Origin of the sequence: Kitasatospora sp. NPDC059146 (assembly GCF_042786665.1) — a bacterium.
Taxonomy (GTDB): Bacteria; Actinomycetota; Actinomycetes; order Streptomycetales; family Streptomycetaceae; genus Kitasatospora.
In genome coordinates this window covers 1-55,973 of record NZ_JBHZCY010000009.1, presented here as the reverse complement: position 1 = coordinate 55,973, position 55,973 = coordinate 1, and the positions used below count along the sequence as shown (strand labels likewise).

General features: G+C 73.8%; 51 protein-coding genes and 1 pseudogene. 31 read left to right on the top strand and 21 right to left on the bottom strand.

What is annotated here, in order from left to right; all coding sequences use genetic code 11:
* Positions 1 to 133 precede the first annotated feature (133 nt).
* The 7 genes from ACFXPX_RS06040 to ACFXPX_RS06010 form a co-directional block, all read right to left on the bottom strand.
* On the bottom strand, positions 134 to 511 hold the full coding sequence (locus ACFXPX_RS06040) for a bleomycin resistance protein (protein ID WP_380527601.1): 378 nt from the start codon (positions 509 to 511) through the stop codon (positions 134 to 136).
* A gap of 44 nt (positions 512 to 555) precedes the next feature.
* Positions 556 to 1,122, bottom strand: a complete 567-nt coding sequence (locus ACFXPX_RS06035; RefSeq protein ID WP_380587613.1) for a dihydrofolate reductase family protein — start codon at positions 1,120 to 1,122, stop codon at positions 556 to 558.
* 88 nt (positions 1,123 to 1,210) lie between these two features.
* Positions 1,211 to 2,536, bottom strand: a complete 1,326-nt coding sequence (locus tag ACFXPX_RS06030; protein ID WP_380639726.1) for an MFS transporter — start codon at positions 2,534 to 2,536, stop codon at positions 1,211 to 1,213.
* On the bottom strand, positions 2,533 to 3,198 hold the full coding sequence (locus tag ACFXPX_RS06025; RefSeq protein WP_380639724.1) for an ArsR/SmtB family transcription factor: 666 nt from the start codon (positions 3,196 to 3,198) through the stop codon (positions 2,533 to 2,535). The genes ACFXPX_RS06030 and ACFXPX_RS06025 overlap by 4 nt, the downstream gene beginning before the upstream one ends.
* Before the next feature lie 130 nt (positions 3,199 to 3,328).
* Positions 3,329 to 3,457 carry a hypothetical protein gene (locus ACFXPX_RS06020; protein ID WP_380399460.1) on the bottom strand — a complete coding sequence of 43 codons (129 nt, stop codon included), beginning with the start codon at positions 3,455 to 3,457 and terminating at the stop codon, positions 3,329 to 3,331.
* 65 nt (positions 3,458 to 3,522) lie between these two features.
* Positions 3,523 to 4,269 (bottom strand): DUF4232 domain-containing protein, encoded by a 747-nt coding sequence (locus ACFXPX_RS06015; protein ID WP_380639722.1) that lies wholly within the window; start codon positions 4,267 to 4,269, stop codon positions 3,523 to 3,525.
* A gap of 204 nt (positions 4,270 to 4,473) precedes the next feature.
* On the bottom strand, positions 4,474 to 5,280 hold the full coding sequence (locus ACFXPX_RS06010) for a pyrroline-5-carboxylate reductase family protein (protein ID WP_380527587.1): 807 nt from the start codon (positions 5,278 to 5,280) through the stop codon (positions 4,474 to 4,476).
* Positions 5,281 to 5,567: 287 nt separating this feature from the next.
* Between ACFXPX_RS06010 and ACFXPX_RS06005 the strand changes: the two genes are divergently transcribed.
* Positions 5,568 to 6,788 (top strand): response regulator, encoded by a 1,221-nt coding sequence (locus tag ACFXPX_RS06005; protein ID WP_380527584.1) that lies wholly within the window; start codon positions 5,568 to 5,570, stop codon positions 6,786 to 6,788.
* Positions 6,789 to 6,855: 67 nt separating this feature from the next.
* Here ACFXPX_RS06005 and ACFXPX_RS06000 read toward each other — a convergent pair whose 3' ends face one another.
* Positions 6,856 to 7,851: a hypothetical protein gene (locus ACFXPX_RS06000; protein ID WP_380587624.1), complete on the bottom strand. Its 996-nt coding sequence runs from the start codon at positions 7,849 to 7,851 to the stop codon at positions 6,856 to 6,858.
* A 124-nt stretch (positions 7,852 to 7,975) separates the two neighbouring features.
* Positions 7,976 to 8,230, bottom strand: a pseudogene (locus ACFXPX_RS05995) (alpha/beta hydrolase); the annotation flags it as partial.
* A 152-nt stretch (positions 8,231 to 8,382) separates the two neighbouring features.
* On the opposite strand from ACFXPX_RS05995, the gene ACFXPX_RS05990 reads away from it, so the two are divergent.
* The 10 genes from ACFXPX_RS05990 (at position 8,383) to ACFXPX_RS05945 (ending at position 21,752) form a co-directional block, all read left to right on the top strand.
* The gene (locus tag ACFXPX_RS05990; protein WP_380527579.1) at positions 8,383 to 8,874 is read left to right on the top strand and encodes a YcxB family protein; all 492 of its coding nucleotides are present in this window, start codon (positions 8,383 to 8,385) and stop codon (positions 8,872 to 8,874) included.
* Positions 8,875 to 9,219: 345 nt separating this feature from the next.
* Positions 9,220 to 10,209 (top strand): nucleotidyl transferase AbiEii/AbiGii toxin family protein, encoded by a 990-nt coding sequence (locus ACFXPX_RS05985; RefSeq protein ID WP_380527578.1) that lies wholly within the window; start codon positions 9,220 to 9,222, stop codon positions 10,207 to 10,209.
* 123 nt (positions 10,210 to 10,332) lie between these two features.
* Positions 10,333 to 10,854 (top strand): MarR family winged helix-turn-helix transcriptional regulator, encoded by a 522-nt coding sequence (locus tag ACFXPX_RS05980; protein WP_380527575.1) that lies wholly within the window; start codon positions 10,333 to 10,335, stop codon positions 10,852 to 10,854.
* Between the two features lie 120 nt (positions 10,855 to 10,974).
* Entirely contained in the window at positions 10,975 to 11,490 is a 516-nt protein-coding gene (locus tag ACFXPX_RS05975) for a hypothetical protein (RefSeq protein WP_380525520.1), read from the top strand.
* Positions 11,487 to 12,353 (top strand): NmrA family NAD(P)-binding protein, encoded by an 867-nt coding sequence (locus ACFXPX_RS05970; protein WP_380525521.1) that lies wholly within the window; start codon positions 11,487 to 11,489, stop codon positions 12,351 to 12,353. The genes ACFXPX_RS05975 and ACFXPX_RS05970 overlap by 4 nt, the downstream gene beginning before the upstream one ends.
* Before the next feature lie 368 nt (positions 12,354 to 12,721).
* Positions 12,722 to 16,708 (top strand): Pls/PosA family non-ribosomal peptide synthetase, encoded by a 3,987-nt coding sequence (locus ACFXPX_RS05965; protein WP_380639720.1) that lies wholly within the window; start codon positions 12,722 to 12,724, stop codon positions 16,706 to 16,708.
* A 98-nt stretch (positions 16,709 to 16,806) separates the two neighbouring features.
* The gene (locus tag ACFXPX_RS05960; RefSeq protein ID WP_380525523.1) at positions 16,807 to 18,132 is read left to right on the top strand and encodes a M1 family metallopeptidase; all 1,326 of its coding nucleotides are present in this window, start codon (positions 16,807 to 16,809) and stop codon (positions 18,130 to 18,132) included.
* Positions 18,133 to 18,255: 123 nt separating this feature from the next.
* Positions 18,256 to 19,650, top strand: a complete 1,395-nt coding sequence (locus tag ACFXPX_RS05955) for a serine hydrolase domain-containing protein (protein WP_380639718.1) — start codon at positions 18,256 to 18,258, stop codon at positions 19,648 to 19,650.
* Positions 19,651 to 19,977: 327 nt separating this feature from the next.
* The gene (locus ACFXPX_RS05950) at positions 19,978 to 20,814 is read left to right on the top strand and encodes a GNAT family N-acetyltransferase (protein WP_380639716.1); all 837 of its coding nucleotides are present in this window, start codon (positions 19,978 to 19,980) and stop codon (positions 20,812 to 20,814) included.
* Positions 20,811 to 21,752: a lysophospholipid acyltransferase family protein gene (locus ACFXPX_RS05945; protein ID WP_380639714.1), complete on the top strand. Its 942-nt coding sequence runs from the start codon at positions 20,811 to 20,813 to the stop codon at positions 21,750 to 21,752. The genes ACFXPX_RS05950 and ACFXPX_RS05945 overlap by 4 nt, the downstream gene beginning before the upstream one ends.
* 127 nt (positions 21,753 to 21,879) lie before the next feature.
* On the opposite strand, the gene ACFXPX_RS05940 is transcribed toward ACFXPX_RS05945, so the two are convergent.
* Positions 21,880 to 23,442, bottom strand: a complete 1,563-nt coding sequence (locus ACFXPX_RS05940; protein WP_380525527.1) for an MFS transporter — start codon at positions 23,440 to 23,442, stop codon at positions 21,880 to 21,882.
* A 125-nt stretch (positions 23,443 to 23,567) separates the two neighbouring features.
* Here ACFXPX_RS05940 and ACFXPX_RS05935 point away from each other — a divergent pair, with 125 nt between their 5' ends.
* The 4 genes from ACFXPX_RS05935 to ACFXPX_RS05920 all read left to right on the top strand — a co-directional run bounded on the left by ACFXPX_RS05935 (position 23,568) and on the right by ACFXPX_RS05920 (position 26,944).
* Positions 23,568 to 24,266, top strand: a complete 699-nt coding sequence (locus ACFXPX_RS05935) for a TetR/AcrR family transcriptional regulator (protein ID WP_380525528.1) — start codon at positions 23,568 to 23,570, stop codon at positions 24,264 to 24,266.
* Between the two features lie 71 nt (positions 24,267 to 24,337).
* On the top strand, positions 24,338 to 24,787 hold the full coding sequence (locus ACFXPX_RS05930) for a hypothetical protein (protein ID WP_380639712.1): 450 nt from the start codon (positions 24,338 to 24,340) through the stop codon (positions 24,785 to 24,787).
* Between the two features lie 160 nt (positions 24,788 to 24,947).
* Entirely contained in the window at positions 24,948 to 25,910 is a 963-nt protein-coding gene (gene pip, locus ACFXPX_RS05925; protein ID WP_380639710.1) for a prolyl aminopeptidase, read from the top strand.
* A gap of 35 nt (positions 25,911 to 25,945) precedes the next feature.
* Positions 25,946 to 26,944 (top strand): YdcF family protein, encoded by a 999-nt coding sequence (locus tag ACFXPX_RS05920; protein ID WP_380587651.1) that lies wholly within the window; start codon positions 25,946 to 25,948, stop codon positions 26,942 to 26,944.
* A gap of 20 nt (positions 26,945 to 26,964) precedes the next feature.
* Here the strand turns inward: ACFXPX_RS05920 and mca are convergent, their stop codons facing one another.
* Positions 26,965 to 27,915 carry a mycothiol conjugate amidase Mca gene (mca, locus tag ACFXPX_RS05915; RefSeq protein WP_380639707.1) on the bottom strand — a complete coding sequence of 317 codons (951 nt, stop codon included), beginning with the start codon at positions 27,913 to 27,915 and terminating at the stop codon, positions 26,965 to 26,967.
* A 50-nt stretch (positions 27,916 to 27,965) separates the two neighbouring features.
* Entirely contained in the window at positions 27,966 to 29,414 is a 1,449-nt protein-coding gene (locus ACFXPX_RS05910; RefSeq protein WP_380639705.1) for an MDR family MFS transporter, read from the bottom strand.
* 128 nt (positions 29,415 to 29,542) lie between these two features.
* Between ACFXPX_RS05910 and ACFXPX_RS05905 the strand changes: the two genes are divergently transcribed.
* From ACFXPX_RS05905 to ACFXPX_RS05895, 3 genes are all read left to right on the top strand, one after another.
* Positions 29,543 to 30,232, top strand: a complete 690-nt coding sequence (locus tag ACFXPX_RS05905) for a TetR/AcrR family transcriptional regulator (protein WP_380639703.1) — start codon at positions 29,543 to 29,545, stop codon at positions 30,230 to 30,232.
* A gap of 164 nt (positions 30,233 to 30,396) precedes the next feature.
* A complete protein-coding gene (locus ACFXPX_RS05900) occupies positions 30,397 to 31,419 on the top strand; it encodes a hypothetical protein (protein ID WP_380525535.1) in 1,023 nt (340 codons plus the stop codon).
* An 86-nt stretch (positions 31,420 to 31,505) separates the two neighbouring features.
* The gene (locus ACFXPX_RS05895; RefSeq protein WP_380525536.1) at positions 31,506 to 31,952 is read left to right on the top strand and encodes a nitroreductase family deazaflavin-dependent oxidoreductase; all 447 of its coding nucleotides are present in this window, start codon (positions 31,506 to 31,508) and stop codon (positions 31,950 to 31,952) included.
* Positions 31,953 to 31,967: 15 nt separating this feature from the next.
* On the opposite strand, the gene ACFXPX_RS05890 is transcribed toward ACFXPX_RS05895, so the two are convergent.
* Positions 31,968 to 32,738 carry an alpha/beta fold hydrolase gene (locus tag ACFXPX_RS05890; protein ID WP_380639701.1) on the bottom strand — a complete coding sequence of 257 codons (771 nt, stop codon included), beginning with the start codon at positions 32,736 to 32,738 and terminating at the stop codon, positions 31,968 to 31,970.
* 213 nt (positions 32,739 to 32,951) lie between these two features.
* On the opposite strand from ACFXPX_RS05890, the gene ACFXPX_RS05885 reads away from it, so the two are divergent.
* Positions 32,952 to 33,713 (top strand): AraC family transcriptional regulator, encoded by a 762-nt coding sequence (locus ACFXPX_RS05885; protein ID WP_380639699.1) that lies wholly within the window; start codon positions 32,952 to 32,954, stop codon positions 33,711 to 33,713.
* Positions 33,714 to 33,960: 247 nt separating this feature from the next.
* On the opposite strand, the gene ACFXPX_RS05880 is transcribed toward ACFXPX_RS05885, so the two are convergent.
* Positions 33,961 to 34,410 (bottom strand): hypothetical protein, encoded by a 450-nt coding sequence (locus tag ACFXPX_RS05880; protein WP_380639770.1) that lies wholly within the window; start codon positions 34,408 to 34,410, stop codon positions 33,961 to 33,963.
* 421 nt (positions 34,411 to 34,831) lie between these two features.
* Between ACFXPX_RS05880 and ACFXPX_RS05875 the strand changes: the two genes are divergently transcribed.
* From ACFXPX_RS05875 to murQ, 7 genes are all read left to right on the top strand, one after another.
* On the top strand, positions 34,832 to 36,397 hold the full coding sequence (locus tag ACFXPX_RS05875; protein ID WP_380639697.1) for a DUF2079 domain-containing protein: 1,566 nt from the start codon (positions 34,832 to 34,834) through the stop codon (positions 36,395 to 36,397).
* Between the two features lie 134 nt (positions 36,398 to 36,531).
* Positions 36,532 to 37,527, top strand: coding sequence for a phosphotransferase family protein (locus ACFXPX_RS05870; protein WP_380639696.1), 996 nt, complete (start codon positions 36,532 to 36,534; stop codon positions 37,525 to 37,527).
* Between the two features lie 116 nt (positions 37,528 to 37,643).
* Entirely contained in the window at positions 37,644 to 38,051 is a 408-nt protein-coding gene (locus ACFXPX_RS05865; protein WP_380402340.1) for a GntR family transcriptional regulator, read from the top strand.
* 173 nt (positions 38,052 to 38,224) lie between these two features.
* Positions 38,225 to 39,169 (top strand): ABC transporter ATP-binding protein, encoded by a 945-nt coding sequence (locus ACFXPX_RS05860; protein ID WP_380639694.1) that lies wholly within the window; start codon positions 38,225 to 38,227, stop codon positions 39,167 to 39,169.
* Entirely contained in the window at positions 39,166 to 40,176 is a 1,011-nt protein-coding gene (locus tag ACFXPX_RS05855; protein WP_380525542.1) for a hypothetical protein, read from the top strand. Before ACFXPX_RS05860 ends, ACFXPX_RS05855 begins: the two co-directional genes overlap by 4 nt.
* A 126-nt stretch (positions 40,177 to 40,302) precedes the next feature.
* Positions 40,303 to 40,983: a DUF6445 family protein gene (locus ACFXPX_RS05850; RefSeq protein ID WP_380587683.1), complete on the top strand. Its 681-nt coding sequence runs from the start codon at positions 40,303 to 40,305 to the stop codon at positions 40,981 to 40,983.
* A gap of 131 nt (positions 40,984 to 41,114) precedes the next feature.
* Complete coding sequence (murQ, locus tag ACFXPX_RS05845) at positions 41,115 to 42,065, top strand: N-acetylmuramic acid 6-phosphate etherase (RefSeq protein ID WP_380639692.1); 951 nt, start codon at positions 41,115 to 41,117, stop codon at positions 42,063 to 42,065.
* A gap of 19 nt (positions 42,066 to 42,084) precedes the next feature.
* Here murQ and ACFXPX_RS05840 read toward each other — a convergent pair whose 3' ends face one another.
* The 3 genes from ACFXPX_RS05840 to ACFXPX_RS05830 all read right to left on the bottom strand — a co-directional run bounded on the left by ACFXPX_RS05840 (position 42,085) and on the right by ACFXPX_RS05830 (position 43,717).
* A complete protein-coding gene (locus tag ACFXPX_RS05840) occupies positions 42,085 to 42,423 on the bottom strand; it encodes a hypothetical protein (RefSeq protein WP_380525544.1) in 339 nt (112 codons plus the stop codon).
* Between the two features lie 113 nt (positions 42,424 to 42,536).
* Positions 42,537 to 43,049, bottom strand: coding sequence for an isochorismatase family protein (locus ACFXPX_RS05835; RefSeq protein WP_380525545.1), 513 nt, complete (start codon positions 43,047 to 43,049; stop codon positions 42,537 to 42,539).
* A gap of 5 nt (positions 43,050 to 43,054) precedes the next feature.
* A complete protein-coding gene (locus ACFXPX_RS05830) occupies positions 43,055 to 43,717 on the bottom strand; it encodes a TetR/AcrR family transcriptional regulator C-terminal domain-containing protein (protein WP_380587685.1) in 663 nt (220 codons plus the stop codon).
* A gap of 174 nt (positions 43,718 to 43,891) precedes the next feature.
* On the opposite strand from ACFXPX_RS05830, the gene ACFXPX_RS05825 reads away from it, so the two are divergent.
* Both ACFXPX_RS05825 and ACFXPX_RS05820 read left to right on the top strand, forming a co-directional pair.
* A complete protein-coding gene (locus ACFXPX_RS05825) occupies positions 43,892 to 45,169 on the top strand; it encodes an MFS transporter (RefSeq protein WP_380639690.1) in 1,278 nt (425 codons plus the stop codon).
* 192 nt (positions 45,170 to 45,361) lie between these two features.
* Entirely contained in the window at positions 45,362 to 45,931 is a 570-nt protein-coding gene (locus ACFXPX_RS05820) for a hypothetical protein (RefSeq protein WP_380639688.1), read from the top strand.
* A 30-nt stretch (positions 45,932 to 45,961) separates the two neighbouring features.
* Here ACFXPX_RS05820 and ACFXPX_RS05815 read toward each other — a convergent pair whose 3' ends face one another.
* On the bottom strand, positions 45,962 to 47,530 hold the full coding sequence (locus ACFXPX_RS05815; RefSeq protein ID WP_380639687.1) for a glutamate synthase subunit beta: 1,569 nt from the start codon (positions 47,528 to 47,530) through the stop codon (positions 45,962 to 45,964).
* A gap of 164 nt (positions 47,531 to 47,694) precedes the next feature.
* Here ACFXPX_RS05815 and ACFXPX_RS05810 point away from each other — a divergent pair, with 164 nt between their 5' ends.
* Positions 47,695 to 48,378: a response regulator transcription factor gene (locus tag ACFXPX_RS05810; protein ID WP_380525550.1), complete on the top strand. Its 684-nt coding sequence runs from the start codon at positions 47,695 to 47,697 to the stop codon at positions 48,376 to 48,378.
* Complete coding sequence (locus ACFXPX_RS05805; protein WP_380639685.1) at positions 48,375 to 49,760, top strand: ATP-binding protein; 1,386 nt, start codon at positions 48,375 to 48,377, stop codon at positions 49,758 to 49,760. Before ACFXPX_RS05810 ends, ACFXPX_RS05805 begins: the two co-directional genes overlap by 4 nt.
* Before the next feature lie 108 nt (positions 49,761 to 49,868).
* On the opposite strand, the gene efeB is transcribed toward ACFXPX_RS05805, so the two are convergent.
* The 3 genes from efeB to ACFXPX_RS05790 all read right to left on the bottom strand — a co-directional run bounded on the left by efeB (position 49,869) and on the right by ACFXPX_RS05790 (position 53,849).
* Positions 49,869 to 51,215, bottom strand: a complete 1,347-nt coding sequence (gene efeB, locus ACFXPX_RS05800) for an iron uptake transporter deferrochelatase/peroxidase subunit (RefSeq protein WP_380525552.1) — start codon at positions 51,213 to 51,215, stop codon at positions 49,869 to 49,871.
* A complete protein-coding gene (efeU, locus tag ACFXPX_RS05795) occupies positions 51,215 to 53,272 on the bottom strand; it encodes an iron uptake transporter permease EfeU (RefSeq protein ID WP_380525553.1) in 2,058 nt (685 codons plus the stop codon). The genes efeB and efeU overlap by 1 nt, the downstream gene beginning before the upstream one ends.
* 250 nt (positions 53,273 to 53,522) lie before the next feature.
* Complete coding sequence (locus tag ACFXPX_RS05790) at positions 53,523 to 53,849, bottom strand: hypothetical protein (protein ID WP_380525554.1); 327 nt, start codon at positions 53,847 to 53,849, stop codon at positions 53,523 to 53,525.
* 410 nt (positions 53,850 to 54,259) lie between these two features.
* Here ACFXPX_RS05790 and ACFXPX_RS05785 point away from each other — a divergent pair, with 410 nt between their 5' ends.
* Positions 54,260 to 55,882 carry a cytochrome bc complex cytochrome b subunit gene (locus tag ACFXPX_RS05785; RefSeq protein ID WP_380402498.1) on the top strand — a complete coding sequence of 541 codons (1,623 nt, stop codon included), beginning with the start codon at positions 54,260 to 54,262 and terminating at the stop codon, positions 55,880 to 55,882.
* The last annotated feature ends 91 nt before the right edge of the window (positions 55,883 to 55,973 follow it).

The following is a 55,973-nucleotide window of genomic DNA, read 5'->3' as shown; positions in this document are numbered from 1 at the left end:
GCACCCCGGGCCCGCCCCCCGGGCCCACACTCCGGACCGCCCGGTCGCAGCGACTCAGCCGAGTCGGGGCGACCGGGCGGTCCCGTTTCCCTCTGCCCTTGACGCACTCCCCGTGGAACGACGACCGCGGGTCTCAGCCGGCCACCGGGCTGCCGACCCGCAGCAGGTTGCCGCTGCGGTCGACGAGGGCGAACTCCCGCATCCGGTAGTCGGTGCCGCCCACCGGCGTCAGCCGGCTGCCGGTGGCCGGGTCGGCCTCGACACCGATCCGCTCCCACTCCCGGTGCCACGCGTCCGCGTCCCGGACCTGGAGGTAGCAACTGCTGGCCGTCGTCAGCGGATCCACCCCCGGTTCATGGCGGAAGTGCAGCTCGACCGTGCCCCGGACGACGATCAGGTAGCCGTCCGGCCCGTCCCAGCGGCCCCGGGGCTCGAAGCCGAGCCGGCCGTAGAACTCCTGGGTCTCGTCCAGGTCCCGGCTCGGCAGGACCGGAACCGCGTACTCGTCCATGCCGCCACCCTATCCGCCGCCCCGGAGCGGGGTGCTCGGACTGCTCAGCGCCTCCTCTCGTACCTGGTCAGGAGGACGCCGTCGGGAAACGTCCGCGTCTCCACCAGGTTCAGGTCCACCCAGCCGTCCAGCGCGGTGAAGAACGGCGTGCCGCCGCCCACCAGGACCGGGTGGGTGGCGATCACGTACTCGTCGATCAGCCCGGCGCGCATGGCCGCCCCGGCGAGCGTCGCGCCGCCGATGGTCATCGGGCCGCCGTCCTCGGCCTTGAGCCGGGTGATCTCGCTGAGCGCGTCGCCGGTGACCAGGCGGGCGTTCCAGCCGACCGTGTCGATCGTCGAGGAGAACACCACCTTCGGCGTGTCCCGCCAGTTCCGCGCGAACTCGACCTCCGCCGGGGTGGCGTCGGGCCGCTGGTCGCCGGTCGGCCAGTAGGAGCTCATCGTCTCCCACAGCTTGCGCCCGTACAGCGACAGGCCGCTCGCCAGCTCGTGGTCGAGCCAGTACTGGAAGAGCTCGGGGCTCGGCGGTCCGCTCCAGCCGATGTCGTCGCCGGCCGCGGCGACGTAACCGTCCAGGGTCAGATTCATGCCGTAGATCAGTTTCCGCATGGCCCGGCCTTCCGTCCGTGGGTGTCCGGCGTCCAGACCAGCGTGAGGACCGTTGTCGTCCCCCGCCACCTGCCGCTGCGCGACGACGTCATGTCGCTACCTTCGCACTGCCTCGGGGGACGTCCTCCTCGGAGTCGCCCTGCCCGCGCGTACGGTCCAGCTCGCGCCATTCCGCCCGCAGTCCGGCCAGATTCGTGGTGAGGAAGTACGCGGCGCCGCAGGTGAGCAGCACCGGAAGGAGCCCGACGGCGGCCACCGCCGCACCGGCCAGCAGCCCGCCGAGAGGGATCCCGGCCCAGGCCAGCGAGTCACCGAGGGCGTTGACCCGGCCCAGCATCCGGCGCGGCACCCGCTCGACGAGGACGGCCCCCAGCACCGGGTTGACGAAGCCGGCACCGAACCCGCTGACCGCGAAGACGGTCAGTACCACCCCCACCGGGGCGCCGGAGGCGAGGACCAGGAACCTCGGCGCCCCGGCGAGCAGGAATCCGGTGAGAAGCACCGCCCGCCGCCGCAGCCGGTGCGCGACGGCCGCGGCGATCAGGCTCCCGCCGACCGCCGCGGCTCCCGTCACGCCGCCCATCAGGCCGATCGCGGTCGGCCCGTTGCCCGACTCCCTGGCCCAGACGGGTACGAGCACCGAGCCGAACGCCGCGTCCAGCAGGTTGGTGATGCCGACCATGACGATGACGGTGAGCAGCAGCGGCTCGCCGCGCAGGAAGGTGAAGCCCTCGCCGAACCGCCGCCAGTAGCCCGGTCCCGTCTCCCCGGCCGGCGAGGGGGCTTCCTCGGCCGCGTGTCCCATGCCGCGGGGCAGCGCGAGTTTGATGATCACTGATCCGAGGGCGAAGCAGCCCGCGTTGACGGCGAGCCCGGTCAGGGGACCGAGCAGGGCCACCAGGGATCCGCCGACCGCCAGGCCGACGGTGGAGGCGAGCCGCTCGATCACACCGGCCAGACCGGTGGCCCGTTCCAGCGGCACCCGGCCGCGCTCGGCCGCCTCCGGGACCATCACCTCCTTGGCCAGGTCGCCTGGGCCCCGGGCCGCGCCGATCAGCGCGACGAGAACCAGCAGTAGGGGAAAGGAGAGCAGGTCCAGGGCGTGGAGCAGGGGAACCGCGGCGGCGGCGGTCGCGCTGGCCAGATCGGTGGTCCAGGAGACGGCCCGCGGGCCGATCCGGTCCACCAGCGGTCCGGTGAACGCCTTGACCACCACGTAGGGAGCCATCTCGCAGAAGGCCACCAGTCCGGTCAGGGTGGCGCTGCCGGTGGTGACGAGGACGAACCAGGGCAGTGCCACGACGGAGATCCGCGTGCCGGTCAGCGACACGACCATGGCCGCCAGCACCCCGCCCAGCGGCCGTAAGGACCTCTTGCCGGGTATGCCGCCGGCCTCCGGGGCGTCGTCGGTCATGACGTCGGACTTCCTTCCGCTTCCTGGGGGCCGGAGGGGAGCGACGACGTGGCCGGCGCGTCCGGTTCGGGCAGGATCTGCGTGATCACGGCGACCCGTTCGGCCCCCTCGGGGGCACCGGCCGCGGTCTCCGGTGTGTCCCGCCGGTAGCGCGCGATGACCTCCGCCAGCTCCCGGTACAGGGCGGCGGCTTCCTCGGGCGTGAGCCGCAAGGCCCAGTCGCTCATGTCGAAGGTGTTCCGCCAGGCGCGGGGCATCGTCTGGAGCCCGTTGAGGGCTTGCTGGGTGCGCAGGGTGTAGATCGCGGCGACGGACTGCTGGTAGGCCAGTGCGGCCTCGGGCTCCCGCTCGGCCAGCTCCGGTTCGTTGAACCAGGTGGTCCGGTGCACCGAACGCCACCAGCGTTCGCGCGCGTTGCCGCGTTCGGTGTCCTCCTCGACGAAACCGGCCGCGCCGAGCTGCCGGAGGTGGTAGCTGGCCGTACCGGAATTCACGCCCAGCCGCTCGGCGAGGCGGGTGGCCGTCGACGGGCCGTGCTTCCGCAGCAGCCCGACCAACTGCACGCGCACCGGATGCGCCAGGGCGCGCAGCCCCTTGGCATCCAGGACGACCGAGTCCTCATCACCCTGCGGGCCGTCCGGCCCCTCCACTGCATCAGCCATGCGACACACGGTAGTCCGCAAAGAGTTCTTTGCGAAGAGTTATTCGCGAAGAACTCTTCGCGGTTCGGTTCGCCTGCGAGGTGCCGCCGCTCACCCGTCGACCGTCGCGCAGCACCGTCAGTGCCGGGCATCAGTGCCGGGCGAGGCCGGCCTCGCGGGAGAGGTCGGGGTCCTCCGGGGCGCCGAGGACGAGGATCTGGAGGGCCGCGCCGACGTAGACGACCAGGAGCCGGGCGATCCTGCGGGGCGTGCTGGGCATGGTGGTTGTCCCTTTCTCTCGTTCGCTCGTTCACTCGTTCGCTCACCGGAGGGTGCTGCCGGGGGTCACCAGGAGGTGGCGTCGTCCATCGACTGCTGCCAGTAGGTGACCTTGAGGGAGTCGTCCACGTAGACGCCCTTCGCGGGCAGCGAGGGCTGGGACCCGGCACCGACGCTCTCGTTGCCGGACGGGCCGTGGAAGTAGACGACCAGGGAGTTCACCGTGTGGCCGTTGGCACTGTCGGTGCCGTCGGTGGAGGACAGGTTCACGGAGGCGTAGCCGGACTCGCCGGGCTTGAGCGTGACGACGGCCTGCGGCTTGGAGTCGGTGATCACCGGGGGCACGGACTGGGCCTCCCCGAACCGGACCGCCGGGTAGCCGTACAGGTAGCAGGTGCCGCTACCGGTGTTGGTGACCGTGAGCAGCATGTGGTTCACGGGGCGGTTCAGCGGGGCGGCCGTCGTCCGGGTGTTGTCGCCGGTGCAGGTGACCGGCTTGGCCGCCTCCGGCGCCGGCCCGCCGGACGGCTTGGACGCGGGGGCGCTCGCCCCGGGCTTCGCACCGGTGGACGCGACTGCGGCGGCCGAGGGCTTCCCGGTGGTACCGGCGCTGCCCGCCGGAGCGGCGGGCGCCGGCGAGGCGGGCGAGGGCGAGGCGGAACCGGCGGCCCGGAGGGTCGGGCCGGTCGTCGTCGCGATGTCCCCGGTGTCCCCGTTGCCGGTGCAGGCGGAGACCGACAGGGCGGCGAGCACGACACCCACGGCGGCGGTGGCCAGCCGGGTGCGGGAGGTACGGGAGGTACGGACGGACATGGGCTCGGGCCCCTTCGGCAAGCGGTCGAACCGTACGTCGACCGGATGACCGAAGCCTGCGGAACGGTCCGTCCCGGCCGCCAGAGCCAACGCCCCGTTGGGGACACTGGAACGGCGAAAGGGCCTCTGACCTGCGGGAACGATGCGCCCCTGGAACGCCGAAACGGGACGCCGAGGGGCCTGGCGGGCCCGCGCGCCCCGCCGTCAGTGCGGGTGCCGGTCGGACCGTTCGTTGTCCTGCGTCGCCCGGAAGGCAGCGCGCCACGCCGCGTCGAGGCCCTCGCGGGCCGCCTCGATCCCGGCGGCGGTGTTGCCGCCGGGAACCGCGACCCGCTCGATCACCTCCGCCGGCGTGGCGCCGCCGCCGACCAGGCGGCCCGCCGCCTCCAGGCTGCAGCTGACCAGCCGCTCCGCCAGCTCCCTCGGCAGCGGGGCGCCCCGCTCGCACTGGGCCCGGGCCATCGACACCGCGGCCTCGGCCAGCAGGGCCGGGCCGCAGGACGCCAGGTCGGTCGCGGCGCGGCCCTGCTCCTCGCCGATGACGAACGGGGTGGAGAACGACCGCAGCAACGCCAGGAGGTTCTCGGTCGCCGCCTCCGTCATCCCGGGCCCGGGCACCAGGAGCGTCGCGCCGGCGCCGATCTCGTTGCCCGCACTGGGGATCAGCTTGGCCACCGGGCCCGGCACCGCCCCGGCCAGCACCGACAGCGGCTGCCGGTTGCTGATGGTGACCACGACGTGGTCAGCGGTCAGCCCGGGTCGCAGGTCGCCCAGGACGGCGGACAGGGCCGACTGCGGCGTGCACAGGACGAGCAGCGCCGCGGCGCCGGGCAGCTCCCGCAGGGGCGTGATCCGCACGCCGGGGACGGCCCGCCGGAGCTGCTCGACGCTCGCGGCGGAGCGCCCGCTGGCGTGGAGGCCGCCCGGCCCGACGGCCCGGCCGAAAGCCGCCGCCAAGGTCCGGCCCATGCGGCCCAGGCCGACGATTCCCACCGTTCGAAGCTCGCTCATGGCGGCAAGCATCGCAGATGTCGATCACCGGTCTCCGGCCGCCGAATCACCGGCAGCGACACCACCGGCGGCACCGCCGGGGGCACCGCTGGCGGCACCGCGGGCCCGAACGCTTCACCCGGGCCACCGCCCCGTGTTGCCGATCGGTGTTGCCACCCCGGAAACGGCGGCGCAACGGGGCCCGGACCGTCCATGCTGTGACGCACCGTCAGCGCGACCAGAACAACCCACCGATACTGCGAGGATGGTGCCGTTGTGCAGCCCGTAGAACGCCGGGGGGTGACCGGGTGGGGAACCTGCAACCGCTGAGCCCCGATCTGAACGAGGAGTGCCGCGCCTTCGCCGAGGCCCTGCGCAGCCTGTTCGCGGGGTTGTGGCCCACGGTGTCGGTGCGCCGCTACAGCTCGCGCCGGCACCTGAGCCCGGGTGCGCTGTCCCGCTACCTGTCCGGGCAGCGGATCCCGTCCTGGCAGTTCGTCCAGGACCTGCTCACCGACGTGGGCGCCGACCGGGGCACCGTCGCCACCCTGGAGACCGTCGAACTCCTCCGCTCCCTCCACGCGGCCGCGCTGAGGACCAGTGCCTCGGTGGGCCACGCCGTCCAGCAGCTGCAGTTCCAACTGGCCGAGGCCGACCGGCTGTCACGGCGCTCGGCCGCCCACAGCGACGTCCTGGGCGACGCCCTGCTCGACAAGAACCACCGCATCGCCGACCTGGAACTGCGCCTCAACCAGCTGGAGAGCGACTGGGCGCGGGAGCGCGCCCGTGCGGACGAGGTCGCCGTCTACGCCGACGACCGCGCGGACCTGCTCCTGGAGAAGCAGGACCTGGAGAAGGAGGTCGCCCGGCTGGAGACCGAGTTGGGCGAGGCGCTCCGGCGCCGGCTGGCCGCCGAGGCCCGCTGCGAACTGCTGGAACGCCAGCTGATCGCGGCGGAGCAGCAGGCCGGCGAGGACCCGCTGCGGATCGAGGCTGCCGCCACGGCCGACACCGCCGACACCGCAGCCCCCACCGCCACCGGTCGGCCCAGGGTTCTGGTGGTCGACGACCAGCCCTCGAACCTGGTGGCCCTGGAGGCCGTCCTCGCGGCCGCCGACTGGGACGTGCTGGCCGTCACCTCCGGCCCGGACGCGCTCAAAGCGCTGCTCCAGCACAACGACATCGCCGTCATCGTCCTGGACGTACAGATGCCCGGCATGGACGGCTACGCGACCGCGGCCCAGATCAAGGGCCGCGCCCAGACCCGCGACATCCCGATCATCTTCGTCACCGCGATCGGCTCCGACCCGGAGAACGTCCTGCGCGGCTACGACGCGGGGGCGGTCGACTTCATCGTCAAGCCCTTCGACCCCTGGCTGCTGCGCGCCAAGGTCACCGCCCTGACCGGCATGTACCTGAACTACCGCGGCACCCCCCGCCCCGCCCCCGCGAACCGCCCCCCGCACACCACCACCGACTGGCTCCTGCCCTCCACCACCACCCCCGCTCCCCCGCACCAGCCGCCCTGACCACACCCCCGCCCCGGCTCCCCCCGCCCGGGCGGAGCCCTCATGGCCGGGCCGTCAGTCCGGACGATCAGCAGGGCACAGTGGGACTACGGGTGACGTGCGCTGTCGTCCAGTCCGGCGTTCCCCTGCCAGGGCTGAATTCGAGCCGCTGGGAGTCGCCGCCCAACAGTTCGGCGCACACCGTGCCCTCGGCGTTCACGGAGCCGTCCACGTTCAGCAGCGTGACGACGAGTCCGAACTGCCTGGCGAGCCCGGTGTTCGGATCGTGCGAGGTCACATCGAGGAGGAGGTCGACGGTCGTGGTGTTGACGGGGTTCGCCGCGCTCATCCTGACGCTGTAGTCGCCGACCGTGTAGGCCTGGGCGAACGCCTTCCGCTGCGCTGCCGCCGTCCTGGCGGCAGCAGCCGAGGCTTCTGCCGCAGCCGAGGCTGACGCCGAGACAGCGGCCGACGCCGCGGCCGAAGCGGAGGCAGCCGCGGACGCCGATGCCGCGGCAGGGTCCCCGGCCCGCGCGGCGGCCGACGCCCCGCCGGCCGCCGCCGACGACGCCCCCGCACCGACATGGCCGGGACCACCGCCGGTTCCCTGCCCCGCCAGCGCGGCCGCCAGCACGCCGTCGGGGGACTCCGCCGGCTCCGGCCTGCCGTCCTCCGGAGTCAGCTCCTGGGCGCTCGCCGAACCGATGTGACAGGTCAGATCACGGTCGGTGACGCTGTCCAGAATCCCGGCACCGGCGATGGTGTGCCGGCCGGGCGGCACGTAGTAGAGCATGCGGCCGGCGTCGAAGGCGTGGCGCTCGGTGCTGGTGCAGGCGAGGTCGATCGTGTACGCCAGCATGCGGGGAGAACGGTTGTCGACCGATATCGCGCACCGCTCCGTTCGCATCCGACCGCCCAGGGCGGGATCGGCGCCTTCGGATGCACACAGGACGAGTCCGACGTCCGCGCTGCGGTCCCGATCCACCACCGACGAGGAGCAGCCGGACAACGTCGGGACGGCCGCCAGAGCCGCAGCGACGCAAGCGGAGGTGACGGCGGAGGCGGCCATGGAAGCACGGCGCATGGAGGGGCGCTCCTGAGCTCGGGGCGGGACGACGCCGACATCCTGCCGCAGAACGCGCCCCGCGGGTGGGGTGATCCCGACTACGGGGCACCGACCCGGTTCCGCAGCCGGAGCGCGTGCAGGGTCAGCCCCGGGGCGTCATGTCGTCGAGGAGGTGAACGAGTTCGGCGGGCCTGGTGACCATGGGCCAGTGGCCAGTGGCCAGTGGCCTGTGGCCGGAGTCGATGTCGACGAAGTCGACGTGCTCGGCCCGGGCGAGTCCCGGGGCCTCACCCGCGGCGATCCGCACCCGGGCCTGCCACGGGGTGAACTCCGGGCAGACCACCACGACCGGGACCAGGTAGCGGCGTCGGTCCGTCAGCCGGACCACGCCTCTGGCCGCCCGCTTCGCCGCCGCCGTGTCCGACCCCGGGGATCCCGCCCGTCCTTGAGCGCCGAACGCCCCTGCGGACCGCAGCACTTGGCGGCCGCCGCCGCTCCTGGCAGGATGCCGGGACGACGGGGCAGTGGACGAACCACCGGGGGCGGACTGTGAGCATCCACGTCAGCTACGAGCTGACGGCCGAGGAGGAGTACCGCGGGGTGCGGCGGGCGTACCGGCGCCGCTTCGCGGTGGTCCGGGCCTGCTGCGCGGTGCTCGTGGCCTGCGGCATCGTCCTGTTGGTGACAGGTGGCCAGCCGGCGCTCGGCGTGGTGCTGGTGGTGGTCGCGCCGCTGCTCGCCTTCTGGCAGTCGTTCGTCACCAGGCTCGGCGTCGCCCGCCACCGGGCGGAGTACCCCGGCCCGCTGACCATCACCTTCAAGGACAGCGGCTGCGCCTTCACGACGGGGAACTTCCGGCAGCCGTTCTCCTGGTCGCGCTTCACCCGGATCACGGACGACCGGGACCACCTGTACCTCTACGCCCGCGGTGAACTCCCGGTGGCCGTACCGAAGAGCGAGTTCCACCCCTACGAACTCGGCGAACTGCTGAGGGTGTTGCGGTCCAGGCCCAACTACCGCCCGCCGCGGCGCTCTTCCTGACCCCGGCCGCACGGCGGTCGAGCGCCCCAGCGCTCGGCGTGGTCGGCCTCGCGCCGGCGGCGAACCACCGACCCGCTGGCATGTCCGCGGCCGAAAGTTCGCAGGTCAAAGGTCTGTTCACGGAGCCCGGGCCGGTCTAGCATTCCGGGTCACAGCAGCCCCACCACCCCCTTGCGGAGCTGCTGGGCAGACCGGCCCACGCCCCCACGTCGGCCGGTGCCTCCCACGGCCGGGACCGCGGGCCTCCCCGTCCCCGCGGTCCCGGCCGGCCCGGACGCTGTCGGTGCCCGCCGCTACAGTCGGCCACCGACGACCGGACGGACGAGCAGGCGCGGAGCGGCGGAAATGAAGGGTTTCACGGGGGACTTCGAGCACCACGCCGGGCACCGTCGAGCCCACCGGGCCGCCCTCGACCACCTCCTCGCCCTGGTCGCCGCCTCCCCCCTGGGGGACACCCTGGTGCTGCGCGGAAGCATGGTGATGCCGGCCTGGGTGGGGGACGACGCACGGGAGCCCGCCGACCTCGACTGGATCGTCCCGCCGCCGCCGCTGATCCCCGTCGATCCCGGGCACCCGTACCCGTACGTGGCGGAACCGGCAACCGTCCAGCAGTGGCCGGAAGCCGCCGACGGTGCCGCCCGGTACGAGATCTGGGCCTTCGAGGAGTTCGACACACCCGGCCTGCGACCCGTGGTCGCACCCGAAGGACTGCACTGGATCAACGCGGCGGAGCCGGAGGCCGACCCACCCCACCGGGCCCTGCTCGACCTGGTACGCGAGCAGCCGACGGCCGCCCCGGGGCTGACCCTCGACCCGGCCGCCGCCCGGCTCGACGGCGACTGGACCTACTCGGAGTACGACACCCCTGGCATCCGCCTGGTCATCCCCTGGCGGGCCGACGGCCTCCCGCCCGGCGAGGTGCGACTGGACTTCGCCCGCGACGAGCAGTTGCCCGAGGCCCCCGTGTGGACGGCCGTCCCCCGGGGCGACGGCGCCGCGCCGACGCCCGTGCGGACCGCGAGCCGCGAGCTGTCGCTCGCCTGGAAGTTGTTGTGGCTGCACGCCGACTCCGCTGCGGAGGGCCGCGCCAAGCCCAAGGACCTCTACGACGCCGTCCTGCTCGCGGAGGCCGCCGGCTCCGGCCCCTCCCCGCAGCTGCTGCACCGGGTGTTCCGCCACGGACCCGGCACCTCGGCGAGCGCGACCACCCCGCACCTGGACACCCTCTCCCTCCCACCCGGGGCCTGGGACGACTTCCGGGCACAGCACCCCTGGGTCCGGGGCGCGGCCCAGGACTGGCTGACCCGCCTGCGCCGAGCCCTGACCGGGCCCTGACCGGACACTGACCGGGCACCGACCGCCCGGAGGGGCCGTAGCGTGCCGTCGCCCGGCCTGCCTCCCGGGCACGGGTGACCGGGGCGGCTTGACCAGGAACTGATGAGGCGCCATATTACTTTCATGACGCAGCACCCCGAGACCGGCCCCGCCGCCCCCAGCATCGAGCAGGCCCGTCGGCAGATCGCCCGCTACGGCCTGTCGGCCGATCCGCAGGCGATCCTGGTCGCGGCCCGGCTGATGGCGGCGGGGGCACGGATCGGGCAGGCCGGGGAGGTCCACTTCGGGCGGTTCGGCCTCTCGACCGGCCGGTACCGGCTGCTGGCGGACCTGGAGGACCACGGCGGCGAGAAGTCGCCGTCCCAGCTCGCGGCGACCCTCGGGGTCTCCCGGGCGACCGTGACCGGCCTGGTCGACGGGCTGGAGCGGGAGGGGCTGGTGGTCCGCCGGCCGTCGACCGAGGACGGCCGCGGCAACGTGGTGATCCTGACCGCGCGCGGCGCCGACCGGCTGCGCGAACTCGCGCCCGAGCACTTCGCCCGGATGCAGTCGCTGGTCGGCGGCCTCAGCGTCGAGGAGCGCGCGACCTTCCTGGACCTGCTGGCCCGGGTCGTCTCGGGCATCGACGCCCTCACCGAGGACTGACGCCCCGCACCACCCGAGCCCGAGGCGGGCCGCCGAGCGGCCCGCCTTCTCTTCACCGTAATAGTTAGGTACCTAAGTACAAATACTTAGGCACCTCACCACATTCATCGAGGAGCAACCGTGAGCAAGAAGGCCCCCGGGGCACCCCCGCCCTTCATCCTGTGGCGGGAGGTGCTGACCTCCTACGCGATGCCCGCCGTCAGCGCCGCGATCGGTGGGGCCGTCACCCGGCAGCCCCAGCTGGTCGTCGCCGCCTTCACCACCATCGGCGGCACCTCCGCCCTGGTGGCCGCCGCGCTCGGCGCCGCGCTCCGCCGCCGTCCGGCCCGGCCCGCGCCACCCCGGACACCCCGGGCACTCGCGGCCGCCGCCTCCGGGCTGTTCGCCGCCGCACTCGGCCTCGCCGCCGGCCTGGCCGCCGCGCGCTGGCTCCCACACCTGCCGCACCTCCCGCACCTGCCGGCGCTCGCCGACAGCCCCTGGCTGCGGCGGCTTCCGGTCGACCTGCCGGTCTCCTCGGCGATCGCCGGGACCATCACCACCTGGCGCTGGCGCGGCAGCCGGCCCACCCGGGAACCGCAGCACCGACTCTCCGGCAACACGACCACCCCCCGACCCGAAAGGCAGACATCATGATCGTCATCATGGGCGCCGGAGGCGCCACCGGCGGTGCCACCCTGCGCAGCCTGGCCGCCCTGGGCGCACCGACCCGCGCCCTCAGCCGCGACCCCGCCCGGCTGGCCGCCACGCTGGACGACCACACCCTCGCCCGGACCACCACCCTCCCGGCCGACGCCGCCGACCCGGCCTCGCTGCGCCGGGCGTTCCAGGGCGCGCACCAGCTGTTCCTCACCATGGCCAACGGCCCGCGCCAGGTGCAGTACGAACTGGCCGCGATCGAGGCGGCCGTCGACTGCGGCGTGGAGCACATCGTCAAGGTGTCCGCCCCCGCCGCCGAACCGGACTCCCCGGTCGCCGTCTCCCGGGGCCACCACCTGGTCGAGGAGCACCTGCGGTCGCTGCGCGTCACCACGACCGTCCTGCGGCCGTACGCCTTCCTGCAGAAGCTGCTGCTGCTGGCACCCGGCGTGGCGGCCGGCGGGGTGCTGCACGGCGCGATGGGGCAGGCCCGGTGCAACTACGTGGACGTCCGGGACATCGGCGACGCCGCGGCGGAGGTCCTGACCCGCCCGGAGCTGGCCGGCGGCAGCTACCCGCTCACCGGCGGGCGCGCCTACAGCTACCCGGAACTCGCCGCACTGCTGGGCGAGCTGCTGGGCCGGCCGGTCCGCTACCTCGACCTGGCGCCCGGCGAGCTGCACGCCCACCTGGTCGGCCGGGCCGGGATGCCGGACTGGCTGGCCGCCCACGTGGTGGAGATCCAGCAGCTCGCGGTGGTCCGCAAGGAGGTGCCGGACGACACCTTCATCCGCCTGACCGGACGCTCCCCGCGCAGCCTGGCGGCCTTCCTCAGCGAGCACCTGCACCTCTTCCGCTGACCGTCCGACCCCCTGGCGGGCCGGATCCGGCCCGCCGGGCCCGGCCCGCCACCCGAACGGAGCAGCATTTCCTGTGGCATGGGTCACGATCGGAAAATCGACCTGACGATCCGTCAATTCGACTGACGAATCGTCACATCGACACGAACGGGCATCAGTTGTCAGCTGATGGAACGTCAGATTTGGTCGTTCAAGGCGAAGTTGACCCTTCTGCTGCCCACTGCCGGTTCGCCGCCCCGGGGCTACCATCGGTCGGGTTGTCCGTTCCGGCCCCGGAGCGGGGTCACCCGTCGAACAGGTGATCCCGCCGCCCCAGGGGCCGGACATCGGTAGGAACGGGGCGAGGACAGAGGAGCGCACGGGCTGCCATGACCGCTGAACCGAGCCACCCGAAGCAGAACGCCACGCCGCCGCGGCCCGCGCCGCAGCCCGCGCCAGGGCCCAGGACGGGGCCGGGGACGGAGCCGGGGACGGACTCCGCCCCGACCCCCGCCGCGCCGCCCAGGGCCCTGTTCCCCGGCCGCCCGGCCGCCGCCCCGCGCACCCTGGTCGACGTCCTGGACGCCACCGTGCGCGCCCACCCCGACGAGCCGGCCCTCGACGACGGGCGCACCGTGCTCAGCTACCGGGCCCTGGCCGCCGAGGTGGAGCAGCTGCGCCGCCGCCTGGCCGCCGCCGGGATCGGCCCGGGCGACCGGGTCGGCGTCCGGGTGCCCTCCGGCACCAACGACCTGTACGTCTCGATCCTCGCCGTGCTCGCGGCCGGCGCCGCCTACGTCCCGGTGGACGCCGAGGACCCGGACGAGCGCGCCCAGCTGGTCTTCGGCGAGGCCGCCGTCGCCGCCGTGCTCGGCGCCGAGCGCGCCCTGACCGGCACCGCCGAGCGCGCCCTGAGCAGCAGCGCGGAGCGCCCGCCCGCCCCGGGGCGCCGCCCCTCCCCCGCCGACGACGCCTGGATCATCTTCACCTCCGGCTCGACCGGCAGGCCCAAGGGCGTCGCGGTCACCCACCGCAACGCCGCCGCCTTCGTCGACGCCGAGGCCGCGCTCTTCCTCCAGGAGGAGCCGATCGGCCCCGGCGACCGGGTGATGGCCGGCCTGTCGGTCGCCTTCGACGCCTCCTGCGAGGAGATGTGGCTGGCCTGGCGGCACGGCGCCTGCCTGGTGCCCGTCCCGCGCTCCCAGGTGCGCAGCGGCGCCGACCTGGGCCCGTGGCTGGCCGAGCAGGAGATCACCGTGGTCTCCACCGTCCCGACCCTGGCGGCGCTGTGGCCCGCGGAGGCGCTCAACGAGGTCCGGCTGCTGATCTTCGGCGGCGAGGCCTGCCCGCCCGAGCTGGTGCAGCGCCTGGTCACCGAGGGCCGCGAGGTGTGGAACACCTACGGCCCGACCGAGGCCACCGTGGTCGCCTGCGCCGCCCTGCTGACCGGTGACGGCCCGGTCCGGATCGGCCTGCCGCTGGACGGCTGGGACCTCGCCGTGGTCGACGAGGCCGGGGAGCCGGTCGCGCCCGGCGGCACCGGGCAGCTGGTGATCGGCGGGGTCGGCCTGGCCCGCTACCTCGACCCGGAGAAGGACGCCGAGAAGTACGCCCCGCTGCCCTCGCTGGGCTGGGAACGCGCCTACCGCAGCGGCGACCTGGTCCAGGCCGACCCGGCCGGCCTGCTGTTCCTCGGCCGCACCGACGAGCAGATCAAGCTCGGCGGGCGCCGGATCGAGCTCGGCGAGGTGGACGCCGCGCTGCAGGCACTGCCCGGCGTGGCCGGCGCGGCCGCGGCCGTACGGACCGCGCGCGGCGGCAACCAGCTGCTGGTCGGCTACCTGGTGGTCCAGGACGGCTTCGACCGCGAGCAGGCCGTGGAGCGGCTGCGCGCCGAACTGCCCGCCGCCCTGGTGCCGCTGCTCGCCCCGGTGGAGACCCTGCCCACCCGCACCTCCGGCAAGGTCGACCGCAACGCCCTGCCCTGGCCGCTGCCCGAGCTGGAGGCCGCCGGGCCGGGCGAGCGGCTGTACGGCACCGAGGCCTGGCTGGCCGAGCAGTGGTCGGAGATCCTCGGCGTGCAGGTGGCCGGGGCCCGGGACGACTTCTTCGCCATCGGCGGCGGCAGCCTGGCCGCCGCCCGGCTGACCACCCTGCTGCGCACCCGCTACCCGAACGCCGCGGTGCTGGACATCTACCAGCACCCGACACTGCGCAAGCTCGCCCGCCACCTGGAGCGCACGGCCACCGCCGACGGCGAGACCCGTACCGTCACCCTGGTGCCGACCAGGGCCAAGCTGCTCCAGCTGCTCCTGCTGGTCCCGCTGTTCACCGTGGTCGGCCTGCGCTGGACGGTCGCCCTGCTGGCCGCCGGGAACCTGCTCGCGCACGTCGGCGACTACCCGTGGGCGCCCACCGCCTCCTGGTGGGCGGTCGGTGCGGGCGCGCTGCTGCTGTACAGCTCGCCGGGCCGGCTGGCGATCGGGGCCGGCGGAGCCCGGCTGCTGCTGCGCGGGCTGCGTCCCGGCAGCTACCCGCGCGGCGGCGCCGTGCACCTGCGGCTGTGGGCGGCCGAGCGGCTCGTCGAGCTGAGCGGCGCGAGCGCGCTGTCCGGCGCCTGGCTGGTCCCCTACGCCCGGGTGCTGGGTGCCAAGGTCGCGAAGGAGGTGGACCTCCACTCGCTGCCGCCGGTGACCGGGATGCTCAAGCTGGGCCGGGGCTGCGCCGTCGAGGCCGAGGTCGACCTGTCCGGTCACTGGCTGGACGGCGACCGGCTGGAGGTCGGCCAGATCAAGGTCGGCGCCGACGCGGTGGTCGGCACCCGTTCGACGCTGCTGCCCGGTGCCCGGGTCGGCAAGCGCGCCCAGGTGCTGCCCGGTTCCAGCGTCACCGGCCAGGTGCCGACCGGCCAGCGCTGGGGCGGCGCGCCCGCCGTCAAGCTGGGCCGGGCCGAGTGGTCCTGGCCGGCGGGGACTCCCGTGCGCCGGCCCGTCTGGGCCGCGCTGTACGGCGCCGGCGACGCCCTGCTCGGCCTGCTGCCGGTCCTGCCCGCCGCGGCCGCCCTCGCCGTGCTCTCCCGGTTCGTCGAGCAGGGCGCGGGCCTCGGCCCGGCGCTCGGCGGCGCCCTGCTCGGCCTGCTGCCCGCCACCCTGGCGTACGGCGCGCTGTACGCGGCGCAGCTGGTGGTGCTGGTCCGGGTGCTGAGCACCGGCCTGGTGCCCGGGGTGCACCCGCTGCACGGCCGGGTCAGCTGGCAGGCGTGGACGGTCAGCCAGCTGATGGACCGGGCCCGCGAGGTGCTCTTCCCGCTGTACGCCGGACTGGTCACCCCGCTGTGGCTGCGGGCGCTGGGGATGCGGGTCGGCCGGGGTGCCGAGGTGTCCACGGTGCTGGCGCTGCCCAGCCTGACCACGGTCGGGGACGGCGCGTTCCTGGCCGACGACACCCTGATCGCCCCGTACGAGCTGGGCGGCGGCTGGATGCGCCTGGGCGAGGCGAAGGTCGGCGACCGGGCCTTCCTCGGCAACTCGGGGATGACCGCGCCGGGCCGCTCGGTGCCCAAGCGGGGCCTGGTGGGCGTGCTGTCGGCGACGCCGGCGAAGGCGAAGAAGGGCAGCTCCTACCTGGGCATGCCGCCGGTGCGGCTGCCGCGCGCGGCCGACCGGGCGGACCAGAGCCTGACCTACGAGCCGCCGACCCGGCTGCGCTGGGCGCGCGGGCTGGTCGAGCTGGCCCGGCTGCTGCCGGTGCTCGCCTCGGGGGCGCTGGGCCTGCTGACCGTGGCGGCGCTGTCCTGGCTGGCGGACGGCTCCCCGCTGACGGCGGCGCTGCTGTCCGGCCTGCTGCTGCTGGCGGCGGGCGGGGTGGCCTGCCTGGTGGCGGTGGCCGCGAAGTGGCTGCTGGTCGGCCGGTTCCGGGCGGTGGAGCACCCGCTGTGGAGCGGCTTCGTGTGGCGCAACGAGCTCGCCGACACCTTCGTCGAGGTGCTGGCGGTGCCCTGGCTGGTCGGCGCGGTGCCGGGCACCCCGGTGCTGAACCTGTGGCTGCGCGCGCTCGGCGCCAAGGTCGGGCACGGCGTGTGGTGCGAGAGCTACTGGCTGCCGGAGGCGGACCTGGTCACCCTCGGCGACGGGGTCAGCGTGAACCGGGGCTGCGTGGTGCAGACCCACCTCTTCCACGACCGGATCATGCGGATGGATACTGTGGTCCTCCGCGAGGGCGCCACCCTGGGCCCGGGCGGGATCGTGCTGCCCGGCAGCACGGTGGGCGAGCGCAGCACGCTGGGCCCGGCCTCGCTGGTGATGCGGGCCGAGTCCGTCCCCGCGGACACGCGGTGGCTGGGCAACCCCATCGAGGCGTGGCAGACCACGTCGTGACCACCCCTCCCCCTGGTACGACCGCTGGTACCACCGCCGGTACGACCGCTGGTACGACCACCCCCACCCGTCCCGGCCCGCAGGAAGCGCCCGCCCCCGTGAAGCCCAAGCACGCCCCGCCGACCGCCGCCGGTCCGGACCCGTACTTCCCCGCCAGCGGCGACCACCGCTACCGGGTGCACCGCTACGAACTCGCGCTGGACTACCGGCCCGGGCCCAACCGGCTGGCCGCCTCGGCCCGGCTGAGCGCGGTCGCGGACGCGGCCCTGGCCGAGTTCGCGCTCGACCTGGCCGAGTTCCGGATCGGCCGGGTGCTGGTGGACGGCAAGGCCGCCCGCTACACCCACCGCGGCGGCAAACTGCGGATCCGCCCGGCGAAGGCGCTCACGGCGGGTGCGGCGTTCACCGTCGAGGTGCACTACACCGGCAACCCCCGCCCGGTGCGCAGCCCGTGGGGCGGCCTGGGCTGGGAGGAGCTGACCGAGGGTGCGCTGGTGGCCAGCCAGCCGGTCGGCGCGCCGTCCTGGTTCCCGTGCAACGACCGGCCCGCGGACAAGGCGACGTACCAGGTGGCGGTCACCACGCCGTCCCCGTTCACGGTGCTGAGCGGCGGACGGCTGCTCACCCGGACCACCCGGGCGTCCAGCACCACCTGGGTGTACGAGCAGAGCGCGCCGACCTCGCCGTACCTGGTGACGGTCTCGATCGGGCACTACCGGGCGGTGCCGCTGGCCGCCCGGCCGTCGGTGCCGCAGACCGGGTACGTGCCGGAACGGCTGGTCGGGGACTTCACCCGGGACTTCGCCCGGCAGCCCGCGATGATGGCCCACTTCGCCGAGGTCTTCGGGCCGTACCCGTTCGGCGAGTACGCGGTGGTGGTCGCGGACGAGGAACTGGACGTCCCGGTGGAGGCGCAGGGCGTGGCCACCTTCGGCACCAACCACCTCGGCGGCGGCTGGGAGCGTGAGCGGCTGATCGCCCACGAGCTGGCCCACCAGTGGTTCGGCAACAGCGTCACGATCGCCGACTGGCGGTACATCTGGCTGAACGAGGGTTTCGCCAAGTACGCGGAGTGGCTCTGGTCCGAGCACGCCGGGGGCCCGGCCGCGGCCGTGCACGCCGCCGCCGCGCACCGGCTGCTGGCCGGGCTGCCGCAGGACCTCCGGCTCGGCGACCCGGGCCGCCGGCTGATGTTCGACGACCGGCTGTACCAGCGCGGCGGCCTGGTGGTGCACGCGCTGCGGCGGGCACTCGGCGAGGACGCGTTCTTCGCGATGCTGCGGGACTGGGCCGGCGTCAACCGGCACGGCGTGGTCACCACCGGCGACCTCCTCGCGCACGCCTCCCGGTACACCACGGCCCCGCTCGGCCCGCTGTTCGAGGCGTGGCTGGAGCGGCCGGAGCTGCCGCCGCTGCCGGGCTGAGCGGGTAGTCGGCCTGGCCGAGCGGGTAGGCCGGGCCGAGCAGGTAGGCCTGGCTGAGCGGGTAGGGCCGGACCGAGCGGATATTCAACAGGGTTCCCGGGCCGGCTGGGCTACTGTCCGGGCATGCCGAACAGTGATCATCTCCCCGACCTGCCCGACCCGCTGTTGCCCACCACCGCCCGCGCCCTGCTGCACCGCACCGCCGTCGCCCAGGCCGAGGGCCGCACGCCCTCGATGGTGGCGGGCGTGGTGCGGGACGGCCGACTGGTGTGGACCGGTGCCCGCAGCATGATCGAGGGGCACGCACCGGACCTGGACGTCCAGTACCGGATCGGCTCGCTCACCAAGACCTTCGCCGCGGTACTGGTGCTGCGGCTGCGCGACGAGGGCCTGCTCGACCTCGCCGACCCGCTCGGCCGCCACCTGCCCGGCACCCCGGCCGACGACCTCACCGTCGCCCAGTTGCTCGCCCACTCCGGCGGGCTCGCCGCCGAGACGCCCGGGCCGTGGTGGGAGCGGACCGACGGCGGCCTGCGGCCCGAACTCGGCGGCCTGCTGGAGGAGTCCGGCCCGCTCAAGCACCCGGCCGGGCGCCGCCACCACTACTCCAACCCCGGCTACGCGCTGCTCGGCGCCCTGGTCGAGCGGCTGCGCGGCGAGCCCTGGGGCGAGGTGCTGCGCCGCGAGGTGCTGAACCCGCTCGGCATGGACCGCACCACCCTGCTGCCCGAGCACCCGCACGCCGGGGGCTTCGCCGTCCACCCGTGGGCCGACGTCATGCTCCCCGAACCCCTCACCGACACCGGGCTGATGGCGCCCGCCGGTCAACTCTGGTCCACCGGTGTCGACCTGGCCCGCTGGGCCGCCTTCCTCTCGGCCGGCGACGACGAGGTGCTCAAGGCCGACACCCTCGCCGAGATGCGCCGCCCCGAAGTCGGCCCGGAGGACGCCGAGTGGACCTCCGCCTACGGCCTCGGCGTGCAACTGTCCCGCCACGAGGGCCGGGTGCTGTACGGGCACACCGGCTCGATGCCCGGCTTCACGGCCTGCCTGTGGATCAGCCCCGAGGACGGCCTGGCCGCCTTCGCGCTGTCCAACGCCACCGGTGCCGGCACCGGCCGGCTGACCGCCGAGCTGATCGGCATCACGGCCGCCCACGAACCCCGGCTGCCCGAGGCCTGGCGTCCGCTGCCCGAGGTCGACGAGGAGCTGCTGGCCCTCACCGGGCCCTGGTACTGGGGCGCCGCGCCCAACGCCCTGCGGCTGCGCGCCGAGGGCGTCCTGGAACTGACCCCGCTGACCGGCGCGGGCCGGGGCTCCCGCTTCCGGCCGCAGCCGGACGGCACCTGGCTGGGCCTCGACCGCTACTACGCGGGCGAGACCCTGCGGGTGGTCCGGCACCCCGACGGCACCGTCAGCCACCTGGACGTCGGCTCCTTCGTCTACACCCGCGAACCGTACGGGCCGGCCGACGCCGTCCCGGGCGGCGTCGACCCGGCGGGCTGGCGGGCCTTCTGACCCTCGGGGTGGCCCTGGGACAGACCCTCGGCGCACCGGCTGGGGGCGGCCCCTGGGGGCGCGTACGCATCAGGTGCGCGCCCCCGTTGTCCACCCCGGACGAACGACCGCCCGGTGCCGGGCAGATGACCGACAGGCCAAGGCCCGCCCTGGGTGGTCCCATTCAACAGGTGCACATCTGCGCTCCTCCGGCCCGCAACGTGAATGCCAACCGGCTTGGAGACACATACGGGGACCGGTCCGCGCCCGATGCACGACCCCAGCGGGCCGGGACGGTGCCCTGGCGATCCACGGCACCGCCGATCGTGCTGCCCTGGAGGGTCCGCCATGACCACCGTCCCCACGTACGCTCCGTCCGCAGTCGCCCCCACCCACGACACCACGGCGGTCCCCGCGCCCCGCACCCGGCCGGCCCCGGCGCCGACCGCCTACACCGTCTCCCTCGCCCGCGACGAGGACGACGTGCGCGCCGCCCAGCGGCTGCGCCACCAGGTCTTCGCCGCCGAGCTCGGCGCCGTCCTGCACAGCCCCGTCGCCGGACTCGACGTCGACCCCTTCGACGAGTACTGCGACCACCTGCTGGTCCGCGAGGGCGAGGACGGGCCCGTCGTCGGTACCTACCGGCTGCTCCGCCCCGAAGCCGCCCGCCGGGCCGGACGGCTGTACTCCGACGGCGAGTTCGACCTCTCCGCGCTGGCCCCCGTCCGGCCCGGCTTGGTCGAGCTCGGCCGCTCCTGCATCAGCCCCGAGCACCGGGGCAACGGCGCCGTCATCAACCTGATGTGGGGCGGCATCGCCCGCTACCTCGCCGACACCGGCAACACCTGGGTCGGCGGCTGCTGCTCCATCGACCTGGCGGACGGCGGCGCCACCGGGGCCCGGGTCTGGGACACCGTCAGCGCCAAGTACCTGGCCCCGGCGGAGTACCGGGTCACCCCGCACCGCCGCTGGGACGCCACCGGCGTGCCGCGCGCCGAGCGCGGCGCCCTGCCCGCCCTGCTCCGCGGCTACCTGCGGCTCGGCGCCTGGGTCTGCGGCGAGCCCGCCCACGACCCGGACTTCGACTGCGCCGACCTGTACGTCCTGCTGTCGCTGGAGCGCACCGACCCGCGCTACCTGCGGCACTTCCTGTCCGGAACGACCGCCCCGGGCAGGTCGTCATGAGCGTCTGGCTGCCGACCGCGCCCTGCCGGCCGGAGACCTGCCTGGGCGAGCGCGCACCGGAGGTCTCGCACCCCCGGCGCGTGCTGCGGCTGACCGCCTGCCTGGTGGCGGTGGCGGTCGGCGTGCTGCTCACCCTGCCGGTGCGGCTGCTGCCGTACGGCGCCCGGGACCGGATGATCCGGCTCTGGGCGCGGGTGGTGCTGCGCTCCCTCGGGGTGACCGTGCACCTCGGCACGGCCCGGGCGCCCGGGGCAGCCGGGCGGAGCGGGACGGACGGGGCGGACGGGCGGACCGGGACGGACGGGGCCGACGGGCGGACCGGAGCGGGCGGCTTCCTCCGGAGCGGTTCCGCCCGGAGCCGGGACGGCCGGGCGGTCGGCGCCGACGGGGCGCTGGTGGTCGCCAACCACGTCTCCTGGCTGGACATCCCGCTGCTCGCGGCCGGTCGACCGGGGCGGTCGCTGGCCAAGACCGAGGTCCGGCGGTGGCCGGTGCTCGGGCCCCTGGTCGCCTGGGGCGGCACCGTGTTCCTGGACCGCGACCGGCTGCGCACGCTCCCGGACACCGTGGCGGCGGTGACCGAGGTGCTGCGCTCCGGACACCCGGTGATCGTCTTCCCGGAGGGGTCGACCTGGTGCGGGCGGGAGAGCGGGCGCTTCCGGCCCGCCCTGTTCCAGGCCGCGGTGGAGGCCGGCGCCTTCGTCCAGCCGGTGACGATCCGCTACCGGCTCGCGGACGGGCGGCCGACCAGCGCGCCCGCCTTCATCGGCGACGACGGGCTGCTCACCTCGCTCGCCCGGGTGGTCGCGGTGCGGGGGCTGGTCGCCGAGGTCACCTTCCTGCCGCCGATCCCGCCGCCCGGACCGCAGCCCACCCGGGCGGGGGCCCGGCGGGAGCTGGCCCGGGCGGCCCAGGCCGCGGTGGAGGGGATCCGCTGAACCGGTGGGGCCCGGGCGCGTCAGAACTGTCCGGCAGCACCCGACCGAGGCACCGCTCGACCAGGGCGTTGCTCGACCGGGCGTTGCTCGACCGGGCGTTGCTCGGCCGGGGCCCGGCCGACCGGGGCTACCGGTTCGCCCCGGCCAGCTCCTCAGCCTGCGCTGCGCCGGGGTCGGCCTGGGCGATCGGGCGGGCCCGGCCCAGCAGCACCGCGACCAGCACGGCGGTGACGGCCAGTGCGGCCGATCCGCAGCGCAGTGCGAGGTGGATGCCGTCGACGAAGGCGCCGTCCACCGCCTGCTGGACCGGCGCGGGCAGCGCTCCGGCCGGGCCGCCACCGCCGTGCGCGGCACCGGTGGGCGCGTCCGCGATCGGCCCCACCGCCCCCGGCGGGACACCGAGCCGGTGCAGGGCCGAGGTCAGCTCGTCCGTCATCCGGTTGGTCAGGACGGCGCCGAGCACCGCGATCCCGAGCACGCCGCCGAGTTCACGCAGGGTGTTGACGGTCGCCGAGGCCATCCCGGTCCGGGCCGGAGCGACCCGCCGGAGCACCGCGATCGAGATCGGGGTGAAGGTCAGGCCCATCCCGAAGCCCAGCGTGAACAGAGTCCAGAGGTACTCGACGTAGTGGGCGTGGTCGCCGTACAGCGACAGCCCGCCGAGGCCGACCGCGCAGAGCGCGAGCCCGAGCACCATCGGCAGCCGGGGGCCGTACCGGGCCGCCAGCCGGCCGGACAGCGGGCCCGCCACCACCAGCATGGCGGTCATCGGCAGCCCGCCGTAGGCCGCGCCGGAGGGGGACCAGCCGAGCACGCCCTGCATCATCAGCGGCAGGAAGAACAGCGCCCCGAACATCCCGAAGCTGACCATGAAGCCGCTCAGCAGCGCTCCGTTCAGCGCACTGTCCCGGAACAGCCGCAGCTCCAGCATCGGCTCGGCCAGGCGCAGTTCGAGCAGCAGGAAGGCGACCAGCAGGGCGAGCGCGGCGGCACCGCAGCCGACCACGAGGGAGTCGCTCCAACCCCGTGACGGCCCCTCGATCAGGGCGTACACCAGCAGCCCGAGGCCCGCCGCGGAGAGCGCGAAGCCCCCGAAGTCGATCCGCCGGGCCCGTGGCGGGATGCCCGGGAGGACCTTGGCGGCGAGCACCACGCCGACCACGCCGATCGGCACGTTGATCCAGAACACGCTGGCCCAGCCGAGGTGTTCGACCATGGGGCCGCCGATCACCGGGCCGATCGACAGGCCCAGTGCGGACACCCCCGACCAGAGGCCGATGGCCCTGGTGCGCTCGCGCTCGTCGGTGAACACGTGGCCCAGCAGGGTGAGGCTGCCCGGGGTGAGCAGCGCGGCGCCCACGCCCTGGACCATCCGGCCGCCGACCAGCACCTCGATCGTCCCGGCGAGCGCGGCCAGCGCGGAGCCCGCCGTGAACAGGCCCAGCCCCAGCACGAACATCCGGGTGCGGCCGTAGCGGTCGCCCACGGCGCCGCCGGTCAGCACGAGGGCGGCATAGACCAGGCTGTAGCCCTCGGCGACCCACTGGAGGCCGCTGATCCCGGCGTCCAGGTCCTGCCCGATGCGGGGCAGGGCGACGTTGACGACGACGTTGTCCAGCATGGCCATGAACATGGCCACGCAGAGCGTCAGTAGCGCGAGCCGCTTGCGGCGGGCGCTCGTTCCTTCCATGGGTTCCCTCCCACGCCTGAGCCCCTAACACCGTTAGGGGCGAGTCCGGTGCCCACAGAGTGCCCCTAACGGTGTTAGATTGGAAACGGGATTCCGCAGCCGCACCCGGAGGTGTCCGCACAGCCGTGCCGGAGAACGACAGCGCCACACCGGCGCACCACGCCACGCCCCCCGCCCTGACCAGGGAAGCCCTCGCCCAGGCGGCGCTCCGCGTGCTGGAACGGGACGGCCTGGCCGGACTGTCCATGCGCAAGGTCGCCGCCGAGGTCGGCGTCAAGGCCGCCTCGCTGTACTGGCACGTCCGCAACAAGGACGAGCTGCTCGACCTGCTCAACGACGCGATCATCGCCTCGGCCGAGCCTCCGCCCCGCGAAGGCGGCTGGCGGGTCCAGATGCGCGGATACTGCTGGAACTACCGTCGGCTGCTGCACGAGAACCGCGACGCCGCCAAGGTCATGGCCGGACGCCTCGCACCGGGACCGCACATGCTCGGCCTGCTGGACGACCAGCTGGACCGCCTGCGCGAGGCCGGGTTCTCCGACACCCACGCCGCCCTGACCACCTACCTGCTGAGCTCCTTCGTCCAGGGCTTCGTCCTCCAGGAGCAGTCGCCGCTGTCGGCCGCCGAGGCCCAGGGCGCCAGCCGGCTGGACGTCGTCACCGAGGTCCGGGAACGCTTCCGCGCACTGCCCGTCGAGGACTTCCCCAACCTGGTCGCACTCGCCACCGACCTCACCGAGCCGAACCTCGACGTCCGGTTCGAGTTCTGCGTCGAGCGCATCCTCGACGGACTGGCCGCCCTGCTGCCGCCGGACCACCGCTGACCTGCGGCGCCGCCACGAGGATCCGCTACGCTACCCACCAGGTAAAGGGTGGGCAAAGGAGCGGGCGGGGCATGACCGGGGAGCAGGCAGCACAGGAGCCGGGGGCGGAGCCGGGCGGGCACCAGCCCGGGGACCCGACCCCCGTCCCAGGCGGTCAGGTCGGGCTGGCCACCGGCCTCGCGACCGGCCTGGCCCGCGACTCGGCCGGCTGCCTCGGCGAGTTCGTCCTCGAAACCGTCGGCGGCGTGCTGCTCCTCGCACTCACCACGGGTTCCCTGGCGGGCGCGTTCTTCCTCGCCCAGACGCTCCACCGGACCAGCCCGGCCGCCGCCTACGCGCTCGCCGCGGCGGGCCTGTGCGGTCTCGTCCACGGCATCCGCCACCGGCGCCGGCCGAAGGAACAGCGCACCCGGCTCGGCCGGATCACCACCGGGATCGCGGGCGCGCTCGGCCTCTGGCTGATCCTCTGCGTCGGCTACGCCTCCTTCGACACCGCCTTCGGACTGAACATCGGACTCTGAACGCCGGACGCTGGATTCCGGACGCTGAACACCGGACGCCGGACACCGGGCCCCGAGTACCGGGTTCCGAATCCCGGGCTCCGAATTTCGGACTCCGCCCCGCCCGACAGCGGGTAGGCTCGCCCGGCGCCCCGTCCGAACGTCCACGGAGGAGTCCCCGGTGTCCGAGCCGTACCAGCACGACGAACCCCACGCACAGGGCCTGTTGGACGTCGGCGACGGGCAGCGGATCCACTGGAACACCTCCGGCGCCCCGGGCGGGAAGCCCGCCGTGGTGGTGCACGGTGGGCCAGGGTCGGGCCACAGCCCGGGCAGCCGACGGTACTTCGACCCGCAGCGCTACCGCGTCGTCCAGTACGACCAGCGCGGCTGCGGACGCAGCCTGCCGCACGCCGCCGACCCGTCGACCGGGCTGGAGCACAACACCACCGCCCACCTGGTCGCCGACCTGGAGCAGCTGCGCGAGCACCTGGGCATCGACAAGTGGCTCCTGTACGGCGGCTCCTGGGGCTCCACCCTGATCCTGGCGTACGCGCAGGCCCACCCGGAACGGGTCTCCGCGATCGTGCTCTGCGGGGTGACCACGACCCGCCCGGCCGAGACCGAGTGGCTGTACCAGGGCGTCGGCCGCTTCCTGCCGGGCCCGTGGGCGGAGTTCCGCGACTTCCTGCCCGCCGCCGACCAGGACGGCGACGTGTTCGACCTCCTCTCCGCCTACAGCCGACTGCTCAACAGCCCGGAGGAGGGCACCCGTCGGGCCGCCGCCCGCGCCTGGGCCGCCTGGGAGGACGCGGTGATCTCGCACGAGGTGCTCGGCAAGCCGAACGCCTACTCGGACCGCCCCTCCGACGCCCTGATGGCCTTCACCCGGATCGCGGCGCACTACTTCTCGCACCGGGCCTTCCTCCCGGACGACCAACTGCTGCGCGACGCCGGCCGGCTGGCCGGGATCCCGGGCGAACTGATCCACGGACGGCTCGACCTCGGCGGCCCTCTCGACACCGCCTGGCACCTGGCCGAGGCCTGGCCGGAGGCGAAGCTGACGGTGATCGACGAGGCCGGACACACCGGCAGTCCGAAGATGGCCGAGGCCCTCCGCGCGGCGGTCGACCGCTTCGCCTGATCCACCTCTCCAACCCTCCCCCTACGATACGAACCATGCTCGCCTACGCTCCAGCCGCGCTGTTCTTCCTCCTGTTCGGAATCGGGGTACTGCGCGACCGACGCCAGTTCAGCAACGCCGTGCTGCTCGGCATCGCCGTCTCGCTCCTCTCGCTCGCCCTGCTCGCCGAACTCCGCAAAGCACCCACACTGGTGGCGGAGCTCGCGGCCGTGGCGATCGTCCTGCTGCCCACCGTCGGAACGGTGGCCCTGGTCTGGTTCCTGCTCTCCAACGGCGTGACGATGATCCGCAAGGAGGGCACCCGTCCGGCCAACCTGCTGTCCCTGCTGGCCGGGCTCGGCATCATCGCCGTGATCGCGCTGCTGGGCGCCGCCATCGTCACCCACTCACCGCGGCTCGCGATCCTGGCGGGGACCGCCGTCCTGGTGGTCGGCTACATCTCCTTCCTCTTCGTCTGCTTCGTCGGCTACGCCTTCCTGTACGGCCGCCACCGGCCCCGCCGGGACGTCGACTTCGTGGTCGTCCTCGGCTCCGGGCTGATCGGCGGCGAACGCGTGCCGCCGCTGCTCGCCAGCCGGCTCAACCGGGGCCGCGAGGTGTACGAGGCCCAGGCAGCGCGCGGCAACCCGCCGGTGCTGATCACCTCCGGTGGCCAGGGCCCGGACGAGAAGCTGCCGGAGTCCCACGCCATGGCCGACTACCTGGTCGAACGCGGCTTCCCCGCCGAGCACATCGAGCGGGAGGACCGCTCGCGCACCACCGAGGAGAACCTGCTGTTCAGCCGGGCCATCATGGAGCAGGCCAAGCCCGACTACCGCTGCGTCGTGGTGACCAACAACTTCCACGCCTTCCGGGCCGCGTTGACCGCCCGCAGGACCGGCGTGAACGGGCACGTCTTCGGCTCGCCCACCGCCCGGTACTACTGGCCGAGCGCGACCATCCGCGAGTTCGCGGCGGTCTTCCTCTCGCACAAGCTGGTCAACTTCGGCATCTGCGGCCTCCTCGCGCTCTGCGGGGTGCTGGCCGCGCTCTGAGCGGCCCTTGCCCGGCTTCCCTACTCCCCCTCCCCGTCGTTCCGACCGACCCGCAACCCGGCGAACAGGTCGGTCTCGACCGCACCCGTCCCGCCCTCGGCGCCTGCCTGGCCGGCCCCGCCCACCCCGACGGCACCTTCGGGACCGGCCGCGAAGCTGCGCGCCAGGTGGTAGTCCTCGGTCGGCCAGACCTCGCGTTCGACGTCCCGCGAGTGGGCCATGAAGGCCACCCCGGGCTGGACCTGGGTGGCGTGCGCCAGCATCGCCGCGTCCCGGACGGCGAACTGCTCGGCACAGGCGATCCGGGTGGTGGTCGCGAGGGCGGGCGGGGTATCGGGCCACCCGGCGAGCAGTTCGCCCATCGCCGAGGGGATGCCACGCTCCGTCATGGCGTCGTGGATCGTCTGGAACCAGGGCCGGGAGAGCGCCAGGTGGTAGTAGAGCTTCGCCGTCTGCCAGGGTTCGCCGGCCTCCGGGTGGCACTTCGGATCGGCGGCGGCCTCGAAGGCCTCCACGGCGGCCCGGTGGGTCATCACGTGGTCCGGGTGCGGGTACCCGCCGGTCTCGTCGTAGGTGATCAGGACGTGCGGACGGAACTCCCGGATCAGCCCGACCAGCGGCGCCGCCGCGACCTCCACCGGCTGGGCGGCGAAGCAGCCCTCCGGCAGCGGTTCGTCCGGGCCCGGCATCCCGGAGTCGACGAAGCCGAGGAACCGCTGCCGCACGCCGAGGATGTCGCGCGCGGCCGCCATCTCCTCGCGCCGGATCCGGGTGAGGTCGGCGCGGACCTCCGGGCGGTCCAGCTCCGGATTGAGCACCGACCCGCGCTCGCCTCCGGTGAAGGTGGCGACCAGGACGTCCACGCCCTCCGCGGCGTACCGGGCGAGGGTGGCCGCCCCCTTGCTGGACTCGTCGTCGGGGTGGGCGTGCACGGTGAGCAGACGCAGGCCGCCGGGGTGCTTGGTGAACACGGGTACCTCCAAGGTCGTGGTTCGGAAGGGAACTGCGGAATGATCTTCGGTCAGGCCGCCCTGCGGGCGGCGCCCGGGTAGAGCAGGGCCGGCGCGATCGAGAGCGCGGACAGGGCCAGCACCCACCAGAAGGTCGTGCCGAAGGCCGCGCCGGGAAGGCCCGGCTGCCCCGCCTGTGCGCGCTGGAGAACCAGCGTCAGCACCGCCGTACCGAGCGCTCCGCCGAGCCGGTTGAGCACGTTCACCGCGCCGGCGGCAGCGGGCACCTGGGCCTTGTCGACGCTCCCGTACACCGCCGCCATGCCGGGGATCACGGTGATGCCCATGCCCACCCCGCGCAGCGCCAGCGAGCCGACGACCAGCCAGTCCGCCGGGCCGGAGCCACGCCCCAGCTGGGTGAAGGCGAGGGTGCCGAGCAGCGAGCAGCCGATGCCGAGCAGGATCAGCGGGCGCGGCGCGACCCGGTCGGCTATTCGGCCGGAGAGCAGCGAGGTGACCGCCGTGCCGAGCGCCTGCGGCGCGAGCAGCAGCCCGGCCGCGACGGCGCCGGTGTGCTCCACCTGCTGGTAGTAGAGCGGCACCAGGAACATCGAGCTGTACAGCACGGCCCCTTGCAGGAAGCTGTTCGCCGTCGCCACCGCGAAGCCCCGCCGGGCGAACAGCCGCAGGTCGATCAGCGGGGCCCGGCCCGCACCGCGCCCGACCCGCAGCGCGTGCCACCCGTAGGCCACCAGCAGCACCGCCCCCGCCGCGGCCGCCACCCGGCCCGCCGCGCCGCCCCCGCCGATCGTGGCGAGCCCGTAGACCAGGGCGGCCAGACCGGGCGACAGCAGCGCCAGGCCCGTCACGTCCAGCCTGGGCGCCGGGAGTTCGGACCGCTCCGCGGCCGGGAGCCAGCGGGCCGCCAGCAGCACCGTCACCAGCCCGACCGGCACGTTGAGCAGGAACATCCAGCGCCAGTCCAGGTGCTCCAGCACCAGCCCGCCGAGGATCGGCCCCAGGACGGGAGCAAGACTGATCGGAAGCAGCAGCGTGCCCATCACCCGGCCGATCCGGGAGGGCCCGGCCGCCTGCACCATGATCGCCTGCCCGAGCGGCTGGATCATCCCGCCGCCGACGCCCTGCAGCACCCGGAAGGCGATCAGGCTGCCCGTCGACCAGGCGAGGCCGCACAGTGCGGACCCGAGCACGAACAGCACCACCGAGGCCAGCCAGGCCCGGCGGGCGCCGAACCGGCCGGCGGCCCAGCCCGAGAGCGGCATGGTCAGCGATATCGCCAGCAGGTAGCCCGTCGCCACCCACTGCACCGCCGCCACGGAGCTGTGCAGCTCACGGGTGACGGCATCGATGCCGACGTTCACGATCGTGGTGTCCAGCAGGGCCAGGACCGGGCCCAGCGCGAGCACCACCCCCGTCCTCATCAGGCCCGGCGGCAACGGCTCCGGCCTCGTCGACCGGACCGCCCCCAATCCGCTCTTCCTCGCGACCGAGACGGTCATGCGCCCTCCCCAGGCTCGTTCCTCGGCAGCCGCTCCGGCCGCCCGAGAAAGAACTTAGGACGGACCCATCCATTAGGTCAAGCCTAATTACTGTGACGGACCCAGCGAACTGCGCTAGGCTCACCGCCATGACCGACACCGGGACCGCCCCGAACCTCCGCGAGCTCAACAAGCGCCGCACCCGCGAGGCGATCTCGCACGCCGCGACCAGGCTCTTCATCGAGCGCGGCTTCGACCGCACGACCGTCGCCGAGGTGGCGACCGCGGCCGGGGTCGCCAAGATGACCGTCACCAACCACTTCCCGCGCAAGGAGGACCTCTTCTTCGACATGCACGAGGAGCTCGCCGGCCGGCTCGCCCGGACCGTCGCCGAGCGAGCTCCCGGCGAGTCCGCCCTCGCCGCGCTGCGCCGCGACTGCCTGGCCGGGCTCGACCGCCACGACCCCCGACTCGGCTTCTCCGGCCCGGACTTCGCCCGGACCGTCGCTGAGAGCCCCGCCCTCGGCGCACGACTGCGCGAACTGCACGAACTGAGCGAGACCGCACTCGCCGAGGCGCTCGCCGAGGCCGTGCACGCCATACCCGTCGACTTCGAGAGCCGGGTCGCCGCCGCCCTGCTCGCCGCCGTCGACCGGGCCGTGCTCGCCGAGGTCTTCCGCCGCACACTGGCCGGCGAGGACCACGCCGCCATCGCCGCCGCCGTCCGCCCCTCGGCCGTCCGGGCCTTTGACCGACTGGAGGGCACCCTCGGCTCGTACGCCGTCCGCGAGACGCGGGAGGGCCAGGTCGGCGGGAGCGCCGCGGAGAAGCGGGGGTGAGCCGGGATAGGACGGCCAGAGCTGCGACGGGTCATCGGCCCCGGCAGCGCTGAGCACCGGCAGCGGAGATGACGGACGCTCTTATCCTTCCCTTAGAACGTCCGCCTAGCGTCGCGTTCATGACGACGCCACACAGTGCATTCGGAGCCGTTGTCCTCACGGCCGTGACCCTGACGGCCACCGTCGGGGCGGCCGCCCCCGGCGAGGGCTCCACAGCTCCCGGCCCCGGCAAGGCCGCCACCACCGCCGCCAGCACCGCGCCCCACAGCCACGACCACGGCAAGGTGACGGACAACCTGTACATGTCGCTCGGCGCCTTCGAAGACGCCACGTCCGGCGCGGACCCGAAGGTCAAGGCCCTGATCGACCGTGCGGACATCGGCGGCGTCCAGGTGGTAGCCCCCTGGAAGGCCCTGGAGGGAAGGAAGGGGGAGTACAAGTGGTCACGACTGGAGAGCGCGCTGGACTACCTCCAGCAACGCCACAAGAAGTTGTTCGTCCAGATCCAGGACCGGTTCTTCGACGTGGCCGTGCAGGACGCCAACCTCCCCCAGTACGTGAAGGACGAGGGCGGCGTCACCCCGACGGTCGACGAGAACCCCGACAACCCGACCACCCACGGGGCCATGGCCGCACAGTGGAACACGGAGGTGCGAGCGGACTTCCAGGCCATGCTCAAGGCGATGGCGGAGAAGTTCGACGGCAGGCTCGCCGGGGTGAACCTTCCGGAGACCGCCGTCGAGGTGGACACCGAGAACGACCGGACCGGCTACACCTCGGCGTCCTACATCGATGCCGAGATCGACAACATGCGCTACGGCAGGAAGGTCTTCACCAGGACGCAGTTCATCCAGTACGTCAACTTCCTTCCGGACGACGACGACCACAAGCGCATGAAGGAGATGTTCGACCTCGCCAGGGAGAAGAGGATCGGCATCGGCGGCCCGGACACCCTGCCGGACCGGCCGTACCAGATGGAGAACTCCTACAAGTTCCTCCACGAATACCGGAACTCCCTCCCCCTCGTCGCGATGGCCGTCCAGGAACCCGACATCAACGCCAAGGACCCCAGGACCGGAAAGCCGTACACCCGCGAACGGTTCACGGACTTCGCACACGACTACCTCGGTGCACGCCAGATGTTTTGGACCGTCGAAGCGGACTGGCTGCAGCGACCCTCGGCCTGACACCCGCACGAGTGCGGCCACCGGCCGGACGGCACCCGATATGCTTCGCCGACCACATTCAGCGACGTGACGATGGGGTGAATGCGATGCCTCTTGAGGGCGAGTACGAGCCGAGTCCAGCACAGTGGGTACGCGATCAGGTCGAGTTGTACGAGAGTTCGGGCGGCACACAGGGGACGACGCTCTGGGAGACGGGCCTGCCCGTCATCATCCTCACGACGCGCGGCGCGAAGAGCGGCAAGATCCGCAAGACCCCCCTGATGCGCGTGGAACACGAGGGCCGGTACGCGGCCGTGGCCTCGAAGGGCGGCTCCCCGCACCACCCGGTCTGGTACTTCAACGTCACCTCGGACCCGCACGTGGAGCTCCAGGACGGTGCCGTGCGGCAGGACATGACGGCCCGTGAGGTCACGGGAGTCGAGAAGGCCGAGTGGTGGGAACGCGCGGTCGCCGCGTACCCGCCGTACGCCGAGTACCAGGAGAAGACCGACCGCGAGATCCCCGTCTTCGTACTGGAACCCGCACAGGACTAGACCGCCGAGGCCGCGTCACACGCCCGACCGCGCCATCCGGACCGGGGCCGGGACGGTGCCTTCGCCGAGCCCGCCCGGCCCGGTGGGTGCGTCCGGCCCGGCGGGTGCGTCCGCGCCGTCGAGCAGGAGCGCGGCGACCGCCCCCGGGGCCTCGCGCATCGCGTTGTGGCCGGTCGGCAGGTCGTGGACGGTCCAGCCCGGGTCGGCGAGCAGCCGGCTGCGCTGCCCGGCGAAGGGCGTACGGTCCTCCCATGCCGAGCAGTAGACGAACTCGCGGCGGGGGACGGCCGCGTGGGCGCCCGTCAGGTGGACCGTCTGCAGGAAGGCGGCGAGCGGGTGCGGGCGGCGGCGCGGGTCGCCGTCCGGCCGCCACGGGGGGCGGACGGCGTAGCCGGTGACGGCGGCACCGGCGACGAACGACTGCCGGTAGCCCTCGTTCATGAGGGACCAGCAGGAGTCGCCGTCGCGCGGCACGCAGGCGTCCAGGTACACCAGGCGGGAGACCCGGCCGTCGGCGCGGTCAGCGGCAGCCGTGATCACCATTCCGCCGTAGCTGTGACCGACCAGCGTGACGTCCTCCAGGTCGGCCCGCTCCAGCAGGCGGAGCACGTCGGCGGCATGGGTGTCCAGGTTGGCGGCGGCGATCGCGGCGGGATCGTCGTGGGGGTGCAGGCCGGTCAGGGTCAGGGCGTGGACGGCGTGACCGGCCCGCTCCAGCAGCGGAACCACCGCCTCGAACGCCCAGGCGCCGTGCCAACCACCGGGGACCAGAACGAACGTCGCCATGGGACTTCTCCTTCTCACACTGCTCGGCCGTGGCGCCGGAGGCCACCGCTCACGACCAGAAGTCTGGTCGCGGCGCGTCATGGCGTGCTACCGGTAGAGTGCCAATCGATGCCTGGTCCCCGCCAAGCCCGCCCGGAAGCCGGCGCCACGTCCCTGACCTGGCCCTCCGGCGGGCGTCACCTGTGGTCCTCCGGGGGTAGCAGCGAGGAACGGGTGCACGCGCGCGGGCACCTGGTGTACGCGGCCAGCGGCGTGCTGGTGCTGCACACCGAGAGCGGGACGTCGATCGTCCCGGCCAACCGGGTCGCCTGGACGCCGGCCGGATTCGCCCACCGCCACCGCGCCCACGGGGACACGGACATGCGGATCGTCTTCCTGCCGCCCTCCCTGGCCCGGCTGGTGCCGGGGCGTCCGGCGGTGTTCTGCGTCTCCGGTCTGGCGCGGGAGGTCCTGCTCGCCCTGACCGGCCCACGCGGTGACGGAAACCGAAGCGGGGGCCACAGCGGAGGCCAAGCCGGGGACAACGGCAAGGACGAAGAGGGCGGCATCGAGGGCGGAGCGGTGCCCGGTTACGGACGCGCCGCGCGTCAGCGCCTGCTGCGGGTCCTGGTCGAGGAACTGCGCGAGGCGGACGAAGAACCCCTGCACCTGCCGCACCCGCGCGACGACCGGCTGCGGGCGGTCGAGCGGATCCTGTCCGGAACGCCGGCCGACGCCACCACGCTGGCCGGGCTCGGCCGACAGGTCGGCGCCAGCTCCCGCACCCTGAGCCGGCTGCTGCGCGACGAACTCGGCATGACCTTCTACGAGTGGCGGACGCAGTTGCGCGTGCACCACGCGCTCGTCCTCCTGGCCGAGGGCCACGACATCACCCACACCGCCCATGCCTGCGGCTGGGCCAACCCGAGCGGCTTCATCGCCGCGTTCACCGACCTCGTCGGCACGACCCCGGGCCGCTACCGGTCCGGTCACTGACCCGAGCCGAGGTCGGGCCCACCGCTCCACACGACAAATTGACGAACCATCAGATCGATGCATGACGACGGCCCGCCGCGCGCAAGGAAGTTGCACGCAACGGGCCGCCGACAACGCGCCGTACGGGCGGGCTGCCCCCGCCCCGCGCGTCACCCACTCACACCTGCCACCGCAGAACCGGCCGACTCGGAGCCGAAGGCCCGGGCCGTCAACACGCCCTCCGGCAGGACAGGTTGGGCTGTGCGGGTCAGCGCACGGTCACGGTGAACACGGGCGAGGCGGTGTTCCCACTGACGATGCGCAGCTCGTTCAGGCCCTTGATGCCGAGCTTGACGCCGAGCGAGTAGGCGCCGTTGCGGTTGGTCTGCACGGAGGCGGGCAGGGAGACCCACTTGCCGTGCTGCTTCTGCTGGAGGGTGACCGTGCTGCCGGCCTTGAGGCCACTGGTGGTGCCGGTGACCCGGAACAGCTGCCAGGCGTCCACCGAACTGACCGACGGCTTGGCGGTGATGGAGGCGGACGCGGACACGGCGGCGGACGCCGGCGCGGCGTCGGAGGCGGAGGTGGAGACGACAACCGCGGTCGCGGTCGCGGGGAGGGCCGGCGTGGCCGCCATGGCGGTGCCCGCCGTTCCGACGAGCAGCGCGCCCAGGGTGACGACGGCGGCCAGGCGCAGGGAGTTCCGCTTGGAGACGATCACTGGTGGACCCCTTTCAGGGGAGGTGGTCGTTCGACCCGAAGCACGGTCGGTGCGATCGGGTGCTGTCATCAAGGAGGACGTCCCACCCGGCGCCACCGGTTGTGTGCGGAACGTCACTGTCATGTAACAGTCGCCTCGCCCGCCCGAACTCCCCAACCGGCAGTGCCGGTAGGCCCGTTCCAGCTCTCCCAAGGCCCCCTCCCGACCCCCGGGCCCCAGGTTCCTCAGCCCTGCGCCTGGACCGACTCCTCCCGCCGCCGACCGCCTGACACCCCCGCCGGGCGCCTCCGCCGGGCGCCTCCGCCGGGCGCCTCCGGGCAGCACGAAGGCCCGGTCGGCGCTGCCGGACCGGGAGTTGACGCCTGCGCGCCCTTCCACCACCCTTTCACTAATCGAATAGTGAAAGGGTACTTTCTCGATGCCCGTCGCCTTCGCACCGCTCGACCCATCGAGCCCATCGAGCCCATCGAGCCCATCGAGCCCATCGAGCCCACCGGGCCTGCAGAGCCCGCCCCGCCCGCGCCAACGCCTTCGCCCCACCCGCCTCCTGCACGTTGTCCGGCTCCCCCACCACCCCGCCGTCCTGGCCTGGGGCCTGGCCGCCGTCTTCGCCACGCTCTACACCTGCGTCGGCGTCAACCGCCACCGGCGAGGCCTCACCAAGGCCTACGACCTGGGGATCTTCGAGCAGGCCGTCCGGGCGTACGCCGACGGCCGGGCGCCGATCGTGCCGCTCAAAGCGCCCGGCTACGACCTCCTGGGCGATCACTTCCACCCGCTGCTCGCCGTCCTCGCCCCCGCCTACCGCGGGTTCCCGAGCCCGCTCACCCTGGTGGTCGCCCAGGCCCTGCTGATGGCGCTGGCCGTCGTCCCGCTCACCCGCTGGGCGCACCAGGTGGCCGGGCCCCGGGTGGCGCTGCTGGTCGGCTGCGCCACCGGGGCCTCCTGGGGGATCGTCCGGGCCGCGGCGGACGACTTCCACGAGATCGCGTTCGCCGTCCCGCTGCTCGCCTTCGCCGCCACCGCGCTCGGCCGGCGCCGACCACGCGCCGCCGCACTCTGGTCACTGCCGCTGCTGCTGGTGAAGGAGGACCTGGGGCTGACGGTGGCCGCCGTCGGCCTGCTGATCGCCCACCAGGCCCGGCAGGACCGACGCACTCCGCTGCCCGGACTCGCCCTCGCCCTCACCGGTGTCGCCGCGACCGCGCTCACCCTGCTCGTCGTCCTGCCCGCGTTCAACCCCAACGGGGGCTTCGACTACTGGCAGCAACTGGACGCCGGCGGCGGGCAGGCGGCCCCGCTCTGGACGCTCCCGCTCCGCCTCTGCTGGCCGCCGATCAAGTGGCTGCTGCTGTTCCTGCTGGCCGCGACCACCGGCTTCCTCGGCCTGCGCTCACCGCTCGCCCTGCTCTGCGCACCCACCCTGGCCTGGCGGCTGCTCTCGACCAACCCGCACTACTGGGGCGTCAGTTACCACTACAGCGCGGTACTGATGCCGATCGCGTTCGCCGCCCTGGTCGACGCCGTCCAGCGCGCCCACGCCAGCGACCGTGCCACCGGCGCGGACACGGGCCCGGCACCCGCCGCCCCCCGCCGGGTCCGGCGCGCCCTCGCCGTGACCGCCCTGGTGACGGTCGTGACGCTGCCGCTCTACCCGCTGCACGAGGTGGTGATGCCCGAGGCCTGGAGCACCTCACCCCGGCTCACCGAGACCCGGGCGATGCTCCGCCTGATACCCGACGACACCACCGTCGCCGCCTCCAACCGGCTCGCCGCCCAGCTCACCGGCCGGGCGGAGGTCACCCTGGTATGCCAGGACCCGGTCGGCCCCGGCCCGGACTGGGTGGCCGTCGACCTGCGCGATCCGAGCGTGCAGTCCCCGTGCGCCACCGCCGCCACCGCCCGCATGCTGGCCGCCTACCAGAGTCGGGGCTACCACCGACTGATCGACCGGGACGGCCTGCTGCTCCTCAAACACCCCTGAGCGACCCGCCGCCCGCCCGCCCGCTCGCCCGCGGGTCGGGCGGTCGGTCAGCATCACGATGATCCATGGAAAGGTGCCGTCATGCCGCTGAAAGCCCTTGCCTGCTACCGTCCGGATGATGAGGTGGACCCGTGATGAACCACCATGACCTCCAAGCTGTCAGCCCGTTGACACTCGCCTGGGCTCACCGGCAACTGGCGGCGGGCGAACGGATCGTCGGTACCGAAGTGCTGCACGGCGGCATCACCGCCGACGTCCGGAGGCTGACCGTCGCCACCCGGGACGGGGGCACCCGCGATCTGGTGCTGCGGTCGTTCGTCGACCCGTTCTCCGTGGAGCGCGCCGAGGACTGGCTGCGCAGGGAGTCCGGCGCCCTGACACTGCTGGCGGGGACCGGTGTGACGGCTCCCGGGCTGGTCGCGGTCGATCCGACCGCCGCGCACTGCGAGTACCCGTCGCTCCTCATGACACATCTGGCGGGCCGAACGGTCCTTGAGGACGAGGGACTGGAGACGCGCGTCCCGCTGCTGGCCCGGCAGCTCGTGGCGATCCACGCCGTGCGACCCGCCGAGCGGCCCCGGGAGTACGAGGCGTTGACGACCGCCGACACCGTCGTGGTGCCGAAGGGCGCCGACGCGGCGGCATGGGCCGCAGCGATCGACGTGATCCGCAGGCCCGCGCCGCGCTACGAAGGGCGGTTCCTGCACCGGGACTTCCAACCCGGCAACGTGCTGTTCCACGTGCCGTCCGACACCCCGTCCAACGCACCCGTCGACGCGCCGCCCGCGAGGTCAGCGGGTACGCGGATCACCGGCGTCGTCGACTGGGCCGCCGCCTCCTGGGGTCCGGCGGACCTCGATGTGGCGCACTGCTCCACCAATCTCGCGCTGCTGCACGGCCCGGCCTGGGGGCAGCGGTTCGCCGAGGCGTACGAGGAGGCCGGCGGGGTGCTGGCCTCGGCCGCGAGCGAGCGACTGTACTGGCAGGTTCGGGACCCCCTCGCCTGCTCGGAGGAAGTGCAGCTGGTGGCGCGGGCATGGCGGGATGCGGGGAGGGCGGAACTGACGACGCGAGCCGTGGAGGAACGGCTGGACGCCTACGTCACCGCCCTGATGGCCGCGTTGGGCTGAGCCGAGGCGGTCCGGGGCCCGACGGTCCCGCACGGACGTACCCCCGCCCCGGCTTGACCCGCGGGCCGCCGTGGTCCACCATTCCACTATTGAACTAGTGAAAGGCCGCAACGGGTGTGATCGAGTACCGCATCGATCGGCGCAGCGGGGTCTCCACGTACCAGCAGATCGTGCAGCAGACCAAGCAGGCCCTGCGACTGGGGATGCTGGAGCCCGGGGACAAGCTGCCGACCGCCCGCGAGGTGGTCGAACTGACCGCCATCAACCCCAACACCGTGCTCAAGGCCTACCGCGAACTCGAACGCGAGGGACTGGTCGAGCCCCGCCCGGGGCTCGGCACCTTCGTCCGACGTTCGCTCGCCCGGCCGGAGGCGGCGGCGGACGGACCGCTTCGCGCGGACCTCGTCGGCTGGGTGGACCGGGCCCGCGAGGCCGGGCTGGAACGCGAGGACATCGCCGCACTGATGGCATCCGCGCTGGAGCAACGCTTCGACGCCGGGGTTCCGCCGACGCCACCGAACTGACCCACGCCGGAACCCACGCCGGACCGCACGCCCGACATGCACGCCCGAACCGGACACCGGAAACGGGCACCGGAAACGGGCGGCCGGCCGGCCGGCCGCACCGAACAGCCACACACCACAGCCGTACGCCGGGCCGCCCGGCAGCACCGAACCGAGAACAGTGGGGGGACCGGGTGAACGACCCGACAACCGTGACTCCGGCGTTGGAGGCCGTCGGACTGGGCAGGCGGTACCGGGGCGAATGGGCCCTGAACGCCTGCGACTTCACCGTCCCGACCGGACGGATCTGCGGGGTGGTCGGCCCCAACGGCGCGGGCAAGAGCACCCTGCTCTCCCTCGCCGCCCGCCAACTCATTCCCACCGAGGGTGAGTTGCGAGTGTTCGGCGCGACCGCCGACACCCGTGAGGAACGCGCCCGGGTCGCCTACGTGGCACAGGACAAGCCGCTCTACCCGGGGCTCACCGTGGCCGAGACCCTCCGGATGGGCCGCGAGCTCAATCCGGTCTGGGACGAGGAGACCGTCGAACAGATCGTCGACCAGGGCGAGTTGCGCCTCAGGGCCCGGATCGGCTCGCTGTCCGGCGGGCAGCGCACCCGGGTCTCGCTGGCGCTCGCCCTCGGCAAGCGCCCCGACCTGCTGCTGCTCGACGAGCCGATGGCCGACCTCGACCCGCTCGCCCGGCACCAGCTCATGGGCACCCTGATGTCGGCCGCCGCCGAGCGCGGCACGACCATCGTGGTGTCCTCGCACATCCTCCCGGAGCTAGACGGCGTGATCGACCACCTGCTGCTGGTCCAGCGCGGACGGATCCGGCTCTCCGGCGACCTGGACGACATCCTCGCGGGGCACCAGCTGCTCACCGGCCCCGCCGGGGGCGCCGACCTCCCGCCCGGTCTGGTGGTCGAGCAGCGGTCCGCCGGCCGCCGGCTGACCGCACTGGTGCGCACCGGCGAGCCGCTGGACGGTCCCTGGGAGACCGAACGGCCCAGCCTGGACGAGCTGCTGCTCGGCTACCTCCGCGCCCCGGCCGAACCGACCCCGACCAGGCCCGCACCTGCCGAGCCCGCCCCGGGCACCACCGGCACCGCCCCGGCGAACGACGAGAAGGCAGCATGAGCACGGACGTCCTGACCGACCCCGCGAAGCCCGCTCCCGCCCCCGGGTCCGCCACCCCGGACCGGTCCGGAACCCCCCGACTGCGCGGCCTGCTCTGGCTGACGTGGCGTCAGAATCGGCTTCTGCTCTGGGTCCTGGCGGCACTGCTGGTCCTGCTGGCGGCCGACCTCCTGTGGATCCACGTCGTCGCCCAGCACATCACGGGCGCGCTGCGGCGGACGGGCTGCTACAGCCCCGAGAGCTGGGACAGCAACAAGTGCTGGATCCTCCTCTCGCCGATCAACCGACCGAACTTCTGGTTCGTCTCCGTGCTCCAGCCGGTGGTCACCGCCGTCCCGCTGTTGATCGGCGTGTTCGTCGGCGCTCCGCTGCTGGCCCAGGAGCACGAGCGCGGCACGATCCGCCTGATCCGTGCCCAGTCCGTCGGTCCTGTGCGCTGGCTGGCCGCCCGCCTCGCGGTGCCGGGACTCGCGGTGCTGGCCGTCACCGGCGTGCTCGCCTCGCTGATGACCTGGGTGTGGTGGACGGACATCGTGCACGGTCCGGTGGCCTTCGACCCGCCGTTCCAGTTCTTCACCTACCCGGCCCTCGGCATCGCACCGGTCGCCTGGTCCCTGTTCGCGCTGGCCCTGGGCGTCCTGGTCGGCCAGGTGCTGCGCCGGACGCTGCCCGCGATGTTCCTCACCGGCGCCCTGGTCGCGGTGACCCACGGCCTGGTCCGCTGGGCGCGCCCGTCCTTCTACCCCACCGTCGACGTCGTGGCCCCCCTCCGGGCCATGCAGCCCACCAACGCGTGGCTGGTCGACACGAAGACCGTCCTGCCCGACGGCAGCCGGGTCGACTCCGTCGCGTGCATCGAGACGCATCGGTGCGACGGGGCCACCGGCACCTGGCTGAGCTACCACCCCTCCTCCCACCTCGTCCCGGTCCAACTCGTCGAGGCCGGAATCCTGTTGGTGCTCACCGCCCTCGCCCTGGCGGCCGCCTTCCGCCTCGTCCGCCGGTAGCCCTCCCGCCGCTCTCCTACAGCCCCGGGGCCGGGCACCACCCCCCTCCCCACCTGCGGCGCACTTGACGAAAGGTTGACCTGTTCACGGCAGATAGTTGACGACCGGCGCCCCTATGGTCGGCCCATGCCCTCACAGCCCATCAGGCCGACCGCCCTGCCGGTCCTCCCCTACCGCAAGCCCACCCGCGGCCGGGACTACTGGGTCCTGGACAACGTCCTGCCCGACCCGGACGCCGTCCGCGAGCGCGTCCTGGCCCGCGGCGACTGGACCGAGGGCTACCCGTACCGCCCCGAGACCTGGCCCGGCCTGCGCACCATGCCCGGCCTGGAACCGGACGAGCTGGCCCGGGTCGAGGCCCAGGTCCGCAAGGCCACCGGCGCCTCCCGGCTCTGGGTGCAGAGCACCCCCGGCGGCGGCACGCTCAACCACAACTGCGTCCAGGTCGTCGGCGCCGGGGAGTCGGAGTCCCGCCCGCACACCGACTCCCGCGCGCTCTGCCGCTACGCCGCCGTGCTCTACCTGAGCCCCGGCGCCCCCAAGGACGCCGGCACCAGCTTCTACCGCCAGCAGTTCCCCGGCGGCCGCCTCGGGGGCAACCTGGTCAACGCCCCGCACAACAACCTGGTCGAGGCGCTCGGCACCCGGCACGTCCCCGCCGACCACTTCACCGAGGACGTCCGGGTCCCCAACCGCTACAACCAACTGCTCCTCTACCACGCCAACCTGATCCACAGCGCCACCGACTACTACGGCGCGGAGCTGGCGGACCGCCGGATGACCGCCGTGTTCTTCTGGATGGCCTGACGGATGGCCTGATGGCTGGCCCGACGGATGGCCCGACGGATGGCCCGACCGGCTGGCCCGACCGGCTGACCACGCCGGGCCGTGACCCCGCGGACCGGTTCGAGCGGCGCCCGCCCGGGGACGCTCCCCGCATGAACCCCGACGCCGTACCCCCCACCGAGACGGTCCGCCCCGACTGGGCCGCCATCGACCGGCTGCCCACCGCCGACCTGCTCCGCCTGATGAACGCCGAGGACCGCGCCGTCCCCGTGACCGTCGCCGGGCAGCTGGCGCGGATCGCCGCCGTGGTCGACGCCGCGGCGGCGAGGATGGCGCGCGGCGGGCGGCTGGTCTACGCCGGTGCGGGCACGGCCGGGCGGCTCGGGGTGCTGGACGCCGCCGAGTGCCCGCCGACCTTCGGCACCGACCCCGGGCTGGTGGTGGGCCTGATCGCGGGCGGCCGGAGCGCCGTGACGGAGGCCGCCGAGGGCGCCGAGGACCGCACCGACCTCGCCGAGGCCGACGTGGCGGCGCTCGCCCTGACCCCGGACGACACCCTGGTGGGCGTCTCCGCCTCGGGTCGCACCCCGTACGCGCTCGCCGCCGTGGGCGCCGCCCGGGCGGCCGGGGCGCTGACCGTCGGGCTGGCCTGCAACCGCGGCTCGGCGCTGGTGGCGGCGGCGGAGCTGGGGATCGAGGTGGAGGTCGGCCCCGAGGTGCTGGCCGGCTCCACCCGGTTGAAGGCGGGCACCGCGCAGAAGCTGGTGCTCAACATGCTGTCCACGGCGGTGATGATCCGCCTCGGCCGGACGTACGGAAACCTGATGGTCGATCTGCGGGCCACCAACGTCAAACTCCGCGAGCGCGCCCGCCGGATCGTCGCGGAGGCCACCGGCGCCGACGCCCCGACGGTCGACCGCGCCCTCACCGCCACCGACGGCCGGACGAAGGACGCCGTCCTGCTGCTGCTCGCCGACGTGGACGCACCCACCGCCGCCCGGCTCCTCACGGCCTCGGCCGGACGGCTCCGCGACGCCCTCGAACTCGCCCGCCGCCAGCGCCCGTTGCCCGGCCCGGACCCGCTGGAACCCGGCAGGGTCTGACCGGGCGGCCACGACCACCTCACGCGGGGAACACGGGGTCCCCGTCCTCGCCGGTCCACGGCCACCGGTCCGGCTCCCGGCCGAGGGCCCGCCAGACGGCGTGTGCGGCGGCGAACTTCACGTCACCGGGGCCGGTGTCCGCCGGGGCCGTGACGATCTCCACGACCGAGACGAGGACGCCACGGGCCTCCTCGGGCAGCCGCATCAGCGCGTACCGGGCGCCGTCCCGCGCCTCCTCCCGGAACCGTTCCGCCTCTGCGCAGCCGGCGCCCACCGCGATCCCGAAGGACGCTCCGCGCCCGCCGGACACCTCGGCGACGACCCGCACCGCCGGTCCGGCGGCCACAGCGACGTGCACGGTCACCTGGGCGTAGCGCGACCATCGAGCGGTCTGGCGCGACAACCGGTGGGTACCCTCCACCGCTCACCCCCCGATCAGCACAGGAACCGGGCCGGGAACCCGAATCCGCACTACCCCAGCCGCAGGTCCGCGGCCGCCACGACCTCTCCCAGGCGCGGGAAGTCCAGCTCCACCGAGGCCCGGTGCTCCGCCTCCGTCAGCCCGGCCATCGCGTCCTCGACGAACACCAGCCGGTAGCCGTGGTCGGCGGCCGCGCGGGCGGTCGACTCCACACCGAGGTTGGTCGCGATCCCGGCGAGGACGAGCGTCTCCACTCCCCGGGCCCGGAGCAGTTCGTGCAGTCCGGTGCCCTGGAAGGCGCCGATGGTGCGCTTCACCACGACCTCGTCGGCCGCCGCCTCGACCTCGGCCACCAGCCCGCTGCCGGGCGGCTGTTCGGCGACGCCCGGCCGCTCGACCCGCACCGCGACGACCGGGGCGCCGGCCGCACGGAAGTCCTCGGCGAGGCGCAGCGAGGCCGCCACGACCTCCGGACCGGAGTGCGGCGCGAGCTGGTTGGCGACGATCCGGTCCATCAGGTCGATCAGGACCAGGGCCGTACTACGGGGATCAAGGGTGGTCATGGCGCTCACGCTAGCCCATCGCCCACGGCACCCGAACCCTCCGCCGCCTCCCGGGCGATCTCCGCCCGGAACCCCTCCACCAGCACCCGCAGCCCGTAGTCGAAGTCGGCGTCGTGGTCGGTCATCCGCAGCACGTCGGCGGCCTCGCTCAGCAGCGGCAGCTCGCGCAGCGCCTCGTCGGGGAACGGCGGCCGGGTGCGCTGCGCGGCGTCCTGTCGCCAGGCCTGTTCCTCGGTGACCCAGCCCATGATGTAGCGGTCGACGGTCAGCAGCAGTCGCAGTGCGGTGCGCGGGCGCAGCCCGGCCCGGCACAGCGCGCTCAACTGGGCCTCGATGGCCGGGAGTTCGTCCTCGGTCGGCAGGGTGCCGGCGTGCACCCGGGCGCCGTCACGGTAGGCCAGCAGGGCGTTGCGCTTGGCCCGGGCGTCGGCGGTGATCCAGTCGGGCCAGTGCTCCGGGTCCGGCTCGCGGTCGGGCGGGAGGGCCTCGGCGAGCATCGCCTCGGCCATCAGGTCGAGCAGTTCCCGCTTGTTCTTGAAGTGCCAGTACAGCGCCGGTGACTGCACGCCCAGCTCGCGGGCGAGCCGGCGGGTACTGAGCCCGTCGATGCCCTCCTCGTTGAGCACGCGCAGCGCGGTGCGCACCACTTCGTCGCGTTGCAGCGCCATCCGATCGGCCTCCCGGTAATCCGCTTGCGGGGCCACCTTATCGCCGCTAAGTTCCGACCCGGACTTTATCAGTGATAAGGAGGCAATGCCCGCCACGACAACCACTGCCGCGACAACCACTGCTACGACGACCACTGCCGCGACGCCCACCCACCCGACACCCAAGGACCCCGCATGACCCCAGGAACGGACCGCCGACGGTCCCGACTGCTCCCCGACACCACCCCCTGGCGCACCTCCCGGGACTTCCGCCTCACCTGGACCTCCGGCACGGTCACCCTGCTCGGCTCGGTCTTCACCATGACCGCGATCCCGCTCCAGATCGCCGACCTCACCGGCTCACCGCTCGCCGTCGGAGCCGTCGGAGCGGTCGAACTCGTGCCCACCGTCCTGTTCGGCCTCTACGGAGGCGTGCTCGCCGACCGCGCCGACCGCCGCAGCGTCGCCCTGGCCTGCGAAGTCGCCCTGGCCGTCCTGAGCGCCCTGCTACTGGCCAACGCGCTGCTCGGAGCACCCGCCGTCTGGCCGCTCTACCTGGCCGCCGGCCTGGCGGCGGCCGTCCAGGGCATCCAGCAGCCCTCGGTGGAGGCGATGGTCCCGCGGCTGGTCCCGCCGGAGCAGCTGGTGGCGGCCGGGGCGCTGCTCTCGCTGCGCTGGAGCATCGGCGGCGTGGCCGCGCCGGCCGCCGCGGGACTGCTGATCGCGACCAGCGGGGCCCCGGCCGCATACCTGGTCGACCTGGCCACCTTCCTGCTGTCCGTCGCCCTGCTCGCGCGGGTGCGGCCCGTCCCCTCGGAGCGGGACGCCGAGGCGCCGCCGCTGCGCGACCTCACCGAGGGCGTCCGGTACGCGGCCCGCCGACCCGACCTGCTGGGTACCTACCTGGCCGACCTGGCCGCCACCGTCTTCGCCCTGCCCACCGCCCTGTTCCCCTTCCTCGCCGGGGAGCTGGACGCGACCTGGGCGCTGGGCCTGCTCTACTCGGCGTCCGCCGCCGGGAGCCTGCTCGCCGCCACCACCGGCGGGTGGACGGAACGGGTGCACCGGTACGGACGGCCGGTCCTGCTCTCCGCCGCCCTGGTGGGCGCGGCCACCGCCGCGGCCGCCGTCGCCCCGGGCCTGTGGGCCGTGCTGCTCTGCCTGGCCGTCGCGGGCGCCGCCCACTGGATCGGCGACACCTTCCGCAGCGCCCTGTGGAACCGGTCCATCCCGGACGAGCTGCGCGGCCGCACCGCCGGCCTGGAGCTGCTGATCGGCTCCGCCGGACCGGCCCTCGGCGATCTCCGGGCTGGCGGCCTCGCCGCCCGGCAGGGCATCCGGGCCGCGCTGGGCACCGGCGGCCTGCTCTGCCTGGGCAGCAGCGCCCTGCTCGCCGCGGCGCTTCCGGCGCTCTGGCGCTACGACCAGCGCACGCCTGCCACGGCGGAGGCCGGGGCCCGCCCCACGCCGTGAGGGTGCCGGGCACGCCCGGCCCGCCCACCGACTCCACCAGGTCCACGTCAAGCGAACTCTTGCCCCGCCCGCATTGACTGACGCTTTGTCAACAATTCACCATCCCCTGTCTACCCGCATAGATCCGCCACTGCTGACATGGACACACACCGCCCGGCAGCCCGTGCCGGGCCCGTGACAGGGAGCTCCCCCATGCTTCGCGCCCACCGACTCGCCCCCGCCGTCGCCACCGCGGTGCTCGCCGCGGCCGCCCTCGCGACCGCCGGCACCGCGCACGCCGCCCCCGCCTCCGCCGCGCACACCCGCGCCGCCCTCGACGCCACCTGCTCGCAGGCCTACCTCCCGCTGCCCGACCCCGCCTGCACCCCGGGCGCCACCAACCCGGACGTCACCCAGGACACCATCGACTCCACCATCTGCGTCCCGGGCTACAGCACCTCGATCCGCCCCTCCACCAGCTACACCAACCGCTTGAAGGTCCAGCAGATCGCCCAGTACGGCTACGAGGACACCAGCACGGCCGACTACGAGGAGGACCACTTCATCCCGCTGTCCCTCGGCGGCCACCCCACCGACCCGAACAACCTCTGGCCGGAGCCCCACTACGCCACCGACTCCAGCGGCCTGACCTCCACCGACAAGGACACCGTGGAGTACAAGCTCTACCGCGCGGTCTGCAACCACCAGGTCGCCCTGGTGCCCGCCCAGCAGGCCATCGCCACCAACTGGACCACCGCGCTGTCCGTCCTCGGCCTGGGCTGACGCCCGGCCGTCCGGCGCGGGCCCCGCGTCTCACAGCGTGAGGGCCCGCGCCGACGCCCGTACCGGGGAGGGGAGTTCGGTCCGTCCGCGCAGGTAGCGGTCCACCGCCGCGGCCGCCGCCCGGCCCTCCGCGATCGCCCAGACGATCAGCGACTGGCCCCGCCCGGCGTCCCCCGCGACGAACACCCCGTCGGCGGCGGTGCCGAACCCGTCGTCCCGCTCCAGCGTCCCCTCCGGCCCGATGCCCAGCCCGAGTTGGGCGTACAGCGGCTGGTCCGGCTCCGGCCCGACGAAGCCCAGCGCGAGCAGCGCCAGTTGCGCCGGGAGCACCCGCTCGGTGCCCGCCCGGGGGCCACGGTCGCCCGGCTCGGCCTCGGCGTAGCGGACGGCCGCCAGCCGCCCGTCCGGCCCCGGCTCGAACCCGACCGTGACCGCCGCGAACACCCGCCCGCCGGCCGAGGACGACCGGCCCTCCTCCCCCGACGTCGCCCGCTCCTCGCCCGACGACGCCCCCTCCTCACCCGACGACGACAGCGACAGCGACGACGCCCCCGCCCGCCCCGCCAACTCCTCGTGCGAGGTGGTCTCCCGGTACACCTTGGGGTGGACCGGCCAGGGCTGCCCCGGCCCGCGCCGCTCCGGCGGACACGGGTTGATGTCCAGCTGGGTCACCGAGGCCGCACCCTCGCGCAGCGCCGTCCCCAGGCAGTCGGAGGCGGTGTCCCCGCCGCCGACGACGACCACCCGCCGCCCCCGCGCGGACAGCGGCGAGACCGCCCGGTCCCCCTCGTCCACCCGGTTCGCCCAGGTCAGGTACTCCATCGCCGGGTGCACTCCGGCCAGCTCGCACCCGGGCACGGCCGGCACCCGCCAGGCACCGGCCCCCACCGCGACCACCACCGCGTCGTACCCGGCCCGCAGCTGCTCCCCGGTGACGTCCCGCCCGGCCCACACCCCGGTGCGGAACTCGGTGCCCTCGGCCCGCAGCTGCGCCAGCCGCCGTTCCAGCCGGTGCTTCTCCAGCCGGAACGGCGGGATCCCGTAGCGCAGCAGCCCGCCCGCCCGGTCGGCCCGTTCGTAGACGGTGGTGGCGTGGCCGGCCCGGGTCAGCTGCTGGGCGGCGGCCAGCCCGGCCGGCCCGGAGCCGATCACCGCCACCCGCCCGCCCGGTTCCGGCCGCTCGGGCGGCTGCGCCGCGTCCCAGCCCTCGGCCCAGGCCCGGTCGGCGATCGCCAGTTCCACGTTCTTGATCGTCACCGCGTCCCCGTCGATCGCCAGCACGCAGGCGCTCTCGCACGGGGCCGGGCAGAGCCGCCCGGTGAACTCCGGGAAGTTGTTCGTCGCCAGCAGCCGGGCGGCCGCGGCCCGCCAGTCCGCGTCCGCGACCAGCCGGTTCCACTCCGGCACCAGGTTCCCCAGCGGACAGGCCGCGTGGCAGAACGGCAGCCCGCAGTCCATGCAGCGCTCCGCCTGTCCGCCCACCAGCGGCAGCAGTTCCCCCGGCCGGTACACCTCCCGCCGGTCCCCCAGCCGCTCCCGGGCGTCCCGGCGCGCCCGCTCCGCGCGCGGGGTGGTGAGGAAGGCCATCCGCTCTGCCATCGAGGCCTCCGGCGGGGCGTACCGAAAGGGTCCGGCGGCCCACCCGGCGGCACGCCACCGTGTGGCCACCGTACGCCCACGAAGCGGCGCGCGACACCCGTGCCGGCCGGGAATCCGTGCCCCCGCTCTCCACTGCCGTGAGCACGCCAGGGAGAATCTCCCGCATGAGCCACACCGTGCTGATCGCCGAGGACGACCGCGCCATCCGCGACTCGCTCACCCGCGCCCTCACGCTGGAGGGCTACCGGGTGCGGATAGCCGCGGACGGCACCCAGACCCTGGCCGTCCTCGCCGAGCAGCGGCCGGACGTCCTGGTGCTCGACGTGATGATGCCCGCGCCGGACGGCCTGGAGGTCTGCCGCCGGCTGCGCGCGGCCGGCGACCGCACCCCGGTGCTGATGCTCACCGCCCGGGTCGAGGTCCCGGACCGGATCGCCGGGCTGGACGCCGGGGCCGACGACTACCTGGTCAAGCCCTTCGACGTGGACGAGCTGTTCGCCCGGCTGCGCGCCCTGCTGCGCCGCAACCCGCCCGCCGACACCCCCGAGGACGTCCTGACCGTCGCCGACCTGCGGGTCGAGCCGCCGGCCCGCCGGGCCTGGCGCGGCGGCGCCGAACTGGAGCTCTCCCGCACCGAGTTCGACCTGCTGGAGCTGCTCGCCCGGAACGCCGGCGCCGTCCTCGACCAGACCACCCTGTACGAGCGGATCTGGGGCTACGACTTCGGCCCGGGCTCGAAGAACCTCGCGGTCTTCATCGGCTACCTGCGCCGCAAGCTCGACCGCCCCGGCCTCACCCCGCTGATCCACACCGTCCGCGGCGTCGGCTACACGCTGCGCGAGCCGTGACCGGCCCGTCGGCCCGCCGCCCCCGGCTGCCGCGCCCCGGCCTGCGCACCACCCTCTCGCTCGCCTTCGCGGTGATGGCGGCCCTGGTCGCGGTGGTGATCGGCACGCTCGGCTACCACGCGGCGGCCGCGCTGATCCGCGACGACGAGTCGGACGACTTCAACTCGGCCGTCCACGCGGTCAGCGGCCAGGTGGACCGCCAGAAGCTGTTCCCGGGGGACTTCAACAGCCCGAGCGGGCTGAGCGAGCAGCTGCTGCACCCGATCAGGGTGACCGCCCAGGCCCTCGACTCGCACGGGGCGATCCTCCCGGGCACCGCGCACCTCGACCTGCCGACCACCGCGACCGACCGCGAACTCGCCCGCGCCGACGCACCCGCCCGCACGGTGATCGACGTGCGCCGGGTCGGCGGCCGGACCTGCCGGGTGGGCGTGGTCTCGCTCGGCGGGGGCCGGGGCGCCGTCCAGGTCGTGCTGCAACTCGACGACATCGAGGAGCTGTTGGAGGTGCTGCGGCACCAGATGGCGGCCGTGGTGGCCGTCGTCGTGCTGGTGGCGGGCGGATCCGGCTGGCTGGTCGCCGGGCGGATCACCGGCCGGCTGGTCCGGCTCACCGACGCGGCCGAACGGGTCGCCGCCAGCGGCCGCCTGGACGTCCCGGTGCCCGCCTCCGGCCGGGACGAGGTGGGCCGGCTCGGCCGCGCCTTCGACCGGATGCTGGTGCGCCTCGCCACCGCCAAGGAGAACCAGCGCCGTTTGGTCCAGGACGCCGGGCACGAGCTGCGCACCCCGCTGACCAGCCTGCGCACCAACCTCTCGGTGCTGCCCAGCATCGACCGGCTGCCGCCCGCGGAGCGCACCGCGCTGCTCGCCGACCTGGCCGAGGAGGCCCGGGAGCTGACCCAGCTGGTGGAGGAGCTGGTGGCGCTGGCGGCGGACCGCAAGGCCGACGAGGACCCGGTCGAGGTGGTGCTGGCGGAGGTGGTCCGCTCGGCCGCCGCCCAGGCCCGCCGGCGCAGCGACCGGGAGATCACGGTGGTCACGGACGACACCGTCGTCATCGCCCACCCAGACGCGCTGGCCCGCGCGGTGGGCAACCTGCTGGACAACGCGGCCAAGTTCGACCCGGCGGGGACGTCCCCGATCGAGCTGGTGGCGCACGGCCTCCGGGTCGAGGTCCGGGACCGCGGTCCGGGCATCGACGCGACCGACCTCGACCGGGTCTTCGACCGCTTCTACCGGGCCACCGCGGCCCGCAGCCTGCCCGGCTCGGGCCTGGGCCTGGCCATCGTCGCCGAGGTGGCCCGCTCGCACGGCGGCACCGCCTACGCCGCCAACCGGTCCGGCGGCGGCGCGGTGATCGGCTTCACCCTGGGCGGCTGAGCACCCCCGAGCACCCCCGGGCACAGCTCAGCCCCCTCGGCCTCGGCACGCCGAACGGGCCCGGCGCGCACCAGGCGCACCGGGCCCGTTCGGAGGACGGGTCGGCTCTCAGACCGCGGCGAGCAGTCCCCGCCCGAGCCAGTCGGCGTCGTCCTTCACGCCCGGCAGGACGAAGAAGTACCCGCCACCGGTCGGCGAGATGTAGTCCACCAGCGGCTCGTCGATCAGCCGGGTCTGGGTGGCCTCGAACTGCCGCACCACGTCCTGCTGGTAGCAGCAGAACACCAGGCCCATGTCCAGGTTGCCCGCCTTGTCCACGCCCCGGTCGTAGTTGAAGCCGCGGCGCAGGATGCGCGAGTTGTCGGTGTCGGCGGTGCGCGGGTTGGCCAGCCGGATGTGCGCGTTGAGCGGGATCGCCTTGCCGTCCGGGTCCTTGCCGTAGTCCGGCGCGTCGTTCTCCTGGTGCCCGTCCAGCGGCGCGCCGGTGTCGCGGCGGCGGCCGAACATCTTCTCCTGCTCGCTGAGCTTGACCCGGTCCCAGAACTCGATCAGCATCCGGATGATCCGGACCACCTGGTAGCTGCCGCCGGTCGCCCAGGCGGGCTCGCCGGCACCGTCGGTGACCCAGATCAGCCGGTCGCTCTCGCGGGCCGAGGTGGTGTCCGGGTTGGCGATGCCGTCCTTGAAGCCGAGCAGGTTGCGCGGGGCGCCGTCCGGGCGGGAGGCGCTCTTGAAGCCGTCGATCCGCCAGAGGATCTGCATCGCCCCGCGGGTGTGGCGGGTGATGTCGCGCAGTGCGTGCAGCACCGTGTCCTGCTGGTCGGCGCAGATCTGCAGCGAGAGGTCGCCGTGCAGTTCGCCGGGCTGGAGGTTGTCGTTGGGGAAGGTCTTCATCGGCGTCAGCTTGACGGGCTTGGCCTTGGCGAGCCCGTAGCGGTCGTCGAACAGCGAGGCACCGACGCCGACCGTGACGGTGAGGTTGTCGGTGGGCACGGTGGGGCCGAGGATGCCGCTGTCCGAGGGCGGGGCGCCGACGCCGAGGTCGGGCGGGGTGCCGCCGGCGGTGAGCAGGCGGATCCGCTCGGTCAGGGTCCTGAACAGGTCCTCCAGGCCCTTGCGGTCCTGGGCGATGACCTGGCAGGAGACGAAGGCGGCGAAGCCGGGGGCCGGGGTGACGACGCCGGCCTGGTGGGCGCCGTGGAACGGGACGGCCCCGTTCGCGGGCTGGTGGGTGTCCCCGGCGGCGGCCGGTTCGGCCCCGAGGGTGAACGCCCCGCCGGCCAGTACGGCGGCCCCGGCGCCCGCGCCGAGCGCGGCCCGGACGAAGCTGCGCCGGGCCGGACCGGCCGGGCAGCCGCCCTGGTCGGCGACCGACTCGGCGGCCGGTGCGGCGGAGACGGCGGCAGCGGCGTGCGGGAACGGGCAGGAGCCGGCGGCTGCGGTGTGGTCGGTCATCAGGCGGCCTTCCGGATCTCGAGCAGGGCGGGGACGGGCGAGAGGTCTTCGAGCAGCTGGCCGGTGGCGCCGTTCAGCTGGCGGCGGGTGCCGTCGGGCAGCTTGTCGAGCGGGATCCAGCCGTCGGCGGTGTGCGCCGCGGCGACGAGGTCCCCGACCCGCTTCATCCCGGCGTTGACCCGGACCAGCACCTGCGGGTCGCGCTCGTCGAGCAGCGGCTGGAGCAGGGTCAGCAGCTCCTGGGTGCCGGCCAGGTTGGCCTGGGTGGTGGCGAGGTTGGTGCCGCTGCCCATGTCGGTGTCGCCGGTCAGCTCGAACTGGAGGGTGTTCTCCAGGATCTCGTGGGCGCGCAGCGGGAGGTCGCCCGGGTCGAAGTCCTGGGTGGGGAAGTCGTGCACCAGCTTGGCGACGTTCTGGGCGAGCTCGTCGGCGACCGGCGTCAGGTCGGCGGCGGACTGGCCGTGCCAGAGGCCGTACTCCAGGCGCAGGAAGCCGGTGAAGCCCGGGTCCTGGGCCTTGTCGGCGTAGCCGTCGGCGCGGCCGTCGATCTTCTTGTCGAGGTCGGCGAAGGTGCCGTAGGCGGCGCCGAGCGAGGCGTACTGGAGGTGGGCGGTGAGCCAGTCGGCCTTGGCGGCGTTGAGGTCGCCGCCGTGCACGTCGGTCTGGATCTTCTGGGTCTGCGTCATCAGGGTCGCGAGGCCCTTGGTGACGTAGTCCTTGTAGCTGTCCAGCGGGGCCTTGAGGTCGTCCTCGGAGACCGGCTTGACGGCCTTGACCTCGGCACCGCCGGAGACGTGCACGGTGGCGGAGGTTGCGGTGGTGCCGCCGGTGGGCACGCAGCGCCAGGCGTAGTCGCCGGAGCCGATGGTGGCGGTCAGCGCCCGGGTGGTGCCGGGGGCCAGGCCCTCGATCTCGCCGTAGACCGCGCCGGTGCCCGGATTGACCAGGTAGACCTCGGAGACCTTGTCGCCGCTGTTGTGCATCTGGAACACCTGCTGGCCCGGCTGGGGGGTGCCGAAGCCCTTGCCGCACTCCTTCTCGGAGACCGCGACGGTGGCCGAGCTGTCCTGCTTGCCGTCGCTGACGGCGATCACGGCGCCGGCCACCACGACCGGTACGGCGACCAGCGCGGTCGGCAGCACCCAGCGCGGCCGCCCGGTGCGCACCGGCTCGGCCTGCTCCGCGTCCGGCTTGCCCGCCGCAGCAGCGGCGGGGGCGGCGGGGGCCGCGGCCGGAGCCGCCGTGCCGCCGCGCACGCCCTCGATGAACAGGGTCATCACGATGCTCAGGTAGGCGATGTAGCCGACGACCTGGAGGACCGTCATGGTGACGGTCAGGTTGAGGGTGCCCTGGACCAGCGTGGCGTACCAGGACGAGGCGTCCAGGTGCCCGCTCAGGTCGAAGGCGTACGTGCTGCCGCCGCCGACCAGACCGGACTCCTGGAGGTCGCGCAGGCCGTAGCCGAGCACGCCCGCGGCGACCACGATCAGGCCGGCGCCGGTGAGGGTGAAGAACTTGGTGAGGTTCATCTTGAGGGCCCGGCGGTACAGGCCCCAGCAGAGCGCGACGGAGAGCAGTAGGCCGACGGCGGCGCCGATGATCGGCCCGGTGGACTCCCCGGCGGTGCGCGCGTTGGTCCACAGGAAGAGCGAGGTCTCCAGGCCCTCCCGGGCGACGGCGAGGAAGCTGGTGAGCACCAGCGCGCCCGCGCCCATGGCCAGCGAGGCCTGGACCTTCTCCTTGATGTCGGCGGAGAGGGTGCGCGCGGAGCGGCGCATCCAGAACACCATCGCGGTGACGAAGCCGACCGCGATCAGGCTCAGCACCCCGCCGAACGCCTCCTGGGCGTGGCCGGAGAGGTTGGCGGCGGTGAAGGTGAGCACCGCGCCGAAGCTGAGGCTGAGTGCGACGGCCGCCGCGACGCCCGTCCAGACCTGGGGGAGCCGGCCCTTCTGACCCGCCCTCACCAGCGTGGCGACCAGGATCGAGACGATCAGGCCCGCTTCGAGTCCCTCGCGCAGCCCGATCAGAAAGCTGGGAAACGCCTCATCCCACATGCAGCGGGCTCCTCCCCCGGGCCGCCCCGGGTCGTACCAGTTCTGGAGCGCACCGCCGCGGCAGCGGCGGCACGGCACGGCGAACGCCCCGGACACCGTGGTCCAGGGCGTTGCGCTTAGCTTAGGCAAACCTTAGAGGGACGGCGGTCAACTGCACCCCCCGTTCAGGTAAGGGTTCGGTATGAGAACACCCATGCGCCGGGCAACTCCGCAGGTCGGAGCCGTCGGGGCCGCCGAGGGGCGGGCCGGTTCACCCCCACCACTGCTCGGGTGCCGCCTCGGGCCCGGGCTCCGGAGGGACCGTCACCGGTTCGGCGCAGCGCACCAGCAGCTCCCCCTCCTCCGTCCCGGTGACCAGGAAGCCCCGCTCCCGCAGGACGAGCGCGGCCGCCCCGCTCAGCGCCGCCCGCGCCGACCCGGAGGGCGGACCGTCCGCCTCCGCCCCCGGGGACCAGCCGACCGCCACCCCCTCGGGGTGACGGTCGATCGACAGCGGCGAGGTGCCCGGTGCGGTGTCGAACCCGGCGCGGGACAGGGCCTCGGTGACGGACGCGAGGAGTTCACGGTGATCCACCATTGGCGCAGCGTAGGCCCGGCCCCGCGCGGCGCCCGGACGCGGCACGCGCCGAAACGGTTCAGCTGCACCCGGGCGCAGCATCTCCCCCGCCCGGCCCCGACCGGCGGCCAGCCGATCGGGCGTCAGGAACCCCCGTCCGGCCCGACACGAGCGGCCGGACGGCCCGATGGACGTGCACAGTCGGCCCCCTGCCGACAGCATGACAGAGTAAGCGCTCCATCACCCTGAGCAACGGGTCCAGTGAACCGCCCAGGTCCGCGCGCCGGTCCGCCCGGCGGACCCGTATCGAGAGGTCCCATGATCACAACACTTCGCCGGCCGGCGTCCTCGCCGACGGGCCTCCACGCCGGCACGCCGAGAACGCCGGGGAGCCCGTCGTGAGAACCGACCAGCAGTCGCAGCCGGGACCGGTGACCAGCACCCGCGCCAAACCGGCCAACAAGGCCGAAGCCCTCGCCGACTGGACCGACGGCCGACTCGGCATCTACTCCCTCGCCAAGGCCAACCTGCGCAAGATCTTCCCGGACCACTGGTCCTTCATGCTGGGCGAGATCGCGCTCTACACCTTCGTCATCATCATCCTGACCGGCGTCTGGCTGACCCTCTTCTTCAACCCGAGCATGGGCGAGGTCGTCTACGACGGCTCCTACGTCCCGCTCAAGGGCATCCGGATGTCCGAGGCCTACGCCTCCACCGTCAACATCAGCTTCGAGGTCCGCGGCGGCCTGCTGATGCGCCAGATCCACCACTGGGCGGCCGTCGTCTTCATCGCCTCGATGCTGACCCACATGCTGCGGGTGTTCTTCACCGGCGCCTTCCGCAAGCCCCGCGAGATCAACTGGATCTTCGGCGCGCTGCTGCTGTTCCTCGGCATGTTCGACGGCTTCATGGGCTACTCGCTGCCGGACGACCTGCTCTCCGGCACGGGCATCCGCTTCATGGAGGGCGCGGTCCTGGCCGTCCCGATCGTCGGCACCTACCTGCAGTTCTTCATCTACGGCGGCGAGTTCCCGGGCACCGACATCATCCCGCGGCTGTTCACCGTCCACATCCTGCTCATCCCGGGCATCATGGTGGGCCTGCTCGCGGCGCACCTGATCCTGGTCTTCTACCACAAGCACACCCAGTTCGCCGGGCCCGGCCGGACCAACGAGAACGTGGTCGGCATGCCGCTGATGCCGGTCTACATGGGCAAGGCGGGCGGCTTCTTCTTCCTGGTCTTCGGCGTCATCTCGTTCATGTCGGCGATCGCCACGATCAACCCGATCTGGGCGTACGGCCCGTACCGGCCCGACCAGGTGTCCACCGACGCCCAGCCGGACTGGTACATGGGCTTCTCCGAGGGCCTGATCCGGGTGATGCCGGGCTGGGAGATCAGCGTCTGGGGCGGCCACACCCTGAACCTCGGGGTGTTCATCCCGCTGATGGTCTTCCCGACCGTGCTGCTGGCCATCTGGTGCTGGCCGTTCCTGGAGGCCTGGGTCACCGGGGACCGCGGCGAGCACCACATCGCCGACCGCCCGCGCAACCACCCGGTCCGCACCGCGTTCGGCGTGGCCTGGATGGGCCTCTACCTGATCCTGCTGGCCGGCGGCGGCAACGACCTGCTGGCGACCCACTTCCACCTGTCGATCAACGCGATCACCTACGCCGTGCGGATCGGCTTCTTCGCCCTGCCGGTGGCGCTGTTCGTGATCACCAAGCGCTGGTGCCTGGGCCTGCAGCGGCGGGACAAGGAGAAGGTGCTGCACGGCCGGGAGACCGGCGTGATCAACCGGCTGCAGCACGGCGAGTTCGTCGAGGTGCACGCGCCGCTGCCGCAGGGCCGGCTGTACACCCTCACCTCGCACGAGCAGCCCGAGCCGGTCGAGCTGGCGCCGGAGGTGGACGAGAACGGCGTGGCCCGCCGGGCCGGCCTGTGGACCCGCACCCGGGCCAAGCTGTCCCGCGGCTTCTACGGCGAGGGCAGCCAGATCGCCAAGCCCACCGTCGAGGAGCACGAGGAGATCACCAGCGGCCACGGCCACCACTGACAGTGAGGATGTTCATGAGCGGTTCCCGGGCAGGTCTGACTCAACCTCTGACTGACCTCGGGTCCTCAACCGGATCTGTCGGCCTCGTCCG

What these genes read in the sequence shown, in the direction of transcription:
- ACFXPX_RS06040 (WP_380527601.1), bottom strand. Translation starts at nt 511, where the DNA reads ATGGACGAGTACGCGGTTCCGGTCCTGCCGAGCCGGGACCTGGACGAG.
- ACFXPX_RS06035 (WP_380587613.1), bottom strand. Translation starts at nt 1,122, where the DNA reads ATGCGGAAACTGATCTACGGCATGAATCTGACCCTGGACGGTTACGTC.
- ACFXPX_RS06030 (WP_380639726.1), bottom strand. Translation starts at nt 2,536, where the DNA reads ATGACCGACGACGCCCCGGAGGCCGGCGGCATACCCGGCAAGAGGTCC.
- ACFXPX_RS06025 (WP_380639724.1), bottom strand. Translation starts at nt 3,198, where the DNA reads ATGGCTGATGCAGTGGAGGGGCCGGACGGCCCGCAGGGTGATGAGGAC.
- ACFXPX_RS06020 (WP_380399460.1), bottom strand. Translation starts at nt 3,457, where the DNA reads ATGCCCAGCACGCCCCGCAGGATCGCCCGGCTCCTGGTCGTCTACGTC.
- ACFXPX_RS06015 (WP_380639722.1), bottom strand. Translation starts at nt 4,269, where the DNA reads ATGTCCGTCCGTACCTCCCGTACCTCCCGCACCCGGCTGGCCACCGCC.
- ACFXPX_RS06010 (WP_380527587.1), bottom strand. Translation starts at nt 5,280, where the DNA reads ATGAGCGAGCTTCGAACGGTGGGAATCGTCGGCCTGGGCCGCATGGGC.
- ACFXPX_RS06000 (WP_380587624.1), bottom strand. Translation starts at nt 7,851, where the DNA reads ATGCGCCGTGCTTCCATGGCCGCCTCCGCCGTCACCTCCGCTTGCGTC.
- ACFXPX_RS05985 (WP_380527578.1), top strand. Translation starts at nt 9,220, where the DNA reads ATGAAGGGTTTCACGGGGGACTTCGAGCACCACGCCGGGCACCGTCGA.
- ACFXPX_RS05980 (WP_380527575.1), top strand. Translation starts at nt 10,333, where the DNA reads ATGACGCAGCACCCCGAGACCGGCCCCGCCGCCCCCAGCATCGAGCAG.
- ACFXPX_RS05970 (WP_380525521.1), top strand. Translation starts at nt 11,487, where the DNA reads ATGATCGTCATCATGGGCGCCGGAGGCGCCACCGGCGGTGCCACCCTG.
- ACFXPX_RS05965 (WP_380639720.1), top strand. Translation starts at nt 12,722, where the DNA reads ATGACCGCTGAACCGAGCCACCCGAAGCAGAACGCCACGCCGCCGCGG.
- ACFXPX_RS05955 (WP_380639718.1), top strand. Translation starts at nt 18,256, where the DNA reads ATGCCGAACAGTGATCATCTCCCCGACCTGCCCGACCCGCTGTTGCCC.
- ACFXPX_RS05950 (WP_380639716.1), top strand. Translation starts at nt 19,978, where the DNA reads ATGACCACCGTCCCCACGTACGCTCCGTCCGCAGTCGCCCCCACCCAC.
- ACFXPX_RS05945 (WP_380639714.1), top strand. Translation starts at nt 20,811, where the DNA reads ATGAGCGTCTGGCTGCCGACCGCGCCCTGCCGGCCGGAGACCTGCCTG.
- ACFXPX_RS05940 (WP_380525527.1), bottom strand. Translation starts at nt 23,442, where the DNA reads ATGGAAGGAACGAGCGCCCGCCGCAAGCGGCTCGCGCTACTGACGCTC.
- ACFXPX_RS05930 (WP_380639712.1), top strand. Translation starts at nt 24,338, where the DNA reads ATGACCGGGGAGCAGGCAGCACAGGAGCCGGGGGCGGAGCCGGGCGGG.
- ACFXPX_RS05920 (WP_380587651.1), top strand. Translation starts at nt 25,946, where the DNA reads ATGCTCGCCTACGCTCCAGCCGCGCTGTTCTTCCTCCTGTTCGGAATC.
- ACFXPX_RS05910 (WP_380639705.1), bottom strand. Translation starts at nt 29,414, where the DNA reads ATGACCGTCTCGGTCGCGAGGAAGAGCGGATTGGGGGCGGTCCGGTCG.
- ACFXPX_RS05905 (WP_380639703.1), top strand. Translation starts at nt 29,543, where the DNA reads ATGACCGACACCGGGACCGCCCCGAACCTCCGCGAGCTCAACAAGCGC.
- ACFXPX_RS05895 (WP_380525536.1), top strand. Translation starts at nt 31,506, where the DNA reads ATGCCTCTTGAGGGCGAGTACGAGCCGAGTCCAGCACAGTGGGTACGC.
- ACFXPX_RS05890 (WP_380639701.1), bottom strand. Translation starts at nt 32,738, where the DNA reads ATGGCGACGTTCGTTCTGGTCCCCGGTGGTTGGCACGGCGCCTGGGCG.
- ACFXPX_RS05875 (WP_380639697.1), top strand. Translation starts at nt 34,832, where the DNA reads ATGCCCGTCGCCTTCGCACCGCTCGACCCATCGAGCCCATCGAGCCCA.
- ACFXPX_RS05870 (WP_380639696.1), top strand. Translation starts at nt 36,532, where the DNA reads ATGAACCACCATGACCTCCAAGCTGTCAGCCCGTTGACACTCGCCTGG.
- ACFXPX_RS05855 (WP_380525542.1), top strand. Translation starts at nt 39,166, where the DNA reads ATGAGCACGGACGTCCTGACCGACCCCGCGAAGCCCGCTCCCGCCCCC.
- ACFXPX_RS05850 (WP_380587683.1), top strand. Translation starts at nt 40,303, where the DNA reads ATGCCCTCACAGCCCATCAGGCCGACCGCCCTGCCGGTCCTCCCCTAC.
- murQ (WP_380639692.1), top strand. Translation starts at nt 41,115, where the DNA reads ATGAACCCCGACGCCGTACCCCCCACCGAGACGGTCCGCCCCGACTGG.
- ACFXPX_RS05835 (WP_380525545.1), bottom strand. Translation starts at nt 43,049, where the DNA reads ATGACCACCCTTGATCCCCGTAGTACGGCCCTGGTCCTGATCGACCTG.
- ACFXPX_RS05830 (WP_380587685.1), bottom strand. Translation starts at nt 43,717, where the DNA reads ATGGCGCTGCAACGCGACGAAGTGGTGCGCACCGCGCTGCGCGTGCTC.
- ACFXPX_RS05825 (WP_380639690.1), top strand. Translation starts at nt 43,892, where the DNA reads ATGACCCCAGGAACGGACCGCCGACGGTCCCGACTGCTCCCCGACACC.
- ACFXPX_RS05820 (WP_380639688.1), top strand. Translation starts at nt 45,362, where the DNA reads ATGCTTCGCGCCCACCGACTCGCCCCCGCCGTCGCCACCGCGGTGCTC.
- ACFXPX_RS05815 (WP_380639687.1), bottom strand. Translation starts at nt 47,530, where the DNA reads ATGGCAGAGCGGATGGCCTTCCTCACCACCCCGCGCGCGGAGCGGGCG.
- ACFXPX_RS05810 (WP_380525550.1), top strand. Translation starts at nt 47,695, where the DNA reads ATGAGCCACACCGTGCTGATCGCCGAGGACGACCGCGCCATCCGCGAC.
- efeB (WP_380525552.1), bottom strand. Translation starts at nt 51,215, where the DNA reads ATGACCGACCACACCGCAGCCGCCGGCTCCTGCCCGTTCCCGCACGCC.
- efeU (WP_380525553.1), bottom strand. Translation starts at nt 53,272, where the DNA reads ATGTGGGATGAGGCGTTTCCCAGCTTTCTGATCGGGCTGCGCGAGGGA.
- ACFXPX_RS05790 (WP_380525554.1), bottom strand. Translation starts at nt 53,849, where the DNA reads ATGGTGGATCACCGTGAACTCCTCGCGTCCGTCACCGAGGCCCTGTCC.